The 45,842-nt window shown below is 63.7% G+C and carries 40 protein-coding genes, 1 other RNA gene and 2 pseudogenes; 25 read left to right on the forward strand and 18 right to left on the reverse strand.

The genetic code is table 11. From position 1 onward, the window contains the following. Positions 1-119: 119 nt before the first annotated feature. The 5 genes from ybgC to ACFE72_RS17800 all read right to left on the reverse strand — a co-directional run bounded on the left by ybgC (position 120) and on the right by ACFE72_RS17800 (position 3,956). The gene (gene ybgC, locus ACFE72_RS17780; protein WP_375414442.1) at positions 120-566 is read right to left on the reverse strand and encodes a tol-pal system-associated acyl-CoA thioesterase; all 447 of its coding nucleotides are present in this window, start codon (positions 564-566) and stop codon (positions 120-122) included. Between the two features lie 194 nt (positions 567-760). Then, positions 761-1,804, reverse strand: a complete 1,044-nt coding sequence (gene ruvB / locus ACFE72_RS17785; RefSeq protein WP_375414443.1) for a Holliday junction branch migration DNA helicase RuvB — start codon at positions 1,802-1,804, stop codon at positions 761-763. Next, entirely contained in the window at positions 1,801-2,418 is a 618-nt protein-coding gene (gene ruvA, locus ACFE72_RS17790; RefSeq protein WP_375414444.1) for a Holliday junction branch migration protein RuvA, read from the reverse strand. Before ruvA ends, ruvB begins: the two co-directional genes overlap by 4 nt. 169 nt (positions 2,419-2,587) lie before the next feature. Continuing rightward, a complete protein-coding gene (ruvC, locus tag ACFE72_RS17795; protein WP_375414445.1) occupies positions 2,588-3,100 on the reverse strand; it encodes a crossover junction endodeoxyribonuclease RuvC in 513 nt (170 codons plus the stop codon). A 109-nt stretch (positions 3,101-3,209) separates the two neighbouring features. Further along, on the reverse strand, positions 3,210-3,956 hold the full coding sequence (locus tag ACFE72_RS17800) for a YebC/PmpR family DNA-binding transcriptional regulator (RefSeq protein ID WP_375414446.1): 747 nt from the start codon (positions 3,954-3,956) through the stop codon (positions 3,210-3,212). Positions 3,957-4,304: 348 nt separating this feature from the next. Between ACFE72_RS17800 and ACFE72_RS17805 the strand changes: the two genes are divergently transcribed. Continuing rightward, the gene (locus tag ACFE72_RS17805; RefSeq protein ID WP_375414447.1) at positions 4,305-5,282 is read left to right on the forward strand and encodes a tripartite tricarboxylate transporter substrate-binding protein; all 978 of its coding nucleotides are present in this window, start codon (positions 4,305-4,307) and stop codon (positions 5,280-5,282) included. Positions 5,283-5,362: 80 nt separating this feature from the next. On the opposite strand, the gene ACFE72_RS17810 is transcribed toward ACFE72_RS17805, so the two are convergent. Both ACFE72_RS17810 and ACFE72_RS17815 read right to left on the reverse strand, forming a co-directional pair. Further along, entirely contained in the window at positions 5,363-6,187 is an 825-nt protein-coding gene (locus ACFE72_RS17810; RefSeq protein WP_375414448.1) for a TIGR00282 family metallophosphoesterase, read from the reverse strand. Beyond that, a pseudogene (locus ACFE72_RS17815) lies at positions 6,174-6,768 on the reverse strand (5-formyltetrahydrofolate cyclo-ligase); the annotation flags it as partial. The pseudogene ACFE72_RS17815 and the gene ACFE72_RS17810, both read right to left, overlap by 14 nt. A gap of 161 nt (positions 6,769-6,929) precedes the next feature. On the opposite strand from ACFE72_RS17815, the gene ACFE72_RS17820 reads away from it, so the two are divergent. Further along, positions 6,930-7,079 (forward strand): hypothetical protein, encoded by a 150-nt coding sequence (locus tag ACFE72_RS17820; RefSeq protein ID WP_375414449.1) that lies wholly within the window; start codon positions 6,930-6,932, stop codon positions 7,077-7,079. A 216-nt stretch (positions 7,080-7,295) separates the two neighbouring features. Here the strand turns inward: ACFE72_RS17820 and ssrS are convergent. The 3 genes from ssrS to ACFE72_RS17835 all read right to left on the reverse strand — a co-directional run bounded on the left by ssrS (position 7,296) and on the right by ACFE72_RS17835 (position 8,226). Then, positions 7,296-7,456, reverse strand: a non-coding RNA gene (gene ssrS, locus ACFE72_RS17825) — 6S RNA. Between the two features lie 78 nt (positions 7,457-7,534). Beyond that, positions 7,535-7,918 carry a cell division protein ZapA gene (locus ACFE72_RS17830; RefSeq protein WP_375414450.1) on the reverse strand — a complete coding sequence of 128 codons (384 nt, stop codon included), beginning with the start codon at positions 7,916-7,918 and terminating at the stop codon, positions 7,535-7,537. Next, positions 7,918-8,226 carry a DUF4164 domain-containing protein gene (locus tag ACFE72_RS17835; RefSeq protein WP_375414451.1) on the reverse strand — a complete coding sequence of 103 codons (309 nt, stop codon included), beginning with the start codon at positions 8,224-8,226 and terminating at the stop codon, positions 7,918-7,920. Before ACFE72_RS17835 ends, ACFE72_RS17830 begins: the two co-directional genes overlap by 1 nt. A 278-nt stretch (positions 8,227-8,504) precedes the next feature. Here ACFE72_RS17835 and tkt point away from each other — a divergent pair, with 278 nt between their 5' ends. From tkt to ACFE72_RS17900, 13 genes are all read left to right on the forward strand, one after another. Next, entirely contained in the window at positions 8,505-10,490 is a 1,986-nt protein-coding gene (tkt, locus tag ACFE72_RS17840) for a transketolase (RefSeq protein WP_375414452.1), read from the forward strand. A 261-nt stretch (positions 10,491-10,751) separates the two neighbouring features. Further along, entirely contained in the window at positions 10,752-11,759 is a 1,008-nt protein-coding gene (gene gap, locus ACFE72_RS17845; protein WP_375414453.1) for a type I glyceraldehyde-3-phosphate dehydrogenase, read from the forward strand. A 255-nt stretch (positions 11,760-12,014) separates the two neighbouring features. After that, positions 12,015-13,205, forward strand: a complete 1,191-nt coding sequence (locus tag ACFE72_RS17850) for a phosphoglycerate kinase (protein WP_375414454.1) — start codon at positions 12,015-12,017, stop codon at positions 13,203-13,205. Between the two features lie 55 nt (positions 13,206-13,260). After that, positions 13,261-13,518, forward strand: coding sequence for a hypothetical protein (locus ACFE72_RS17855; protein WP_375414455.1), 258 nt, complete (start codon positions 13,261-13,263; stop codon positions 13,516-13,518). Between the two features lie 411 nt (positions 13,519-13,929). Then, entirely contained in the window at positions 13,930-14,997 is a 1,068-nt protein-coding gene (gene fba, locus ACFE72_RS17860) for a class II fructose-bisphosphate aldolase (RefSeq protein ID WP_375414456.1), read from the forward strand. A gap of 290 nt (positions 14,998-15,287) precedes the next feature. Further along, positions 15,288-16,331: a class I fructose-bisphosphate aldolase gene (locus tag ACFE72_RS17865; protein ID WP_375414457.1), complete on the forward strand. Its 1,044-nt coding sequence runs from the start codon at positions 15,288-15,290 to the stop codon at positions 16,329-16,331. A gap of 6 nt (positions 16,332-16,337) precedes the next feature. Continuing rightward, positions 16,338-17,018: a thiamine phosphate synthase gene (locus ACFE72_RS17870; protein WP_375414458.1), complete on the forward strand. Its 681-nt coding sequence runs from the start codon at positions 16,338-16,340 to the stop codon at positions 17,016-17,018. Between the two features lie 7 nt (positions 17,019-17,025). Continuing rightward, on the forward strand, positions 17,026-18,069 hold the full coding sequence (locus ACFE72_RS17875) for a tetratricopeptide repeat protein (RefSeq protein WP_375414459.1): 1,044 nt from the start codon (positions 17,026-17,028) through the stop codon (positions 18,067-18,069). Positions 18,070-18,288: 219 nt separating this feature from the next. After that, positions 18,289-19,083, forward strand: coding sequence for an inositol monophosphatase family protein (locus ACFE72_RS17880; RefSeq protein WP_375414460.1), 795 nt, complete (start codon positions 18,289-18,291; stop codon positions 19,081-19,083). 217 nt (positions 19,084-19,300) lie between these two features. Then, positions 19,301-20,635 (forward strand): sensor histidine kinase, encoded by a 1,335-nt coding sequence (locus tag ACFE72_RS17885; protein WP_375414461.1) that lies wholly within the window; start codon positions 19,301-19,303, stop codon positions 20,633-20,635. A gap of 143 nt (positions 20,636-20,778) precedes the next feature. Then, a complete protein-coding gene (locus ACFE72_RS17890) occupies positions 20,779-21,939 on the forward strand; it encodes a sugar ABC transporter substrate-binding protein (RefSeq protein ID WP_375414462.1) in 1,161 nt (386 codons plus the stop codon). A gap of 368 nt (positions 21,940-22,307) precedes the next feature. Then, on the forward strand, positions 22,308-22,451 hold the full coding sequence (locus ACFE72_RS17895; RefSeq protein WP_375414463.1) for a hypothetical protein: 144 nt from the start codon (positions 22,308-22,310) through the stop codon (positions 22,449-22,451). Positions 22,452-22,552: 101 nt separating this feature from the next. Beyond that, a complete protein-coding gene (locus ACFE72_RS17900; RefSeq protein WP_375414464.1) occupies positions 22,553-22,858 on the forward strand; it encodes a hypothetical protein in 306 nt (101 codons plus the stop codon). A 186-nt stretch (positions 22,859-23,044) separates the two neighbouring features. Here the strand turns inward: ACFE72_RS17900 and ACFE72_RS17905 are convergent, their stop codons facing one another. Beyond that, positions 23,045-24,577: a trypsin-like serine protease gene (locus tag ACFE72_RS17905; RefSeq protein ID WP_375414465.1), complete on the reverse strand. Its 1,533-nt coding sequence runs from the start codon at positions 24,575-24,577 to the stop codon at positions 23,045-23,047. A gap of 190 nt (positions 24,578-24,767) precedes the next feature. On the opposite strand from ACFE72_RS17905, the gene ACFE72_RS17910 reads away from it, so the two are divergent. The 6 genes from ACFE72_RS17910 (at position 24,768) to ACFE72_RS17935 (ending at position 31,547) form a co-directional block, all read left to right on the forward strand. Beyond that, positions 24,768-25,901, forward strand: a complete 1,134-nt coding sequence (locus ACFE72_RS17910) for a hypothetical protein (RefSeq protein ID WP_375414466.1) — start codon at positions 24,768-24,770, stop codon at positions 25,899-25,901. Continuing rightward, positions 25,898-26,842 (forward strand): trypsin-like serine protease, encoded by a 945-nt coding sequence (locus tag ACFE72_RS17915; protein ID WP_375414467.1) that lies wholly within the window; start codon positions 25,898-25,900, stop codon positions 26,840-26,842. Before ACFE72_RS17910 ends, ACFE72_RS17915 begins: the two co-directional genes overlap by 4 nt. 414 nt (positions 26,843-27,256) lie before the next feature. After that, positions 27,257-28,417: a sugar ABC transporter substrate-binding protein gene (locus tag ACFE72_RS17920; RefSeq protein ID WP_375414462.1), complete on the forward strand. Its 1,161-nt coding sequence runs from the start codon at positions 27,257-27,259 to the stop codon at positions 28,415-28,417. 159 nt (positions 28,418-28,576) lie between these two features. After that, entirely contained in the window at positions 28,577-30,094 is a 1,518-nt protein-coding gene (locus ACFE72_RS17925) for a tyrosinase family protein (protein WP_375414468.1), read from the forward strand. 11 nt (positions 30,095-30,105) lie between these two features. Next, a complete protein-coding gene (locus ACFE72_RS17930) occupies positions 30,106-30,885 on the forward strand; it encodes a DUF2182 domain-containing protein (RefSeq protein ID WP_375414469.1) in 780 nt (259 codons plus the stop codon). Beyond that, on the forward strand, positions 30,882-31,547 hold the full coding sequence (locus ACFE72_RS17935) for a DJ-1/PfpI family protein (RefSeq protein WP_375414470.1): 666 nt from the start codon (positions 30,882-30,884) through the stop codon (positions 31,545-31,547). The genes ACFE72_RS17930 and ACFE72_RS17935 overlap by 4 nt, the downstream gene beginning before the upstream one ends. A gap of 158 nt (positions 31,548-31,705) precedes the next feature. Here the strand turns inward: ACFE72_RS17935 and ACFE72_RS17940 are convergent, their stop codons facing one another. Together ACFE72_RS17940 and ACFE72_RS17945 are read right to left on the reverse strand one after the other, a co-directional pair. After that, complete coding sequence (locus ACFE72_RS17940; protein WP_375414471.1) at positions 31,706-32,731, reverse strand: NAD(P)H-dependent glycerol-3-phosphate dehydrogenase; 1,026 nt, start codon at positions 32,729-32,731, stop codon at positions 31,706-31,708. Between the two features lie 126 nt (positions 32,732-32,857). Next, positions 32,858-33,754 (reverse strand): EamA family transporter, encoded by an 897-nt coding sequence (locus ACFE72_RS17945; protein WP_375414472.1) that lies wholly within the window; start codon positions 33,752-33,754, stop codon positions 32,858-32,860. A gap of 99 nt (positions 33,755-33,853) precedes the next feature. Between ACFE72_RS17945 and ACFE72_RS17950 the strand changes: the two are divergent. Further along, positions 33,854-34,297: pseudogene (locus ACFE72_RS17950) on the forward strand (aminotransferase class I/II-fold pyridoxal phosphate-dependent enzyme); the annotation flags it as partial. A 134-nt stretch (positions 34,298-34,431) separates the two neighbouring features. Here the strand turns inward: ACFE72_RS17950 and ACFE72_RS17955 are convergent. The 4 genes from ACFE72_RS17955 to ACFE72_RS17970 form a co-directional block, all read right to left on the reverse strand. After that, the gene (locus ACFE72_RS17955; protein WP_375414473.1) at positions 34,432-37,602 is read right to left on the reverse strand and encodes a multidrug efflux RND transporter permease subunit; all 3,171 of its coding nucleotides are present in this window, start codon (positions 37,600-37,602) and stop codon (positions 34,432-34,434) included. 200 nt (positions 37,603-37,802) lie between these two features. Next, positions 37,803-39,008: an efflux RND transporter periplasmic adaptor subunit gene (locus tag ACFE72_RS17960; RefSeq protein ID WP_375414474.1), complete on the reverse strand. Its 1,206-nt coding sequence runs from the start codon at positions 39,006-39,008 to the stop codon at positions 37,803-37,805. A 402-nt stretch (positions 39,009-39,410) separates the two neighbouring features. Beyond that, on the reverse strand, positions 39,411-40,436 hold the full coding sequence (locus ACFE72_RS17965) for an SAM-dependent methyltransferase (RefSeq protein WP_375414475.1): 1,026 nt from the start codon (positions 40,434-40,436) through the stop codon (positions 39,411-39,413). After that, complete coding sequence (locus tag ACFE72_RS17970) at positions 40,436-41,245, reverse strand: DUF1295 domain-containing protein (protein ID WP_375414476.1); 810 nt, start codon at positions 41,243-41,245, stop codon at positions 40,436-40,438. Before ACFE72_RS17970 ends, ACFE72_RS17965 begins: the two co-directional genes overlap by 1 nt. Before the next feature lie 183 nt (positions 41,246-41,428). Here ACFE72_RS17970 and ACFE72_RS17975 point away from each other — a divergent pair, with 183 nt between their 5' ends. The 3 genes from ACFE72_RS17975 (at position 41,429) to ACFE72_RS17985 (ending at position 44,198) form a co-directional block, all read left to right on the forward strand. Continuing rightward, positions 41,429-42,421 (forward strand): flagellar motor protein MotA, encoded by a 993-nt coding sequence (locus ACFE72_RS17975; RefSeq protein WP_375414477.1) that lies wholly within the window; start codon positions 41,429-41,431, stop codon positions 42,419-42,421. A gap of 254 nt (positions 42,422-42,675) precedes the next feature. Further along, entirely contained in the window at positions 42,676-43,707 is a 1,032-nt protein-coding gene (locus ACFE72_RS17980) for a peptidoglycan -binding protein (RefSeq protein WP_375414478.1), read from the forward strand. An 8-nt stretch (positions 43,708-43,715) separates the two neighbouring features. Further along, entirely contained in the window at positions 43,716-44,198 is a 483-nt protein-coding gene (locus ACFE72_RS17985; RefSeq protein ID WP_375414479.1) for a GNAT family N-acetyltransferase, read from the forward strand. Positions 44,199-44,293: 95 nt separating this feature from the next. Here ACFE72_RS17985 and ACFE72_RS17990 read toward each other — a convergent pair. Beyond that, on the reverse strand, positions 44,294-45,842 hold a 1,549-nt coding region (locus ACFE72_RS17990), incomplete at its 5' end, for an ABC transporter transmembrane domain-containing protein (protein ID WP_375414480.1).

A 45,842-nucleotide genomic window follows, 5' to 3' on the forward strand; every position in this document is an offset into this window, starting at 1 on the left:
CGGATGGATACGCGGGTCAAGCCCGCGTATGACGAGATATGTGAATCCAGTAGGGTCAAGCCCGGCAATGACGGCGGGGATGGGTGCATATGGCCGGGCTCGTCCCGGCCATTCACGGCTCACTCCACATCCGCCTTCATCAACGCGCGCAGCGCTTTCGGGATCGGCTGCGCCCGGCCGCCGCCGACGAAGGCGACGCGCACGCGCGCCTTGACCAGCACATCGCCGCCGCGGCGCACTTCCTGCGCCAGCGTGATCGACGCGCCCTTCACCTCGACCGGCCATGTCACCACCTCGAGCACGTCGTCCATGCGCGCCGGCTTGAGGTAGTCGATCTGCATCGACCGCACCACGAAGGCAAATCCCGGCGTCTCGGCCTGCGCCTCGGCGAACAGCGCGTGCTGCTGCGCGCCCATCAGCCGCAGATGATTGGTCCGTCCGCGCTCCATGAAGCGCAGATAATTGGCGTGATAGACGATGCCGGAAAAATCCGTGTCCTCGTAATAGACGCGGAGCTGCAGGTGGTGGCGGCCGTCGGCGATCAAGCCGTCGAGATGGGAGGTCATGAAATAAGTCCCGTCAAAGTGCGGCGGCCAACGACAGCCGCGCGGCCACCGCAAGCAGCCGCTTGTCGCGTGTTTCGTTCCCCAACGCAGCGCAGTGGTGGGCGCAGAGCCGGGGCCGTATGGAGCGCCGGCGTTTGGTGCGATCCCCGGTTTTGCGAAACAGCGCTACGCGCTGCATCGCGCCGGAACACACGTCACTCCTCTTCTCCAGTTCCGAACAATCCGAACTGCGCCGGGTCGCGCGCGGGCTCGGCGAGGCCGAGGTGCCGGAACGCGTGCGAGGTCAGCAGCCGGCCGCGCGGGGTGCGCTGCAGGTAGCCGCACTGGATCAGGAACGGCTCGATGATGTCCTCGATGGCGTCGCGCGGCTCCGACAGCGCCGCCGCCATGGTTTCCACGCCGACCGGGCCGCCGCCGTAATTCATCGCGATGGTGGAAAGATAACGCCGGTCCATGGCGTCGAGGCCGGCGGCATCGACTTCGAGCGCGGCAAGCGCGGTGTCAGCGATGGCGCGGTCGATCGAGACGGCGTCCGCGGCGGAGGCGAAATCGCGCACCCGGCGCAGCAGCCGGCCGGCGATGCGCGGGGTGCCGCGGGCGCGGCGCGCGATCTCGTTGGCGCCATCCGGCGTCATGCCGACCTTGAGCACGCGTGCGCCGCGGGTCACGATCTTTTCCAGCTCCGCTTCGGTGTAGAAATTCAGCCGCACCGGAATTCCGAAGCGGTCGCGCAGCGGGTTGGTCAGCAGGCCCGCGCGGGTGGTGGCGCCGACCAGCGTGAATTTCGCAAGCTCGATCTTGACCGAGCGCGCCGCCGGTCCCTCGCCGATGATGAGGTCGAGCTGAAAGTCCTCCATCGCCGGATAGAGCACTTCCTCCACCGCGGGACTGAGGCGATGGATCTCGTCGATGAACAGCACGTCGCGCTCTTCGAGATTGGTCAATAGCGCGGCGAGATCGCCGGCCTTGGCGATGACGGGACCGGAGGTGGCACGAAACCCGACGCCGAGTTCGCGCGCCACGATCTGCGCCAGCGTGGTCTTGCCGAGCCCGGGAGGACCGACGAACAGCACGTGGTCCAGCGCCTCATTGCGCTTTCGCGCGGCCTCGATGAAGATCGCCAGGTTGGCGCGGGCCTGCGCCTGGCCGACGAATTCCGACAATAGCTGCGGCCGCAGCGCGGTGTCGGCGCCGTCATCGGCGCGGCGCTCGGGGGTGACGATGCGGGCCGTGGTCACCGCGCCAGTTCCTTCAAGCCCAGCCGGATCAACTGCGCGGTCTCGGCATTCTCGCCGGCGATGCGCGAGGCGCCGGCGATCGCGGCGGCGGCCTGCGGCTGGCCGTAGCCGAGATTGACCAGCGCGGAGATCGCGTCGGTGACCGGGCGCGGCGCGCGGGATTCGTCGATGCTGCCGGCCAGATGCACCAGCGCCGGATCGACATTCGAAAACGCCGGCGCCCTGTCCTTCAATTCGGTGACGATGCGCTCGGCCACCTTGGGGCCGACGCCGGGCGTGCGCGCCACGGCGGCCCTGTCGCGCAGCGCGATCGCATTGGCGAGATCGGACGGCGGCAGGGTGCCGAGCACGGCCAGCGCCACCTTGGCGCCGACGCCCTGCACGGTCTGCAGCAGGCGGAACCATTCGCGCTCGATGTCGGTCGAGAAGCCGAACAGCCTTATCTGGTCTTCGCGGACGTAAGTCTCGATCGACAGCACCGCCGCCTCGCCCCGCGCCGGCAGCGCCTGCAGGGTGCGGCCGGCGCAATGCACCTGATAGCCGACGCCGCCGACGTCGAGGATCACGTAATCCTCGCCGTAGGAATCGATCAGGCCCTTGAGCTTACCGATCATGCTGGCCTCGATCGCGCAACAAGCACGGCGTCGTCCCCGCGAAGGCGGGGACCCATACACGCCGTCGTCACATTGAGGCAATGTGGCTGACGCCTTTTCTTACTTCGCACGTCGGTGGTTATGGGTCCCCGCCTTCGCGGGGACGACGTGTGGAAAGGGCGTGCTCCGCTCATGCGCCCGCCACCTTCAGCCGCAGCGCGGCGCTGCCACGGTGATGCGCATGGGTGATGGCGATCGCCAGCGCGTCGGCGGCGTCGGGGGATTTCGGATCGGCCTTGGGCAGCAGGATTTTCAGCATCACCAGGATCTGGTTCTTGTCGGCATGGCCGGCGCCGACCACGGTCTTCTTGACCTGGTTCGGCGCATATTCTGAAACCGGTATCCCGAACATCGCCGGGCTCAGCATGGCGACGCCGCGGGCCTGGCCGAGTTTCAGCGTCGCGACGCCGTCCTTGTTGACAAAGGTCTGCTCGACCGCGGCCTCGGCGGGGGCGAAATCGCCGAGCACTTCTGTCAGCCCCTGATGGATCGCCAGCAGCCGGCGTGCCAGCGGCAGGTCGTCCGGCGGATTCACCGAGCCGCAGCCGATGAAGCTGAGCCGGTTGCCGGACGTTTCGATCACGCCCCAGCCGGTACGGCGGAGGCCCGGATCGATGCCGAGGATGCGAATCGGTGGTGTCATGCGCCAGTGATACCGCCGCAGCGGCAGGAACGAAATAGCAACGGGCTGCCGTCCCACACTCGGTTGTCATCCCGCGCAAGCGACACCGGTTTTGTCGGCGCGGTGTACCCTACCCGCCCACCTTGCTCATCAGCGCGTCCGATACCTCGAAATTCGCATACACGTTCTGCACGTCGTCGTGCTCGTTGAGCAGGTCGATCAGCTTCAAGAGCTTTTCGCCGGTCTCGTCATCCACCGGCACGGTGTTTTGCGGCTTCCAGGTCAGCCCGGCCTTGCGGGCTTCGCCGAATTTGGCCTCCAGCGCCTGGGCCACCTCGCGAAAGGTTTCCTGCGAGGCGTAGATCTCGTGGCCGTTGTCGGATGACACCACGTCGTCGGCGCCGGCCTCGATGGCGGCGTCCAGCATGGCGTCCTCGGAGCCGACCTTCGCGTCGTATTCGATGATGCCGGTGCGGTCGAACATGAAGGCGACCGAGCCGGTCTCGCCGAGATTGCCGCCGGATTTGGTGAAATAGGAGCGGATGTCGGAGGCGGCGCGATTGCGGTTGTCGGTGAGCGCCTCGACGATGACGGCGACGCCGCCGGGGCCGTAGCCCTCGTAGCGGATTTCGTCATAACTTTCGGCCTCGCCGCCGATCGCCTTCTTCACCGCGCGCTCGATGGAATCCTTCGACATGTTCTCCTGCCGCGCCGAGATGATCGCGGCGCGCAGCCGCGCGTTCATGGCCGGATCGGGCTGGCCGAGCTTGGCCGCCACGGTGATTTCCCGCGCCAGCTTGGAGAACAGCTTGGATTTCTGCGCGTCCTGCCGGCCCTTGCGGTGCATGATGTTCTTGAACTGGGAATGTCCGGCCATGCGGGTCTCGTCGCTGCGTTTCAGGATGCGAATGGGGTGAAGGCGCGGCGTTATAGGCCGCAAAACCGTTAAAATCAAAGATATGTTGACCATGACTTCACCGGGCGATGCGAGGCCCTGTGCCGGCGATAACGGTGACCGCGCCGTCGGGCTTGACCCGGCAATCCATCCCCTTCGAAACGGCTCTTTCCGAAGATGGATGGATACGCGGGTCAAGCCCGCGTATGACGAGAGGTGTGAATCCGGCGGGGCCTGTCCCGGCCATCCACGTCTTGCAGGCTCTCAACAAAGAACGACGCGGATGCCGGGCACAGGGGCCGGGCATGACGAACAGCGGGAGGGGCATCCATGAAACGGCGCGATTTCATCAAGGCGGCGGTTGGCGCAGCGGCGGTGTGGCCGGCCACGGTTCGGGCGCAGACATTTCCGTCGCGCTCCATCACGCTGATTGTGCCGTTCGCGGCGGGCGGGCCGACCGACGTGCTGGCGCGTATTCTTGCCGAGCATATGCGGGGGACGCTGGGCCAGACCGTGCTGATCGAAAACGTCACCGGGGCGTCCGGCGCCATCGCCGGCCTGCGCGCCGCGCGGGCCGCGCCGGACGGTTATACGCTCACCATCGGGCACTGGGGCACGCATGTGCTCAATGGCGCGGTCACTTCGCTGCAATACGACGTGCTGAACGACTTCGAGCCGGTGGCGCTGGTCGGCAACGGACCGCAGCTCATCATCGGCAAGCCGAAGCTGCCGGCGAAGGATTTGAGGGAATTGATCGGCTGGCTCAAGGACAATCCGAACAAGGCCACCGCGGGCACCGCAGGACCGGGCTCCGGGGCCCATGTCGCCGGCGTTTTCTTCCAGAACCTGACCGGCACCGGCTTTGCGTTCGTGCCCTATCGCGGCGCCGGGCCCGCGCTCAACGACTTGATGGCCGGGCAGATCGATATCATGTTCGACCAGGCCACCAATTCGCTGCCGCAGGTGCGCGGAGGCACGGTGAAGGCCTATGCCGTGACCTCGCGCACGCGGCTGGCGTCGGCGCCTGATATCCCGACCGTGGATGAAGCCGGATTGCCCGGCCTTTATATCGCCTACTGGCACGCGGTCTGGGCGCCGAAGCAGACGCCGGCGGACGTGATCGGCACCCTGAATGCCGCGGTGCGCGTGGCGCTGGCCGATCCCGTGGTGCAGCGGCGGTTTCTCGAACTCGGCCAGGAGACGCCGCCGCCGGAAAAGCAGACGCCCGCCGCGTTGAAGGAGCATCAGGCGGCGGAAATCGAAAAATGGTGGCCGATCGTAAAGGCGGCGAATATCAGGGCGGAGTGAGGTTCCGGCCGCGATGCGGCGCTTCGCAGGACCGGGACCCGTTCATGGTGATTTCGTAGCACCGCGTCCGGAACCAAATGCTAGGTCACCCAGAACCCCGGCAGCGCCGGCTCCAGCCTTCCGCCGACCCGCACCGGGGCGATGCGCCGGGCCAGTCCCGTCGCGTCGTCGGTCTCCACCGCGACGCCGCTCAGCGTCGCCGCTCCGCTTGCCGGTTCGAACCGCCCCGAGGGAATGCCGGTGGTGAAACGGTGCAGCGGTTCGTCCTTCTGCATGCCGATCACCGAATCATAGTCGCCGGTCATGCCGGCGTCGGTCATGTAGGCGGTGCCGCCGCTCAGGATCTGATGATCGGCGGTGGGCACATGGGTGTGGGTCCCGACCACCAGGCTGACGCGGCCGTCGCAAAAAAAACCCATGCCCTGCTTTTCGCTGGACGCCTCGCCGTGGAAATCCACCACGATGGCGTCGGCGGCCTGCCGCAGCGGGCAGGCGTCGAGTTCGCGGTTGACGGCGCTGAACGGATCGTTGAGCGGCTCCATGAACACGCGGCCCATGGCGTTGATCACCAGCGCGCGGGCGCCGCGCTTGGTCTCGACCAGCGCGGCGCCGCGGCCCGGGGTATGACGCGGAAAGTTCAACGGCCGGATCAGGCGCGGCGCGCGCTCGATGAACACCAGCGCTTCCTTCTGATTCCAGGCGTGATTGCCGAGCGTGACCGCGTCGGCGCCGGCGTCGATGAAGTCGTTGTAGATCGCCTCGGTGATGCCGAAACCGCCGGCGGCGTTCTCGCCGTTGACGACGACGAGATCGAGCGCCCAGGTCCGGACCAGGCCGGGCAGATGCTCGGCAATGGCGGCGCGCCCGGTCTTGCCGACGACGTCGCCGATGAAGAGAATGCGCAACTTCAAGGACTCCGGAAATCGAAGGTTCGCTGCTCCGTTAGCACATAATCCAGCGCCACGTCGTGCGGCTGCATCGGCACGGCCTTGATCTCCTGCACGGCGAAGCCGAGGCCGATGGCGATCACGGCTTTCACCTTGCGCAGATGCGCCAGCGTGGTGTCGTAGTGCCCGGCGCCGTAACCGATGCGGTGACCTGACCGGTCGAACGCCGCCAGCGGCACCAGCAGAACGTCCGGAACGAGTTCGGCGGCGGCGGGCGACGGCTCGAGGATGCCGAGCGGGCCAAGCAGCAGGTGAGCGCCGGGAGTCCAGGCGCGGAATATCAGCGACCTGCCGCGCGCCGTGACCGCCGGCAGCGCCAGCCCGACGCCCCGGGCCGCGAGGTTTTTCAACAGCGGCGTCGGATCGATCTCGCTGCGGATCGGCCAATAGCCGGCGACAACGGCGCCGGGCCTGACCTCGAGGGGAAGTCCGCGCGCCGCGATCGCCTGCGCGGCGGCGCTGCGACCTTCGATATCGAGCGCGTCGCGTCGAGCCAGCGCCGACGTCCGCAGCTCCGCCTTTGACCGGGTGGACGACATACCGCGTTATATTCCGCCGCCGTCCGCCGCGAAAGCCGCTGTTTTCAGGCTCTCCCGCCGTTTCACGCCGGCCGTGGCCGGGACCGGGGACCCAGCCGCAAAGGCATGCCGCTTTCAATAGCTGTCCGGGGAGCGGCGAAGACAAGCCGGCGCAGCAAAAGATGGCTGTATCGCCGGGCGCGCTGGCGCTGGTGAAGACCATTCAAAAGAATATGCCGGCATCGGGCGATGCATCGGCGCTGTCAGACATGGCGTCCCAAATGCCGGCTGCAAACGCCCGGTTGCGCAAAATCGATCGTGACGCCGGATGAATGCCGCAAGCGATCGAGCCGGGCCGTGCCCTCACGCAAAGGCGCTACTGGATTTACACATCTGCCTCTGGTTTTGCTGATGGCCGGACCAGCACCGCGTCATTGTGGATGAGAATAATTCACTTTCCGTCATGGCCGGCACAAGGCCGGGCATGACGAACCGATGGCGCCGCCCGATTTCATGGATGCTTTTCGGCCAGACTTCAAAAACAAAAGTGCGAAGCCGCGATGGCCGTTGGAGCACTCGATCCCGGAGTTCCCTACGAAAGTAGGTGGGCACCATGTAGCCAAGTCCACGGACCTGGCCAGGGACAGTTCCCGGAAGGATCGATAAGGCCCCGGGGATATATGGCTCCTGACGCGCGACGCAGCTTCGCGGGGGTAATGTAGGCGCTGTGGACGCGAGATGCCAGCGTTGTTCTCACCCTTCCGGAAGGGGGAGGATTCTGGAGACCCTACCCGATCGCCACCCCGCCGCCGATGGTGCGGTTGAGCACCTGCGTGGTCTTCTCGATGCGGTCGGCGGCGGAGTTCAGCGCGGCGGCGACGGCGGTCTGGGTGGCGCGCGCGCGGTCCGCGGCGACCACGCGGACGTCGCGCAGGGCGGCGAGTTCTTCCTCCAGCGCGCGGATGCGCCCATTGGCGTCGAGCAATTCATCGCACACCGTCAGTGCCGCCATGACCGTGAGGCGCGCATCGCCGATCTCGCCGAACTTGCCGCGCAGGCTGCCGATTCGCGCTTCCAGATTCTCGGCGAGCTTGAGCAGCCGCGCCTCCTGGCCTTCCTCGCAGGCCATGCGGTACTGGCGCCCGTTGATGGTGACGTTGATATGGCTCATCAGGCCTCTCCGGCGTCGAGCACGGTGCGGATGGTGCCGATCGCGGCGTCCAGCCGCTCGGCGATCTCGCGATTGGCGCGCTCCAGCCGGCGCGATTTCACCAGCGAGCCGTCGAGTTCGTCGGCCAGCCGCGAGCGGTCCGCGCCCAGCGCCTGAATCCGGGCCGCCAGCTCGTCCTCGTCGCGGTCCGCCTCGCGCCGCCGCTCCACCGCACTCTCCAGCGCGTCGAGTGCGGCCATCAGCCGCCGTGTCGCCGCGTCGATTTCGGCGGAGACGGTTTCGGAGGCACTGGCGGGGCGATTATTCATGCGGAATGCTGGATTTCCATGACGGCGCCGCGGACACGCAAAAGCCACGGCTCGGCAAGCGTTTAGCCTGCGAAATTTACGTGGCAAGCGAGGCCAGCGCAACGGCGCTGCGCATCTATGCACCGAAAGCCGCACGGCGCCGTATAATCAGGGTTCCCCGGCCCCGCACGCGATGCTATCCACCCATCACTCTCCGAGGTTTTTCACCGCCGGACTGCATCGAATCGCGATGCTGGACGTTCTCATCGCATCATCCCACCCCACACGGAATTCTCATCATGGCGAAGGTCGATCACACCCGTATGGCCAATGCGATTCGCGGCCTTGCCATGGATGCGGTGGAAAAGGCCAAATCCGGCCATCCCGGCCTGCCGATGGGCGCCGCCGACATGGCCACCGTGCTGTTCACGCAATTTCTGAAATTCGACGCCGCCGCTCCGACGTGGCCGGACCGCGACCGCTTCATCCTGTCGGCCGGCCACGGCTCGATGCTGCTCTATGCGCTGCTCTACCTGACCGGCAACAAGGACATGACGCTGGACCAGCTCAAGCGTTTCCGCGAGCTCGGATCGTTGACGCCGGGCCATCCGGAGAATTTCCAGACCCCGGGCATCGAGACCACCACCGGACCGCTGGGCCAGGGGATCGCCACCTCGATCGGTTTTGCGCTCGCGGAAAAAATGCTCGCCGCCGAATTCGGCAAGAAGATCGTCGGCCATTACACCTATGTACTGGCATCGGACGGCGACCTGATGGAGGGCGTGTCGCAGGAAGCGATCGCGCTTGCCGGGGTCTGGAAGCTGAACAAGCTGATCGTGCTGTATGACGATAACGGCATTTCCATCGACGGCCCGACGTCGCTGGCCGATACCGTCGACCAGGTGAAGCGTTTCAAGTCCGCCGGCTGGGCCGCCGAATTGATCGACGGCCAGGACCAGGCGGCGATCGCCGCGGCCATCGCGCGCGCGCAAAAATCCGGCAAGCCCTCGCTGATCGCCTGCAAGACCACCATCGGCTACGGCGCGCCGACCAAGGCCGGGACCGCAAAAGCTCATGGCGAAGCGCTCGGCGCCGATGAATTGAAAGCCGCCAAGGAAAAACTCGGCATCTCGCTGGAGCCGTTTTCGGTGCCGGACGACGTGCTGCAGGCCTGGCGCGAGGCCGGGCGCCGCGGCGCCGGCGCACGCGGCGAATGGGAAGCGCGGTTTGCGGAATTGGGCAACCGCAAGCGCGCCGAGTTCGAGCGGCGTCTGCGCCATGAGCGGCCGGCATCGCTGGCCAAGGCGCTGAAGGCGCACAAGAAGGCGCTGATCGAAACGCCGCAGGACATCGCGACCCGCAAATCCTCCGAATCCGCGATCGAGGCGATCGCCGCGGCAATGCCGATGGAATTCCTCGCGGGCTCCGCCGATCTCACCGGCTCCAACAACAACAAGGCGAAGTCGGCGGTCGCGTTCTCGGCCAAGGCGCCCAAGGGACGCTTCATCCATTACGGCGTCCGCGAGCATGGCATGTGTGCGGCGATGAACGGCATCTTCCTGCACGGCGGATTTGCGCCCAACGGCGCGACCTTCCTGGTGTTCGCCGACTATGCCCGCCCCGCCATGCGGCTGGCGGCGTTGATGGGCACCGGCGTGGTCTATGTGATGACCCATGATTCGATCGGGCTCGGCGAAGACGGCCCGACGCATCAGCCGGTCGAGCATCTTTCGGCGCTGCGCGCGATACCGAACATGCGGGTGTTCCGGCCCTGCGACGCGATGGAGGTGACGGAGTGCTGGGAGCTCGCGCTGAACCGCATTGACGGTCCGACCGTGCTGTCGCTGACCCGGCAGAACGTTCCGCAACTGCGCACCACGGCGCGCAACGATAATCCTTGCAGCGTCGGCGCCTATGAACTGGTCGCCGCTTCCGGCGACGCGCAGGTATCGATCTTCGCCTCGGGTTCGGAGGTCCAGATCGCGGTCGCCGCGCAAAAACAGCTCGCCGGGAAGGGCGTCGCCGCGCGGGTGGTGTCGGTGCCGTCGCTGGAATTGCTGCTGGCGCAGGATCCGGCAAAGCAGCGCGCCATCATCGGCAATGCGCCGGTGAAGGTCGCGATCGAGGCCGCGGTGCGCTGGGGCTGGGACGCGGTGATCGGGCAGGACGGGCTGTTCGTCGGCATGCACGGTTTTGGCGCCAGCGGCCCGGTCAAGGACGTATTCCAGCATTTCGGGATCACCACCGAGGCGGCGGTTGCGGCGGTGATGAAGCGGCTTTCGTAAGGGCGGGATCGGCGTAACCCGCCACGCCGGCTGGCTGCCAGGTCACGATCAGGACACAGGCGGCACGGCGAAGGGTATTCCGGTGTCAGGAGGCGGCGGATTACGCTTCGCTGATCCGCCGACGGGTTGAGCTTGCCGGAAAAAAGGACTATCTACCCTGCATATTTCCGTTCCCGTCCGGCCGAACCGGGCGATCCGCCGCAAGCGCTTCACGTGAGATGATCCGTGGGGACGGCACCAGCTTTTGAAGGAGAACGATCAATGGCAGTCCGGGTCGCGATCAACGGGTTTGGCCGCATCGGCCGCAACATTCTGCGGGCGATCGCCGAATCCGGCCGTACCGACATCGAGGTGGTCGGGATCAACGATCTCGGCCCGGTCGAGACCAACGCGCATCTGTTGCGCTTCGATTCCGTGCATGGCCGCTTTCCCGGCACGGTGACGGTCGAGGGCGACAGCATCAGCCTCGGCAACGGCAAAATAAAAGTTTCGGCGGAGCGCGATCCGACCAAACTGCCGTGGAAGGATCTGGGCGTCGACATCGCGCTGGAATGCACCGGCATTTTTACCGCGCGCGACAAGGCGGCCGCGCACCTCACCGCGGGCGCCAAGCGCGTGCTGGTGTCGGCGCCGGCGGACAATGCCGATGCCACCATCGTGTTCGGCGTCAACCACGACAAGCTGACCAGGGATCACCTGGTCGTCTCCAACGGGTCGTGCACCACCAACTGCCTCGCGCCGGTGGCGAAAGTGCTGAACGACACCGTCGGCATCGAGACCGGCTTCATGACCACGATCCACGCCTATACCGGCGACCAGCCGACGCTGGATACGCTGCACAAGGACCTCTATCGCGGCCGCGCCGCGGCGATGTCGCTGATCCCGACCTCGACCGGCGCGGCCAAGGCGATCGGCCTGGTGCTGCCCGAACTGCAGGGCAAGCTCGACGGCGTCGCGATCCGGGTGCCGACGCCGAACGTTTCGGTCGTCGACCTCAAGATCGTAGCCTCGCGCAAGACCGACGCGAAGGAGATCAACGAGGCGATGAAGCGCGCCAGCGAGCAGCAGTTGAAAGGCGTGCTCGGCTATACCACCGCGCCCAACGTCTCGATCGACTTCAACCACGACCCGCATTCGTCGACGTTGCACATGGACCAGACCAAGGTGCAGAACGGCACGCTGGTGCGGGTGATGTCGTGGTACGACAACGAATGGGGCTTTTCCAACCGCATGGCCGACACCGCCGTGGCGATGGGCAAGCTGCTGTAAAAGTTCAAGTTCATCGTCATGCCCGGCCTTGTGCCGGGCATCCACGCCTTTACTTCGCCGGAAGGAAAACGTGGATGGCCGGGACGAGCCCTACTGGATGCACACATCTCGGCCGTCATTGCCGGGCTTGACCCGGCAATCCATCCGCTTCGAAACGCTTCTTCCGAAGCGGATGGATACGCGGGTCAAGCCCGCGTATGACGAGATATGTGAATCCAGTAGGGACTAGCCCGGCCATGACGTGGAGAGTGACGCATGCCGAATTTCCGTACCCTCGATGACGTCGACGTCAGGGCCAAGCGCGTGCTGCTGCGCGTCGATCTCAATGTGCCGATGGAGCAGGGTCGCGTCACCGACGCGACGCGGCTGGAGCGCATCGCGCCGACCGTCAGCGAGATTTCCGGCAAGGGCGGCAGGGTGATCCTGCTCGCGCATTTCGGCCGTCCCAAGGGCCGCGATGCAAAGAACTCGCTGAAGCCGGTAGCGGCGGCCCTTGCCGAGGTGGTCGGCAAGCCGGTGGCGTTCGCGGATGACTGCATCGGCGGCGTCGCCGCGAACGCTGTCGCCGCGATGCGGGATGGCGACATTCTCTGCCTGGAAAACACCCGCTTCCACAAGGAAGAAGAAACCAACGATCCCGCCTTTGTCGCCGAGCTCGCAAAACTCGGCGACATCTGGGTCAACGACGCCTTCTCCGCCGCGCACCGGGCGCATGCGTCGACCGAGGGCCTCGGCCACAAGCTGCCGGGCTACGCCGGCCGCACCATGCAGGCCGAACTGGACGCGCTGGGCAAGGCGCTGGAAGCGCCGAAGAAGCCGGTGATCGCCATCATCGGCGGCGCCAAGGTTTCCACCAAGATCGACCTGTTGCAGAACCTGGTCGGCAAGGTCGACGCGCTGGTGATCGGCGGCGGCATGGCCAACACGTTTCTGCACGCGCAGGGCGTCGGCATCGGCAAATCCCTGGCCGAGAAAGACCTCGCCGCCACCGCGTTGCGGATTTTCGAGAAGGCGGAGGCCGCCAACTGCGCGATCATCCTGCCGGTCGACGGCGTGGTCGCCTTTCACTTCGCCGCCAATGCGCCGTCGCACGCCTACGGCCTCGACGCCATTCCCTCCGACGGCATGATCCTCGATGTCGGCCCGCAGTCGATTGCGCGCATCCATGCCGCGATCGACGACGCCGCGACGCTGGTCTGGAACGGCCCGCTCGGCGCCTTCGAGATGACGCCGTTCGATCGCGGCACCATGGTCGCGGCGAGGCACGCTGCGGAGCGGACCAGGGCGGGCAAGCTGATTTCCGTCGCCGGCGGCGGCGACACCGTGGCGGCGCTGAACCAGGCCGGCGTCGCCGGTGATTTCAGTTACGTCTCGACCGCCGGCGGCGCGTTTCTCGAGTGGATGGAAGGCAAGCCGCTGCCGGGCGTCGAGGTGCTGAAGTTGTAGAACTTGCAACCATGAGTCGGTTGTTTCAACCTGACGTTTGCGTTATGTTCTCATCATGACTGATACCCTTGCCGACGCCGTTCCGCAAATCCTGAGTAAAATTCAGGACAGCATCAGCACGCTCCGGTCAGAGGTCGGGCAGTTTCGAACCTCGGTCGAGGGACGACTGGATCGGCTTGAGCAACTCAACCGCAAGTATCGGCGCGACGCCGCCGCCATGATGGTGATCATGCGGTCGACTGCCGGCAATTTCGACGAGCGCGTCAGCGCGGTCGAGGAACGGCTGGCCGCGCTGGACGCCCGCATTAGCTGATTGATGCGCGCAATGGTCAATGGACTAGAAGGCAGGCATAAAGCCCACTGCCTTCAAACCTTTCCATACGCGCTTCAAATCTGGACCCAGCCCAACTGGCAGATGGAATAGGCTGGATATATCGCAATTTCCAAGCGGATGGATTTGGCAGATGCTCCGGCGTTGAAACGCTGGACAAAAGATAGATGGAGCGACCTGAACGGGAAGAGAATAGATAAAGGTTTTGCATAAAAATAGCTTTCAAAAATAATTACGCCGACAAATACATCGGCTCTATATCGCTACGTCGAAATACGAGGATTCGGCGTGTCCTGCGCAATCCTAGCCTTGGATTTCACCGCCTGCCGCGTTATGAGCGGTGCAGCATTTCCGGCGGCACCCGCCTACCCGCCCTTCGCAAAGGACCCAGCCATGCCCCGTATCACGCTCCGTCAATTGCTCGACCACGCGGCTGAAAACGACTATGGCGTGCCGGCCTTCAACATCAACAACATGGAACAGGCGCTGGCGATCATGGACGCCGCCTCCACGCTCGACGCGCCGGTGATCATCCAGGCCTCGCGCGGCGCCCGCTCCTATGCCAACGACATCATGCTCAAGCACATGATGGACGCGGTGACGGAAATCCATCCGCAGATTCCGGTCTGCGTGCATCTCGATCACGGCAACGGCCCGGACACCTGCATGACCGCGATCCAGGCCGGTTTCACCTCGGTGATGATGGACGGCTCGCTGAAAGCCGACGGCAAGACCGCGGCGGACTGGGACTACAATGTCGGCGTCACCAAGACCGTCACCGGCATGGCGCATCTCGGCGGCATTTCGGTCGAGGGCGAGCTGGGCGTGCTGGGCTCGCTGGAGACCGGCATGGGCGACAAGGAAGACGGCCACGGCGCCGAAGGAAAACTCAGCCACGACCAGTTGCTGACCAATCCCGACGAAGCCGTCAAATTCGTCAAGGAAACCCAGGTCGACGCGCTCGCGATCGCCATGGGCACCTCGCACGGCGCCTACAAGTTCACCCGCAAGCCGGACGGCGACATCCTGGCCATGAACGTGATCGAAGAGATCCACCGCAAACTGCCGGACACGCATCTGGTCATGCACGGCTCCTCCTCGGTGCCGCAGGAGCTGCAGGACATCATCAACGCCTACGGCGGCGAGATGAAGCCGACCTGGGGCGTCCCGGTCTCCGAAATCCAGCGCGGCATCAAGAACGGCGTGCGCAAGATCAACATCGACACCGACAACCGCATGGCCATGACCGGGCAGATCCGCAAAATCCTGAGCGAGAACCCCGGCGAATTCGATCCGCGCAAATATTTGAAGCCGGCGATGGAGGCGATGGCGAAACTGTGCAAGCAGCGGTTGGAGGAATTCAATACCGCGGGGCAGGCCGGCAAGATCAAGAAGGTGCTGACCACCGCTGAGATGGCGAAGCGTTATGCCGCAGGGGAACTGACGCCGAAGCTGGCGTGATCTCTTCGCGCATTTGCATGCGGTCACGGTCCTTCCGTTAACCGGCAACGTTCTTGACCTCGAACGATGTCGCGTGGTGATCGAGCCGACCGAGCAAAATGGTCTTTCGCGGGGCTTTCTCAGGTGATGATTGAAAGCAACTACTGCGCCGCCTCACAAAGCAGAGACTTTTATTGGCACCTCTCGTCGGAAGATATGGTTGCGGTCAGAAGCGCCCTTGCCCACTTCCTCGGTTTTGCCTGAAAACCGTCTAACTCGACGCTAAAGAAACGATCGCTCGGAGGAAGCTTATGAATCTCGCCGATCTCAATAAAATCGCGCAAGCCCTGGTCGCGCCCGGCAAGGGCATTCTCGCCGCCGACGAATCCTCCGGCACCATCAGGAAGCGGTTCGACGCCATCCAGGTGGAATCGACCGAGGACTCCCGCCGCGACTATCGCGAGATGCTGTTCCGCTCCGGGGAGGCGATGGCGAACTATATCTCCGGGGTCATCCTCTATGACGAGACCATCTGGCAGAAGGCCAGGGACGGCACCCCGCTGGTGAAGCTGATCGAGCAGGCGGGCGCCATTCCCGGCATCAAGGTCGATGAAGGCACCCAGGCGCTGCCGAATTGCCCCGGCGAACTGGTCACGCTCGGCCTCGACGGACTGGCCGAGCGGCTGAAGAAATATCGCGACCAGGGCGCGCGCTTTGCGAAATGGCGCGCGGTGATCGACATCGGCCAGGGACCTTCAAATCACGCCATTCCCACCATGACGGCGGTCAGCGTCAACGCCCACGCGCTGGCGCGCTATGCGGCGCTGTGCCAGCAGGCGGGAATCGTGCCCATCGTCGAGCCGGAAGTGCTGATGGACGGCGACCACGACATCGACCGCTGCACCGAGGTGACGATGCGCGTGCTCAACAAGACCTTTCAGGAACTGCGGCTGCAGCGCGTGGCGCTGGAAGGCATGATCCTGAAGCCCAACATGGCGATCTCCGGCAAGAAGGCGAGCAAGCGCGCCTCGGTCGAGGAGGTCGCGGAGAAGACCGTCCGCCTGCTCAGGAGCTGCGTGCCGGCGGCGGTGCCGGGCATCGCGTTCCTGTCCGGCGGGCAAACCGACGAGGAAGCCACCGCTCATCTCGATGCCATGAACCGGATCGGCGGGCTGCCGTGGAAGCTGACCTTCTCCTATGGCCGCGCGCTGCAGGCGGCACCTCAGAAGGCATGGTCCGGCAAGGCCGAAAACGCAGCCGCGGGACAGCAGGCCTTCACCCATCGCGCGCGAATGAATTCGCTCGCCAGCACGGGACAGTGGAAGGCCGATCTCGAAAGCAGGAAAGCCGCATAACGCTTCATGGCCACGAAATCCGTTTCCCCGCGGCCGGCGCCGCGGCTCTATCTCGCGACACCGGCGGTGGACGATCCCTCGCCGCTCGTCGGCAGCCTGCCGGCGCTGCTCGCTGCGGCCGACATCGCGGCCGTGCTGGTGCGGCTTACGCCCTCGGACCCGCGCGGCATGATCTCGCGCATCAAGGCGCTGGCGCCGGCGATCCAGAACGCCGGCGTGGCGTTGCTGATCGAGGGTAACGCCGAGCTGGTCGCGCGCTCCGGCGCGGACGGCGCCCATCTGGCCGGCATCGAGGCGTTGCAGGAGGCGCTGCCGACGCTGAAGCCGGAGCGGATCGCCGGTGCCGGCGGGCTTGCGACGCGTCACGACGCCATGACCGCGGGCGAGGCCGGCGCGGACTATGTGCTGTTCGGCGAGCCCGACCGTCATGGCCGGCGGCCATCGACAGAGGCGATCGGCGATCGGCTGCAATGGTGGGCCGAACTGTTCGAACCGCCCTGCGCCGGCTTTGCGGCAACGCTGGACGAAGCAGAGGGATTCGCCGGCGCCGGCGCGGATTTCGTTCTGGTCGGCGACTTCATCTGGACCGATCCGCGCGGGCCCGCCGCGGCGCTGATGGACGCCGGGCAGGCGATCAGGCAAGGTCATGCCGCGATGTCCGCACACGCCAAGGCCGCACGGGGATGACGCCGGAATGAAGCTCCTGCGTCCGATATCGATTGCCGTTTGCCTCGGCCTGCCGGCCGCGGGCGCCATGGCGCAGGTCAACCTGCTGCCGCCCCCGGGAGCCCCGCCCCCGGTGGTGAGCAAGCCCGCCAAAGCGAAGATCTTGAAACCCGCGGCCAAAAAGCCGGCGCCGGCTCCGGCGCCGGCTTCGCCCGCAGCCGCCGCCGTCCCCGACGACCCCAACGCCGATATGGTCTACGGCGCCTATCAGCGCGGCCAGTACAAGACCGCGTTCGACCTCGCCAGTGCGCGCGCGCAGAACGGCGATCCGAAAGCGATGGCGATGCTCGGCGAACTCTATGCCGGCGCGCTCGGCATCAAGCGCGACTATGCCAAGGCGGCCGAGTGGTACAGGCGCGCCGCCGACCTCGGCGACCGCGAGGCCATGTTTGCGCTGGCGATGCTGCGCATCGCCGGCCGCGGCGGCCCGGTCAACCGCGAGGAAGGCGCCAAACTGCTGGCGTCCTCCGCCAAGCTCGGCAGTCCGAAGGCGGCCTACAATCTGGCGCTGCTCTATCTCGACGGACAGACGCTGCCGCAGGACCTAAAGCGCGCCGCCGAATTGCTGCGGATCTCCGCCGACGCCGGCAATGCCGAGGCGCAGTATGCGCTCGCGACCTTCTACAAGGAGGGCACCGGCGTTGCAAAGGACATCAACAAGGCGGTGCGGCTGCTGCAGGCGGCGTCCCTGGCCGACAATGTCGATGCCGAAGTCGAATACGCCATCGCGCTCTACAACGGCACCGGCACGCCGAAGAACGAGGCTGCGGCGGTGGCCTTGCTGCGCAAGGCGGCGAAGCAAAACAGCCCGCTGGCGCAGAACCGGCTGGCCGGCGTGCTGGTCGCGCGGCCAGGCGCGCCGGAGGAACGCATCGAAGGCCTGAAATGGCATATCGTCGCCAAAACTGCGGGCAAAGGCGACCTCAGGCTCGACGAGGCGCTGGCGCAGGCAAGTCCCGAAGATCGCGCCAAGGCCGAAGCGGCGGCGCGCAAATGGCTCGGCACCAAATGATCCGCCTTGACGGCGCAGCCTGCGCAGGGCACGCCATCTCTCCATGTCGTCCCCGCGCAGGCGCCAGGTCATGCGCATATCCCGTCATGCGCGGGCTTGTCCCCGCGTATCCATCGATCTTCGGAAGGATTGTTCGAAGCGGATGGCAGTGACGCCGGAGACAGGTGTACGCCCCGGCGCCTGCGCGGGGACGACAAGTTCAACAGAAGCCGAGCGATCATGCTGCATTCAGCTCTCATCAACGTCATGGTCAAGGCCGCGCGGCGCGCGGGGCGCAGCCTCAAGCGCGATCTCGGCGAGGTCGAGCATCTTCAGGTGTCGCTGAAAGGTCCGGCCAATTTCGTCACCGCCGCCGACAAGCGCGCCGAGGAGATGCTCTACACCGATCTTTCCAAGGCGCGGCCGGGCTACGGCTTCATCGGCGAGGAAGGCGGAAGCCGCGAAGGCGCCGACAAGTCGCACACCTGGATCGTCGATCCGCTCGACGGCACCACCAATTTCCTCCACGGCATTCCGCAGTTCGCGATTTCGATCGGGCTGCAGCGCGAGGGCGTCATCATCGCCGGCCTGATCTACAATCCGGCCAACGACGAGCTCTACATCGCCGAGCGCGGCAAGGGCGCGTTCCTTAACGACCAGCGCATCCGCGTCGCCGGCCGCCGCCAGATGGAGAGCAGCGTGGTCGCCTGCGGCATGCCCCATATCGGGCGCGGCGACCTCGAATTGTCGCGCGCGGAGATGACCGCGATTCAAGCCAAAGTCGCCGGCCTGCGCCGCTTCGGCGCCGCCTCCCTCGACATGGCTTTCGTCGCAGCCGGCCGGCTCGACGGCTACTGGGAGCGCAATTTGCAGCCCTGGGACATGGCGGCCGGACAGATCATCATTCGCGAGGCCGGCGGCGTCGTCAGCGGCATTGCCGGCGACGACGATTGCCTGAAGACCGGCACCGTGGTGTGCGGCAATGAATATGTGCACGGCGAGCTCGTGAAAATGCTGAAGCCGCTGGGCGGATAGAAAGCGCGGTTTCACGCGTTCCGATCGCGGGATTGCGAATCCGCTACCTGGCGGGAGCGGAACCGCCGCCGCCCTGCGGCGGTTCCTCGCTCGTGAGCTGAAGGATCGCCCGGACTGGAATTCACCGAAATACTGGTCAAGCAATGCCCAAAACGGCTAACCTTGGCCATCGGGTTCGCGCCGCGGACGCGTATTGGAATTGGTGGATAGCCGACATATGCCCATCAGCGGCCGTTATGTGGTCCAGTCGACCATCGTCCTGCTCGCCGTCGGCTTCCTTACCCTGCTCGGCATCGTGGCCATGACGATCTGGCTCGGCGAACAGGCGCGAATCTATTCCAACGACGCCGCCGAGGCGCGCGACACGCAGATCGCCGCGGTCGAGCTGCGTAGCGCCCTGCAGAGCGCGGAGTCCAGCCAGCGCGGATATCTGCTGGGCGGCAACGAAATCTACCTGGCGCCCTACGATAACGCCAAGGCCACCGGCGAACGGCAGTTCGAGCGGCTGAAACGGCTGCTGGCGCCGCGGCGGGATGCGGAGGCCATGCTGACCCGGCTTGCCGTCGTCATTGCCGACAAATTCGCCGAGATGGACAGGACCAACGCGTTGAAACGCGATCTGCAGGACGCCGAAGCGGCGGCCGTATTCCGGACCAATCGCGGCAAGGCGTTGATGGACGAGGCCAACGTATTCCTGTCCAGCATCATGCGGACCACCGACGAACGGCTGATCAGGGGCGTGATGGAGCAGCGCGAGAACGCAACCAGGCTGCGCTGGGTGTCGATTCTTGGCGCCATCGCCATCGTCCTTGTGGTCGGCGGCGTCACCATTACCTTCGGCCGCTACGCCCGCGAGATCGCGCAAGCGCGCGACGATGTCCGCAACCTCAATGTCAGCCTGGAGGCGCGGGTGGCCGAACGCACCGCCGATCTCGGCCGCGCGCGGGATCGGGCGGAAACCCTGCTGGCGGAGGTCAATCACCGGGTCGCCAACAGCCTGATGCTGGTCGCCTCGCTGGTCAAGCTGCAGTCGAACGCCGTCAAGGACGCCGCCGCCAAGACCGCGCTCGACGAGACCGAAGCGCGCATCCATGCGATCTCGATGGTGCACAAGCGGCTTTATACGTCGGGCGATGCGCGGGTGGTCGCGTTGGACGAATATCTGTCCGGCCTGCTCGACCAGTTGCAAATCTCGATGCGCGGCGACGGACTGGGCGCGCTGCTTCGATATCATCTGGAGTCGCTGCAGCTCGGTACCGACGCCAGCATCAATCTCGGCGTCATCGTCGCCGAATGGGTCACCAACGCGGTAAAATATGCCTATCCGGACCGCCACGGCGAAATCCGTATCGACCTCAAGCGGCTGCCCGACGGTCGCGGCGAACTCACGGTCGAGGATGACGGGGTCGGCCGCAGCCTCGCGCCGGCCAGAGGCACCGGCCTCGGCACCCGGCTTGTCGGTGCGATGGCAAAAAGCATCGGCGCGGAGATTCATTACGATGCGCGCAATCCGGGAACCGGCGCACGGCTGGTTTTTCCCGTCGCGGCGTGAGGCCCTGACCAAAACGTCGCCCTTACCGCCGGGCTCGCAAGGCCGGGCATGGCGAGCAAAAGGCCAGGCTTTTTGCGACTCGCTTCCGGCAGCATCCTGATAATACATTGAACTTCGATTGACGGGTTTCCGTCGGAGGCAGGATGGTTTTTCATCGCACCGCGCGACCGATCTGGCTCGCCGCGACATTGGTCCTGGCGGCCGCCTGCCGCGCGGCGGTCGATCCATCGTCCGCTCAAGACGGTCCGCCGGGCCTCACCAGGCCGGTGCGGCTTCCGCCGTTCGATCCGGATGCCGCAAGATGCGGCACGCCGCCCGGGCTGGAAAAAGTACTCGCTTTCGCCCAGGACAATCAGCGGCAATTCATGCAGGGCGTCGCGCATGGACTGGCTGCGGCCGCAAAGGACCGGCAGCTCGACTATCGCGTCGCCGTTGCGAACAACGACCCCGCCGCAATGATCGAGCAGGTCCGCGAGTTCAGCCGATCCGGCGTCGGCGCCGTCGTCGCCGCGCCGGTCGACCCGCCCTCGCTGGCGCCGCACCTGCAGCGGCTGATCTGGGCCGGAGCCTATGTCGGCGCCGTGGTGCCGCCGCCTGCGACGTCGCTGCTCAATGCCCCGCAATATCTGACCGGCAAGGTGCTGGGCGACGTGGCTGCCGGCTATATCCGCGAACGTCTCGGCGGCAAGGCAAACGTGGTCGTTCTGACCCATGACAGCCTGCAGTTTCTCGCGCCGCGCTTCACCGCGATGCGGGACTCGTTGAAGGATCTTCCCGGCGTGACCATCGTCGCCGACATCTCGCCCTTGACGGTCAACGAGGAAGGCGGGGCTGCGATGATGCGCACCATCCTGCTCGCCAATCCGAGCGTCGATGTCGTGCTCGGCGCCGATACCGTGGTGCTCGGCGCGCTCGCCGCGCTGCGCCAGGCCGGCAAGGCGCGGCCCGACCAGTTCCTCGGCGGGATCGACGGCGAGCCGGAAGCCATTGCCGAGATCAAGCGCGGCGGTCCCTACAAGGCCAGCATCAGTCTCGCCTCGCCGGTGTTCGGCTATGCCATGGGGCAGCATGCCGCCGACTGGCTGGAAGGAAGGAGCATTCCCCAGGCGATGGATATCCTTCCGAAATCGCTGACGCGCGACAACATCGCGGCCTATGAAGCGGACCTCGCGGATCCGGCGGCGGTCTATCGCGATGCCGCGCGCCGCGGCGCCTATCTGAAGATGTACGGCAACATCTGCTACGACACGCGCGACCGCTACATCAATTTCCCATGGTCGTCGGAACGCCGCGGGCCGGATTGAGCGGCCGCCCCGTCGGTATGAAACATGCGGCCCTGCGCCGCGGCGCGCGCGCAGGTAATTTCGCGGAGCCGGATTACGCCAGCCGTTCCTTCGTGGTAGTGATTGTTTTTAGACTCGCCCGCCACATTGCATCGCTTTTTAGAATTTGAGGATATTGATATGGCAAACATGCGGAAGAATGTCTGGGAGCTCGGCGGCGATTGGGCCGATCCCATTCTCTGGTACGCCCGCATGGTGTATGCGCTGGCGAACGACGGCGTGCGACTGTTAAGAGTTTATGATGGTTCCGGCCCTAGTGGCGCGCTACCGGACTTGAACCGAAGAACAAATCCGCGCTCCGTCCGTTCAGCGAACATCAGCTCAAGATCATGGATTTTTATGTCGCCTTGCAGTGCGCTACGCAAAAACGCGGCGACGTGACGCTGATTCATCCTGAAGAAGTCATCGGCATTTCGGGAAGAAACCCAAGCCGACAAGCATCCGTTGAAACTAAAGGCAACGTTGTCGGATAACGGCGAACCAAAGGATTTCGGATTGATACTTAACTTGGTTTTCGGCTTGCTTTTCAGATGGTTCGCGCCGCTGCTTCTGCGTCGAGATTGATCTGGGCACCATGCCCATTACCCGTAGCAATATACGCGAGACCAGTTTTTCATTGAAGATGCGAGAGTATCTTGCCGCTCATGCCTCGGGTCAGCATGAGCAGCGATACGGTTGGAAGAATTTTCGTGTTCTGACGATTACAACGGATCGGAAGCGCGCGCAATCGATGGCTGATGCGTTAGACAAATTACCATTTCCGCTGCTTGGCCCAGCGGCATCCCTATTCTTCTTTGCCACGCACAACGAAATATACAGCCACGATCCGCTAGGCAAAATATGGTACGATGGCAACGGTCGAGAAAGCGAGCTTATCTAAATCCGCGGCAGGCACAATTTGGCCGATGCTCGCATCAGGCACCCTTAGGGCAGCCAGCGTCATTTCTCCGTTCGCTGCCTTGTTGGCAGATTCCAGGCTTGACACAGGCCCAGCAAACAAGAGGGGATTTTATGGACGCGAAACAACTGACTCAGAAGCTTAAGCGTTGCAGACCGCTCGATTATTTCACCTTATCGCTTCGATCTTGGTCTTCAGGCCGTCGGAAGTAATGACAGCAAAATTCCGCGGACGAACGCTCTCTACTGGAAGATCTGTTGCTGCCAATACTGAGTCCGAAGACGCGCTTATGTGAACCGCGACCGCTGCAACGTTCGTCGGCTGCGAGGTGCTCACAAGAACGGACCCGCTGGCAGAATACAGCGACTGACATATGTGGCCGTAAACAGCCGACTTGTCGAACCCAAACGATGCCGCTTCATCAGATTTAAATGGCATTACGAGGCAAGTCGGGGAAGCGTCGAAAGCAAACGCTAAGCGCCACGCACCTGTTCGAATCAAATCGTCATCATCAAACAGCGGATTGTCAGTCAGCCGAGCTTGCAAAAGCATAGCGTTGGCGATTAAACGCTGAAACCCGCCGAGAACAACATTTTCAATTACCGCTGGCTTGCGTAACAATGGGAACGACAGATTTACCGAGACCGGCGCCGCGAGTTTGAAAATAGCTACATCTGTATTTGGGGAAGACATAGAAGGGGCAAAAGAAGCAGCTGCGACGGCTGTCGACTTCGGCTCGAAGTTTGGCGCAGACAGTATTTCAGCGACCGGCAATGCCACCGGATTGGGTAGACCGTCATCAAGCGGGACGAACCAAACGCCACTTCCTGGAGCAGCGTTGGTGGGAACTTCCCCAAGGCAATGCCTTGCCGAGAGTACGGTATATTTTCCAACAAGCATACCGGAGCAAATGATCCTCTGGCGGGCAGAAACCGCCGCGTCTCGCACCACAATAATTCCGGTAAGCTTTTTTAACAAGGACGCCGCATTCTGTAGCCGGCCCTCGTCGAAACAAAACTTCTTGTAGTCGTTGTAGGCGGCTGCGCACAAGCCGGCCGCCCGTCTTTGTTCTTCGGTCAATCTGGCTGGAGAGGCATCTCTGGGAAACGCAAACAAGCAGATATCTGTAAAGTCGTTAATGCGGTCGCTAGGGGGCAGAGAACCGAAGTTAATCTTCTGACGCAACGAGCGCACGGCATCACCGCAACTTTTCGCTCGTCGCTTTTCGGCCGGAGCGTGCAAACTGGCCATCAGGTCGGTAGCTTGTTGTTGCGAAATTTCGCTACCACCTTGCAAGCCGGCCAATCGAGTTCCGGCCATGTCTGCGCCGCGGTCAGGTTCGACTTCTTGGCGCTGCATGTTACTCAATTTGAGTGACGACAACTGACGAAAATCGATCGATGGAACGGGAACAACCCCTTTTACTTTTAACGAGGGGTCTAGTAAGAATTCGATTGATGAAGCAGGGGCTTTTCCAACGGGCGCGTCGCGCAAAACTAAAATTAGGTCGCGCAACGCCTGATGCGTCGGATCGGATCTGGACTGAACCGATTTCAGAAATCGGTTTTGGCCAGCTTGGGTCCGAAGATCGTTCCCCTCTACGCTCAGTGACAAACTTGAATGTTGCGCTGTGGCCGGCCAAGTATTGAGCCAACAAGTCATTGCAAAAATAACGCACTTGCCGCGATGAGCTCGTTTCATTCGTACATGCCTCAATCGTTACATAGAACGGTTCGGTCTGATTAATTTTCTGGGATTAGCTGCCGGATTACAAAAAAGGATATTGAACTGCCGATCAATCAATTACTAGTTGTCTTATTCGAAAAAAAGTCGTACACTTTAATTTTTTCTGGAACTATTTACGGCTATTACTCGTTAATCGGAGACGTGTATGCGTATTTATTTTAGCGTGTTGGCATTGGTAATACTTGCTGCAAGCACAATCGCATGTTCGATGGTCGATACTTATCGTATCACCAATAGTGCGTCTGTCGGCCCGCAAACCCAACATGGCGGTTCGTATTTTCTTCCTAAGCATCTTTTACGGGTAACTGTTAAAGTCGACGATAAGAAAAAGCGTACTGTTACGGTCGCCTCAGACATTGTTGCCGACCGTAATGCACTCGCGCAAGTTGGATTTAATCTATCTCCACTTTCCGACGACGATATTAAGGTCGAGTACGAAAAGAACGGACTTCTCAAAGGTGTTGCAGCTACCGCGACTGATCGGACCGGCGACATCCTTGTACAGCTCGCAAAGACGGTAGCGGGCTTTCGCGCCACCCCCGAAGAGCAGGCTGCAGCTGTTGCTATTTATGAATTTGACCCGTTTGATTGGGGCGATGCCGCTTTCGTTAACTCGAAGCTTATGGCACGTTTCCAAGTTTGCGTTGAGGTCGAAGTTCGCTCAGGAGTTTGGAGCCCCGGCTGTGGTACTAACTCGCGCGGGATCGCGTACAAGGCGGAAGAGACCGATCTTCGAACGGTGCCCCCTAGGTTGCCAGGCGTATACTACCGGCGACCCATCGCGCATCAGGTACATGTTATTGAGGGTGGTGTCTCGAAGCAGCTTGTTTCTGTACAGTTCGCAAACGCTGCTCCGATCTTTAAAATCGATATCGAGCGCACTGCCTTTATTCAACGAAAAACTATCCTCAATTTCGAAAGCGGCGTACCAACGCTTGTTCAGGTTGTGAAGCCATCTGAAGGCTTGGCGATTGTCCAACTCCCGCTTACGATTGCCAAGGCAATTATCTCTGCTCCTGTAGATGCCATTTCTGCGCATAAAGAAGTGCAAACGGCGCAAGCTGATTTATTAGAGTCGGAAGCCAAAAGGGTTCAAGCTCAGCAGAAGCTCGCATCCTTAACTGGAACTGCAACGTCTGCGATAGATGTCAGGTCCGCGGTTGACGTAGGCTCGTTTCGTAGCACAGCTGCCGGCAACCCAATAACTGTAGCATCATGCGAGCAGATTGGAATTACCGATCCACAAACCTGCGCCGCAGCCTTGGGACGTCGTGAATGAAAGCTCATAGATTCCACTTTAGCGAGCTTTTGCTAGCGCTGACGATGTTCTGCTTTTTGTCGCCTGTATTGGCGGCGCCTCCTTCGCCTGCACCTGTCGAAGCGTCGAGAGCGCCATTTTCCTTCGCGCTGCCACATCCTAGGAGCTTTCGCAATGAAGTCATTGGCGGAAAGCCCACTGCTGACCGCAAAATCGTCGGCATTCACTATATCGACAACGGCAGCGTTGGACGGGTTTGCAGTGGCCTCTGGATCAGCCGGCGCTTTGTGCTCACTGCCGCACACTGCACGTGTAATAATTCGAGCAATTCCTTTCTCGTGTCCAACGACACAGTAGCGGCGAATGACTGGCGTCCTGCTACGCTTCATAAACGATATGACGAATCGTTCTGCGCCTTTTTTCGGCCCCGGGAAGGGAATGACCTCGCACTACTTGCGCTGAATAGTGGGCTGCTACTTCCCGCGAAGGTCAATGAGCGGCCATGCGATGATTACAGCCTTATCGATGACATCAAGCTCGCCAGCACATACATATTAGCGCCGCCTGCGCGGCTTTTAGTCGCAGGGTACGGCTTTGTTGGTGATATGCCCGGCTCCCTAGGGCAACGGCGGGAAGCCGAAGTCGGTGTGAATACCTTGACCTGTGCGCAACCGCTTGCACAGGCCCTGGGATGCACACCGCTTAAAGAAATAATCTTAGGAGCCGGACGTACCGACGGAGAAATTCGCGACACATGTGGCGGCGATAGCGGCGGTCCTACGTATCTCAGACAGGGCGATCGCTTGATGCCGGTTGGCATCGTATCGCGTGGGCTTCCAATTGCGCAGGTTTTTCCGAACAGGGGCCTTTGCGGTTCTGGAGGAATCTATACTCTTCTCGGACGCAAAGAGGTCATCGCTTGGTTGCGAGATGCCGGCGTCCCTTCCGGTACACAATGTTAGTGGTGATCGGCTCTTGAAAGAACTGTTAAGAAATCCTGATGGGTTTGGTCACGGCGGTTCTTTACAAGTAAAGATCCTTGCTCTGTAAACAGCGCAAACCGCGCTTACGCGTCGCGAGTCAAGTCTTGCAAGAGCACCACCTCGATCACGCCCCGAGAGTCTAACAGATCGCGAGCGAGGTTCAGACCTTGGCCACCGCTCACGGTGCTGTCAGCTTTGTTGCCGATGCTACCCTTGGTGTGATTGCGTAGCTTTCCGACGATGCGGCGGCATCAACACTTGCGCGAGCAGGTAGCGACGATGCCCGGCAAGGCCGGGCATGGCGAGCAAAAGGCCAGGCTTTTTGCGACTCGCTTCCCGCAGCATCCTGATAATACATTGAACTTCGATTGACGGGTTTCCGTCGGAGGCAGGATGGTTTTTCATCGCACCGCGCGACCGATCTGGCTCGCCGCGACATTGGTCCTGGCGGCCGCCTGCCGCGCGGCGGTCGATCCATCGTCCGCTCAAGACGGTCCGCCGGGCCTCACCAGGCCGGTGCGGCTTCCGCCGTTCGATCCGGATGCCGCAAGATGCGGCACGCCGCCCGGGCTGGAAAAAGTACTCGCTTTCGCCCAGGACAATCAGCGGCAATTCATGCAGGGCGTCGCGCATGGACTGGCTGCGGCCGCAAAGGACCGGCAGCTCGACTATCGCGTCGCCGTTGCGAACAACGACCCCGCCGCAATGATCGAGCAGGTCCGCGAGTTCAGCCGATCCGGCGTCGGCGCCGTCGTCGCCGCGCCGGTCGACCCGCCCTCGCTGGCGCCGCACCTGCAGCGGCTGATCTGGGCCGGAGCCTATGTCGGCGCCGTGGTGCCGCCGCCTGCGACGTCGCTGCTCAATGCCCCGCAATATCTGACCGGCAAGGTGCTGGGCGACGTGGCTGCCGGCTATATCCGCGAACGTCTCGGCGGCAAGGCAAACGTGGTCGTTCTGACCCATGACAGCCTGCAGTTTCTCGCGCCGCGCTTCACCGCGATGCGGGACTCGTTGAAGGATCTTCCCGGCGTGACCATCGTCGCCGACATCTCGCCCTTGACGGTCAACGAGGAAGGCGGGGCTGCGATGATGCGCACCATCCTGCTCGCCAATCCGAGCGTCGATGTCGTGCTCGGCGCCGATACCGTGGTGCTCGGCGCGCTCGCCGCGCTGCGCCAGGCCGGCAAGGCGCGGCCCGACCAGTTCCTCGGCGGGATCGACGGCGAGCCGGAAGCCATTGCCGAGATCAAGCGCGGCGGTCCCTACAAGGCCAGCATCAGTCTCGCCTCGCCGGTGTTCGGCTATGCCATGGGGCAGCATGCCGCCGACTGGCTGGAAGGAAGGAGCATTCCCCAGGCGATGGATATCCTTCCGAAATCGCTGACGCGCGACAACATCGCGGCCTATGAAGCGGACCTCGCGGATCCGGCGGCGGTCTATCGCGATGCCGCGCGCCGCGGCGCCTATCTGAAGATGTACGGCAACATCTGCTACGACACGCGCGACCGCTACATCAATTTCCCATGGTCGTCGGAACGCCGCGGGCCGGATTGAGCGGCCGCCCCGTCGGTATGAAACATGCGGCCCTGCGCCGCGGCGCGCGCGCAGGTAATTTCGCGGAGCCGGATTACGCCAGCCGTTCCTTCGTGGTAGTGATTGTTTTTAGACTCGCCCGCCACATTGCATCGCTTTTTAGAATTTGAGGATATTGATATGGCAAACATGCGGAAGAATGTCTGGGAGCTCGGCGGCGATTGGGCCGATCCCATTCTCTGGTACGCCCGCGGCGTCAAGGCGATGAAGGCACGGCCGCTCGCCGAGCCCACCAGCTGGAGGTTCTACGGCGGCATTCACGGTTTCTATCGGCCGTGGTGGAAGCAACTCGGCTATCTGAACTCCACCGAGCCGATGCCGAGCAATTCCGACGTTGCGACCTATTGGAAGCAGTGCCAGCACGGAAGCTGGTATTTCCTGCCGTGGCATCGCGGTTATCTGCTCGCCTTCGAAGCGATCATTCGCGACGAGGTCGTCAAACTCGGCGGGCCGGCCGACTGGGCGCTTCCGTACTGGAATTACTTCAAGCCGAACCAGAATCCGCTGCCGCCCGCCTTCGCATCCGAGGACTGGCCCGACGGGGAAGGCGACAACCCGCTGTATGTCGTGGCGCGCTATGGTCCGGACGGCGACGGCAAGGTCTACGTGCCGATGGATCAAGTCGACCTGAACGCCCTCGGCGATCCCGACTTCATCGGCGCCGGGAGCGGCGGCAGCCAGGGTTTTGGCGGCGTCGATACCGGATTCAGTCACGGCGGCGACGTCCATGGCGGCGTCGAAACCCAGCCGCATGACAACGTCCACGGACTTGTCGGCGGCGGCGACCAAACGACGCTGGGCCTGATGTCGTGGCCCGACCTCGCCGGGCTTGATCCGATCTTCTACCTGCATCATTCGAACATTGACCGGCTGTGGGAGGTATGGCGAAAAATCCCGGCTTCCAAAGGCGATCCGACCGACGCAAAATGGGTCGGCGGACCGGCCGGCATCGGCGAGCGTGCGTTCGCCATGCCGATGCCGGGCGGCGAAAGCCTCGCCTACACGCCCGGCGACATGAGCGACCTGTCGAAGCTCGGTTATGGGTATGACGACGTCTCGCCGCCGTCGGCGACGCCGCAACTGGTCGCACGGCTGCGCAGGCTAGGCGTGCCGGAAACCGAATCCGTCGTCAGGAGGACCGCCATGGCCGGACCCAAGACCGTCGAACTGCTCGGCGCAAACACCGAAAGCGTGCGCATGACCGGTACCGAGGCCAGGACCTCGGTCGCGCTCGACGCCGAGGTCAAGAACAAGGTCACCGAAAGCCTGACGCTGGAATCGACTACCCCGCCGGACCGCATCTTCCTCAATCTGGAGAACGTGCGCGGCCTCAACGATGCCACCGTCTTCAGCGTCTACATCAACGTTCCCGACGGCGATGACCCGGCCAGCCATCCCGAGCTCAAGGCGGGCAGCATTGCGCTGTTCGGCGTCAGCAAGGCCACCGCGGCCGATGACAAGCACTCGGGCAATGGCCTTACCTTCGTGCTCGAGATCACCCATATCGTCGACACGCTGCATCTGGCCGGCACTTTCGATGCCTCCCAGCTTCACGTCCGGCTGGTGCCGCGCAGGCCCGTGCCGGACGCCGCGAACGTCAGCGTCGGCCGCATCAGCATCTTCCGGCAGGCCGCCTAGCGGAGTGTAACATGCAAGGCGTACCCCGGGCCGAACCGTGGCGTGTCGTGCTCTGGACGACGTGCTGTATCGCCTGGTCGGCGCTGATGCTGGGTACCGGCGGCACAAGTCCGGCCGCGCTGTGCGCGACCGGGAAGCTCTGGGCGCCGCCGTCGCTTCCGCTCGACGCCGCGCTCATGCTCAACGCTCCCGGCGCGCTCGCGTCCGGCTGGGCGCTGATGGTTGCCGCCATGATGCCGCCTCTGATCATCGCGCCGCTGCGCCGGGTTCGCGACCGCAGCTTCGCGAGGCGCCGCGCACGGGCGACGCTTCTTTTCGTCGCCGGTTATACAGGGGTATGGCTGGCTGCGGGGGTCGGACTTGAAGCCGTCGCGCTGGTCGCGCTGCCGGCTTTACCGACGCCGCTGATCGGCCTCGGCCTGGCGGCCGCCATTGCAGCGGGGTGGCAGATTTCGCCCGCCAAGCAATGGTGCCTGAACCGGTGCCACCGCCAACCCCGTCTCGCCGCTTTCGGCGCGGCGGCGGACCGTGACGCGTTCGGGTTCGGGCTGATCAACGGAGCGTCCTGTGTCGGTGCGTGCTGGGCGTTGATGCTGCTGATCCTCTGCGTAGGGCCCGCTCACGTCATGGCGATGGCGGTCGCGGCGCTGTTTGTCGCCGCCGAACGGCTGGAAAGCCCGGCCCCGCTGGGGTGGCGTTGGCGCGGTCCCGGCAAGGCCCTGCGCATCGCCGCAGCGCGCGCCCGCGGCTGGCCGGCGCAACAACGCCGCATCAGGGAGGTTTTGCCATGAAACTGGGAATACCCGTCTACGAAGGCGTCAATCTGCTCGACGTCGCGGGCCCGCTGGAGATGTTCTACTGGGCCGGCCAGAACGGCAACGCTCTGAAAACCGTCCTGGTCTCCTCGAACGGCAAGCCCGTCACATCCATCAACGGCGTGACTTTCACGGTCGGCGGGAGTTTCGCTGACGAGCCGGCGCTGGATATCCTGTGGGTGCCCGGGGGCAAACCCGAAGCGCTCGAAGACATCATGAGGGATCCCGATTCACCGTACCTTCGATATCTCCGCCGCATCGCACGCCACGCCACATGGGTGTGCTCGGTATGCGAGGGCGCGCTATTGCTGGCGCGTGCGGGCCTGCTGGATCATCACAAGGCGACGACGCATTGGGCCTTCGTCGCATGCCTGCAGAAATTCCCGGACGTCACCGTGGATACCACCCACCCGCGCTTCCTGGTCTCGAAACGGCAGACCCCTGGCGGCGAGGAGAAGCGGTTGACCGGGGGCGGCATCTCGTCCGGCCTCGACGAGGCGCTGCAACTTATTTCCTTGCTGTTCGACGCTGAGAGCGCCGAACGCGTCCAAGTCACGACGGAGTATTTCCCGAAGCCGCCCGTGACGGGCGCGATCCCCAAGGTGCCGGAGTGCGACATGAACTGGGGACCGCGCTGAAGCCTGCGACAAGGCACGCCGAAACCCGGCCGGCGCGCCATGCGCGAGGCTTGACCGCGTCCGTCGACCTGAGAGCCGTTCAAAAGAAGATCCATTGCCTGGCAATAGACAGCGAGCAGCGACTCAATGACTTGCGTTTGCCATCAGGCGGTAGCGGGCTATGATTGCATCAGGTCTTCGAAGATCGGTTCCGTCTCGTGACGCAGCGGGCGTGACAGCAAGCGCGAAGAGATATCGTCGATGGATGCCCTTCCATGCAAGACCGTCTCGACCGCAGAGACGATCGGCATATCGACATTGAGCATCGCAGCCAGCCCAAGAACAGCAGTCGCCGTCGCAACCCCTTCGGTGACACCGCCCGCGCTTTTCAGCGCATCGCTCAAGTCTCGCCCTTGTCCAAGCGCGATACCAAGCGACATGTTGCGCGACAGGGTGCTTGTACAGCAGGACACGACGTCGCCGAACCCTGACAGGCCCATCAGGGTTTGTGGCCTCGCGCCCAAGGCATTGCCCAGCCGCATGATCTCGGTCAGACCTCGCGTCATCAGGGCCGCCCGCGCATTCTCGCCGAGGCCTCGTCCCACAACGATGCCGGAGGCAATCGCCAGAACGTTCTTGATGGCCCCCCCGATCTGCGCGCCTAATGCGTCATCGGTAGTATAAATCCGGCAGGATGGCGATGAGATGGCCCGTGCCATGGCCTGCACGCCGTCCGCTCCGGCGAGAGTCAATGCGGACGGAAGTCCGCGCCCGATCTCGACGGCGAAGCTCGGCCCGGACAGAACGTAGACCGGATAGCCAGGCAACTCCTCGCTTATGACCTCGCTCATCAGTTTATGCGTGACCAGTTCGATTCCCTTGCCTGCCGCAATAAGGGTCTTGTCGTCGCCCAGGTAAGGAAGCAGTACCTTGCATACCCGACGGGTTTGCTGAGCAGGAACAGCCAGTACCAGTACATCGCAAGAGGTGAGGTCGGTGATGTCCGCCGTGATCCCGATGCGTGCGTCAATTTTTATGCTCGGCAGATAAGCCTTGTTCTCGCGATCCTTCCGTAGCTGATCTGCAAGATCGGGACTGCGCATCCATAGCGTGACGCGACGACCGGCGCGATTGAAAAGCAAGGCGAGGGCCGTGCCCCAGGCACCGCCGCCAACAACGCCGAAGTGATTGATCGAAGCAGTCATTCTGATCCCTGGCTGGAATATTGCCGCAACAATGGATTACTGCGCCGCATCTCTCAATTCCGATGGTGCGAGTGATCGAGTACGGGTTTTGCATCCGGCCGAGGATCTGATCAGCAATCAAACCGCTCAACTTATCCGGATGAGTCCAATACCGATGCAGACCAGCACGGCCGTCACGATGCGATCGATACCGACACGCTCCCGCAGGATAAACGTCGATATCAGCGCAACAAACAACACGCTGGTCTCGCGCAGCGCCGAAACTGATCCCATGGGCGCGCGTGCCAGCGCCCAAACCGCTATCCAGTAGGCTGAGATCTGCATCATTCCAGCCACCGAACACAGAGCGATCGTTTTCTGATCCATACGAAATATGGAAGCCCCTTTCCACCACAGCACGATGATTAGCGTGGCGACGCCGTCGCCGATCGTGAGCAGGACGGCGAAGCCAAATGCCGATCCCGACATGCGTGCACCTGCACCATCAACAACGGTGTAGCAGGCGATCAACAGACCGGTGGCTAGAGAGAAGACGATGGTTTTGGTATCCGCCTGTCCCCTCCGCCCGAACGCCGTATAGATCACGCCGCCCGCCAAGATGATGACGCCGAGCAGCGCGAAGACGCTCGGGACTTCTCCAAAGATCACGGCTGCGCAAATCGTCACCAGCAACGGCGCCGACCCGCGGGCTATCGGATAGACCTGGCCGAGATCGCCATGGTTGTAGGCGATCGGAAGCATGAAATGGTACGCTGTATGGACACCGATTGAGAGGACGAGAAGAGGCCAGCACGCCGCGGCAGGCATCACCGTAAACGGAAATACGAGGAGAGACGCCAGGCTCCCGGCAAACGTAACCATTGCCATAACGACGACGCGGTCTCCGCCAATCTTGACGGCACTGTTCCAACCCGCGTTGAGAACGGCGGCCCCGAGCACCGCGATGAGAATACTGTTGTCTATCAACGGCTCGGCCCAAACCAGCTTGATACGCAGCGCGGCGCCTTCAACAAGGACGTTCACTCGCTGTGAATGATTTATGACAGCTTTACAACATGGACTTGCGTCAAGCAAAAACTATTTATGCATGTATAATTATTATAACTCGCTCTGAAGTAGCAGATGGATGCTCATTCCCTGCCAAATGCCGAGCTTGCGATTCGCGGCGGACCTCCGGTGCGCGCCACGCGCTGGCCTCGATTCGACAAAGGAGATGTAGATATAGGGACCAGCGAACTGGACGCGATCAAACGCGTGATCGAACGCAAGCTCCTATTTCGTTACGACGGTCGTTTAATCCAGGATACGGAAGTCGGGCGCTTCGAAGCGGCGATTTGCGAATTCCTCAAGGTCAAGCATGCCCTCGCTGTTTCGAGTGGCACCGCAGCCCTGACAGTCAGTCTCATGGCACTTGGCATCAAGCCGGGAGACGACGTGCTGTGTTCAGGCTTTGCATTTGCCGCCGACCCGAGCAGTATCATCCTCGCGGGTGGCCGGCCGGTCTTGGTGGATGCCGATGACGACCTGCATACCGATCTCGAACGCAAGATCACGCCGAACACAAGGGCGATTTTGCTCGTGCATCAGCGGGGCCAAGCCGGCGCCATCGGAGAGGTACTGGCAATCCTCACGGCGCCGGCTTGCCGTCACTTGCGGCTGCTTCGAATGGCATCGTCGAGCGACCCAGCGGTTGATATGGATCAAGAATGGGCGCGAACTTCGTCCGCATCACCTTTGACCGCACGGGGGGAGGGAAGAGACCGCTCCGCCTCCGCCTCCCCGCCCCGCCCGAACAACCGCGTCACGCTCACGAAGAACACCGGCACCATCAGCAGCGCCAGGATCACCACCGCGATCATGCCGCCCATCACGCTGGTGCCGAGCGCCTGCTGGCTGGCGCCGCCGGCGCCGCCGGCAATCACCATCGGCAGCACGCCGCAGACAAAGGCGAGGCCGGTCATCAGGATCGGACGGAAGCGCAGGGCGCAGGCTTCCATGGTGGCTTCGATCAAGGGCTTGCCCTGGGCGCGCAGATCCTTGGCGAATTCGATGATGAGGATGGCGTCTTTGGCGGCGAGCCCGATGATGGTGACCAGGCCGACGGTGAAATAGACGTCGTTGGGCAGGCCGCGCAGCGCCGCGGCGAGCACCGCGCCGAGAATGCCGAGCGGCACGGTGAGCAGCACCGCCAGCGGAATGGTCCAGCTCTCGTAGAGCGCGGCAAGACACAAAAACACCACCAGCGCCGATAGGCCGAGCAGGAACGGCGCCTGCGAACCGGAGAGCTTTTCCTGCAGCGATTGCCCGGTCCACTCATAGCCGAAACCGCGCGGCAGTTGGCCGGCGAGCCGCTCCATCTCGGCGATCGCATCGCCCGAAGTGTAGCCCGCCCTCGCCTCGCCGCTGATGCGCACCGACGGATAGAAATTGAATCCCGCGATCTGGGTCGGCCCCTTCGACCATTCCACGGCGGCGAAGGCCGAGAACGGCACCAGCTGGCCGCGGCTGTTCTTGACGTTGTAGTTCAGGATGTCGTCGGCATTCATGCGCCCGCCGGAATCGGCCTGCACGATCACGCGCTGCATGCGGCCGCGGTTCGGAAAGTCATTGACGTAGCTGGAGCCGAGGTTGGTCGAGATCGTGCTGTTGATGTCCTCGAAGGTGACGCCGAAGGCGCCGGCCTTCTCGCGGTCGATCATCAGGTTGACCTGCGGACCCGGCGGCAGCCCTTCGACGTAGACCTTCTGCAGGACCGGACTGGCATTGGCGCCGGCGATGAGCTGGTCGGCGGCACCGGCCAGCGCCGGAGTGCCCTTCTGGCCGCGGTCCTGCAGGCGGAAGCTGAAGCCGGAGGAATTGCCGAGATTGTCGATCGGCGGCGGTTGCAGCGCCGTGATCCTGGCGTCGCGGATCGAGGACAGGTCCCTGTTGATGTCGGCGACGATGGCGGCGGCGGAATCTTTTGAAGGACGCTCGGACCAATCCTTCAGCGTGATGAACGCCTGCGCGGTGTTGATGCCCTGGCCCAGAAAGCTGAAGCCGGTAAGGAAAGTGACGTTCTCGACGCCGGCGCGCTGCGCCAGGTATTTTTCCACGCGCTCGACCGCGGCTTCCGTGCGGTTGAAGGATGAGTCCGACGGCGTCTGCACGTCGGTGGTGATGAAGCCCTGGTCGTCGACGGGGAGGAAGCCGCCGGGCAGCCGGCCGAACGCCCAGCCGAGCCCGAGCAAAAGCGCGGCGTAGATCAGCATCAGGCGTCCGGTGCGCCGCAGCGACCAGCCCACCGTGCCGGAATAGCGATGCTTCACCGAATCGAGGCCGCGGTTGAACCAGCCGAACAGGCCGTTGCGCGCGTGGCCGCCGCCGGCCGCCACCGGCTTGAGCAGCGTCGCGCACAAGGCCGGCGTCAACGACAGCGCCAGCAGCGCGGAAAATCCGATCGCCGCGATCATGGTCACCGAGAACTGCCGGTAGATGATTCCGACCGATCCCGGAAAGAACGCCATCGGCACGAACACCGCCATCAGCACCAGCGTGATGCCGACGATGGCGCCGGTGATCTGCGCCATCGCCTTGCGGGTGGCCTGTTTCGGCGGCAGCCCCTCCTCCGCCATGATGCGCTCGACATTCTCCACCACCACGATGGCGTCGTCGACGAGAATGCCGACCGCCAGCACCATGCCGAACATGGTGAGCATGTTGACCGAATAACCGGCCAGCAGCAGCACCGCCGAGGTGCCGAGCAGCGCCACCGGCACCACGATGGTCGGAATGATGGTGTAGCGGATGTTCTGCAGAAACAGGAACATCACGACGAACACCAGCACGACCGCCTCGACCAGCGTCGACAGCACCTTCTCGATCGAGGCTTTGACCACCGGCGTGATGTTGTAGGGAATCTCGTAGGCGATATTGGCCGGAAAGAATTTAGCCAGTTCCTTCATCTTGGCTTCGACGGCGCTCGCGGTGGCCAGCGCGTTGCCGGTCGGCGACAGCAGCACCGACAGGCCGGCGGTCGGCTTGCCGTTCAGGCGGGTGGTGAACTGGTAGCCGAGGCCGCCGATCTCGATGCGGGCGACGTCGCGCAGCCGCACGGTCGAACCGTCGGGATTGGCGCGCAAGGTGATGGCGCCGAATTCGTCCGGCGTGCCGAGCTGGCCCTTGACCAGCACCAGCGCGGATATCTTCTGCGCCGGCGTGGACGGCTCGGCGCCGACGCTTCCCGAGGCGACCTGCGCGTTCTGCGCGTTGATCGCCCTAGTGACGTCGTCGGCGGTGAGGCCGTAGCCGACCAGCTTTGCGGGATCGATCCAGATGCGCAGGCTGCGCTCGGTCGAATACAGCGTGGCGCGGCCGACGCCGGGAATGCGCCTGATTTCGCCGAGCACGTTGCGGATCATGAAGTCGCCGAGGCCGACCTCGTCGAGGCTGCCGTCGGTCGAGCGCAGCGTGACGATCTGCAGCACGGCGCTGGAGGCTTCCTCGACCAGGATGCCCTGCTGGATCACCGCGCGCGGCAGCCGCGCCTCGACGCGCTTGATTCGGTTCTGCACCTCCACCGACGCCATGCCGGTGTCGGTGCCGGGCACGAAGTTCGCCACGATGTCGACCTGGCCCAGTGCGTCGCTGGTGGATTCGAAATTCAGGATGCCGTTCGCGCCGTTCAGCTCCTCCTCGATCAGCCGCGTCACGCTGTTGTAGAGGTTTTCCGGCGAGGCGCCGGGATAGCTGGTGGAGATCGAAATCGAGGGCGGCGCGATGATCGGATACTGCGCCACCGGAAGCCGCGGGATCGCGATCACGCCGATCAGGCAGATGAAGAGGGCCACGACCCAGGCGAAGATGGGCCGGTCGATGAAGAAAGCGGGCATCGCCTTACCTCTGCCTCGCCGCACACTCCGCCGCCGGCCCCGCAAAGGCGGGGACCCATAACCCCAGGCGTCTATGATTGCGCACGAACGTTGCAACGACATCGTTCAAATTGAAACGACACGGCGTATGGGTCCCCGCCTTCGCGGGGACGACATCTGATGTGTGGCGCGCGGACGCGCGATCAACAACGATCATGAATTTACCGGCGCGCTTGCGTGGTGTGATCCGGCCCCGAGCCTGCCGACGCGTCGGCCTCGGTCCAGGCCTGCGGCTTGACCTTGTCGCCGGCGGCGAACTTCTGAAAGCCTTCGACCACCACGCGGTCGCCCGACTTCAAGCCCTCGGTCACGAACCACTGGCCGTCCTGCACCGATCCGGTGCGCACCGGCTGGGTGGCGACGTGGTTGTCGGCCTTGACGATGAACACCTCGCTGCCGCCGCCGCTGTTGCGCTGGATCGCCTGCTGCGGCACCGCGATCGCGTCGCTGTCGATGCCCTGCTCGATCAGCACGCGGACATACATGCCCGGCAGCAATTCACGCTTCGGGTTGGGAAATTCGCCGCGCAGCGTAACCTGTCCGGTATGGGCGTCGACCTTGGCATCGGAGAACAGCAGCTTGCCGGTGAGCGCATAAGGCGTGCCGTCGTCGAGCACCAGGCGGACCTTGGCGGCGCCGGGGGCGATGCGTTCCAGGTCGCCGCTGTCGAAGGAACGCCGCAGATGATGGAGTTCGCCGACCGATTGCGTGAAATCCGCATAGATCGGATCAAGCTGCTGGATGGTCGCGAGGTTCGATGCGTCGTTCTGCACCACCAGCGCGCCCTCGCTCACCAGCGCGGCACCGACGATGCCGTCGATCGGCGCTCGGATGGTGGCATAATCGAGATTGAGCCTGGCGCGCGCGACGTCGGCCTTGCGCCCGGCGACGTCGGCTTCGGCCTGGCGCATCGCCGCAATGGCCTTCTCGTTTTCCACTTCGGTGGTCGCGCGCTGGCTGGTCAGCAGCGCAACGCGCCGCGCCTGCTGCGCGGCCTGGTCGTACACCGCGATCGCCCGCGCCAATGCCGCCTCATTGGATTGCAACTCGACGTCGAACGGCCGCGGATCGATCCGGTACAGCGTATCGCCGGCCTTGACCTCGCTGCCCTGACTGAAGGTGCGCTCGACCACGATGCCGGATACGCGCGGCCGCACGTCGGCGATCCGCGTCGGCGCGATGCGCCCCGGCAATTCGCGCACGATGGCACGCGCGCGCGGAACCACGGTGACGATGCTCACTTCGGGCTCGGCGGTTTGCGGCGTGGCTGCTGCCGCGACATTCGGATCGTCGCATCCACCGAGAAGCGGCGCGAGGCCGAACACCAGAAGAGCAGCCGAGGCCGGTCGTATGTTGAAACGTGTCATCAGCTTTCAGAAATTCCTGTTTGCGCGGACGCACGCGCCAAACCCCCGCGAACCGCAAGGCTCGCAGCTTCGCCTCGCGACTCCGCAGCATCTTTGATGGGATGGAAGTTAGACAGCTTCAGTTGCAATGCAACATATTTTGCGGCGGCTCAATGTCACACAGCCCTAGCGCATTGAACGCGCGGAGAGTTTTGCGATCTCACACGATCGTGACTCAGCTGTTATCCGCGCGGAGGGCACAAGGCCCGGCATGACGGCGCGGTCTACGTCATGCCCGGCGCAAGGGCCGGGCAGCGCCTTCATCGTCATGGCCGGGCTTGTCCCGGCCATCCACGTCTTTGCTCCACATCGGAAAGAAAGACGTGGATGCCGGCATAAGGCCCGGCAATGACGAACCGGATTTCACGCCGCCTTCATCCGGTACTGACTGATCCCCCATTCGCTGCCGCCGGCATATCCGAACACGCCGGCGGTCGCCAAAAAGAACCAGCGCCAGCGCCGCATCCACAGGCTTGTGTCGCCGCGATAGATGGGGCGGAGAATGCCGTTGATCTCGGCGCGGTGCGCGTCGAAATTGGAAAGCCAGTCCTGCGCGGTGCGCTGATAGTGCACGCCGCTCCAGCGCCATTCCTTTTCGACCTCGAACAGATCGGCATATTGCCGGATCAGATGATGGCTCGGCATCACGCCGCCGGTGAAGAAATGCTGCGCGATCCAGTCCTCGCGGTCGGCGCGGTCGAACAAATAGGCGCCGGCGCGGTGGGTGAAGATGTGCAGGAAGAAGCGGCCGTCGGGATTGAGCCAGGAGCGCACCCGCACGATCAGTTCGTGCCAGTTCATCATGTGTTCGAACATTTCCACCGAAACGACGCGGTCGAAGGTGAGCTGCGGATCGAACACATTCATGTCCTGGGTGATCACGCGCAGGTTTTTCAGTCCGCGCGCCGCCGCCTCGGCTTCGATATGGATGCGCTGCGAATGCGAATTCGACACCGCGGTGATCTGCGCGTGGGGAAACTGCCGCGCCATCCACAGCGACAGCGAGCCCCAGCCGCAGCCGAGTTCGAGGATCGACTGGCCGTCGTGCAGGTCGGCATGCTCGACGGTCTGCCGCAGCGACTCTTCTTCGGCTTCCCTCAATGTCGATGCCGGCTCCTTGTAGAAGCACGACGAATACTTCAGGTTCGGGCCCAGCACCTTGGCAAAGAACGTCGATGGCACCTCGTAATGCTGCGCGTTGGCCTCGTCGGTATATTCGGCGATGTGGCGCGCGGCCATCTCGTCGGCGAACGAGGCGTCGCTCTCGGCGTTGCCGCTGGCGAGTCTGGTGGCGGTGCGCGAGCACAGCCGCTGGATCGCGGCGCGGATCACGATGTCGGGCAGCGGCACGCGCTCGGCAGTGCCGATAATCGAGGAAACGAAACTCATCAGATCGCTCCTTTACGTGGCGGCAATGGAAAGAACATGCTGGTACGCGTCTGGTAGTCGCGGTACCGCGCGCCGCGCGAACGCAGCATCTGTTGTTCAAGCGGCGGAATGCCGGTGACATGGACCAGGATCCAGTACATGAACACCGGCGCCAGCAGCGTCGCCCAGCCCCAGGGATAGCCGGTCGAAATTGCGATCACCGGATAGGCGAGCCAGCCGAACCATTCGAAGAAATAATTGGGATGCCGCGACCAGCGCCACAGCCCGACATCGCAGACGCGGCCCTTGTTGGCAGGATCGGTTCGGAAGTTTTTCAACTGCGAATCGGCGAGCGCTTCGCCGGCAATGCCGATCAGCAGGATCAGCGCGCCGAGATAATCCTGGATGCGCAGCACGTCAGATGGAAACCGCGCCGCTACAAAAATGGAAAACACCAGCGGGATCGAACCCAACCCCTGGTTCTGCAAAAAGATGAACATCTTGCGCGGGGAGTCGACGCCCCATTTGCTGGCAAAGGCGGCATAGCGCGGATCGTCCGTGATCGCGGCGCTGCGCGCGGCGATATGCGAGCCGAGCCGCAGCGACCAGATCGCCACCAGCGCCGCCACCAGCCATTGCCGCGCGTTGGGCGCAGCACCCCCCGCCGGCCACAGCGCGCCGCCGGCGCCGACCAGCCCCAGCGAGAACGTCCAGATGGTATCGACCCAGCCGGAATTGCCGGTGTGCTGCTGCACCACCCAGGCACCCGCCATCAGTACCGACAGCGACACTGCGATCGCGGCCAAAGCTTCGAAGTATAAAATAAGCATGCAAATCCCGCTAACAGCCTCAAACGCCAAACTATTTTGGAAATACGCTGATGTTTAAGCCCGGTTTCATCCTGAAGTTCCATGGATACGGGTGAAAACAACCTGACCGAGTCTGTTTTCCCGCCGTCCCTGTGCCATATTGAGGCCGGAAACGATGCTCCCCCAAAACCGGACTGATGCCATATGGCGCCCACTGCCCGCTCCACGATGGAGATCGAACTGACAAAACTGTCCTCGCCCCGGATTTTCCTGGTGCGGATGCTGGTGTTTCTGGTGCTGTGCGCGCTGATCCTGGTCGTGCTCTACAAGCAGATCATCACCGCCTTCTTCGCCAATCCGGGGCTGAACGCCCTGATCGGCGCGGTGCTGCTGATCGGCATCATCCTGTCGTTCCGGCAGGTGATCCGGCTCTATCCCGAGGTGTCGTGGGTCAACAGTTTCCGCATCGCCGATCCCGGGCTGGCCATCGAGCGGCGGCCGACGCTGCTGGCGCCGATGGCGGCGATTCTCGGCGGCGAGCGGTCGGGGCGCATGACCATCTCGCAACAGACCATGCGCCATCTGCTGGATTCCATCGCCACGCGGCTCGACGAGGCCCGCGACATTTCCCGCTACATGACCGGCCTGCTGGTGTTCCTCGGCCTGCTCGGTACCTTCTGGGGCCTGATCGAAACCGTGGGTTCCGTCGGCAAGGTGATCGACGGGCTGAAAGTCGGCGGCGACGCCGGCGCGCTGTTCGATACGCTGAAAGAGGGCCTCGCGGCGCCGCTGGGCGGCATGGGCATTTCGTTCTCGTCGTCGCTGTTCGGCTTGGCCGGTTCGCTGATCCTGGGCTTTCTCGATCTGCAGTCGAGCCAGGCGCAGAACCGGTTCTATACCGATCTCGAAGACTGGCTGGCCTCCACGGTACGGGAATATTCAGGCGAGAGCGCCGCCGGCGCCAGCGGCGACCTGCAGAACGCCATCGAGCGGCTGCGCACGGCGATGGAGGAAGGCGGCAACAACCGCGGCACCACCGCGGCGATGGCCAATCTCGCCGAAGCGATTCAGGGCCTGGTCGCGCATATGCGCACCGAGCAGCAGATGATCCGGGAATGGGCCGACGGCCAGGGCGAACAGAACCGCGAGATCAGGAAACTGCTGGAACGCCTCGCAAGGCAACCGGAGAAGAATTGAGAAACTGGCATTGTACCCGGACGCAGCGCAGCGTGTCGCACTTCGCGGGAGCGGAACGCTGCAGGGCCGGAGCCGTAACAACTTCGTCATGCGCGGGCCTGACCCGCGTATGACGAGATGTGGGAATCCGGCAGGGGCAAGCCCGGCAATTGACGCTTCGAGTTCGTAACGGTCCTGATTCTACCAAGCAGCGTGAAGAACGCCGCATCCGTCGGGATACCCGCGTCCGGGACACGAGAGTGGAGAATTTTTGAATGGCCCTTGCCCGCACCCGCCGCAACGAGAGCGGTTTCAACTACTGGCCCGGGTTCGTCGACGCGCTCTCGACGCTGGTGCTGTCGATCGTATTTTTGCTGTCGGTGTTCCTGGTGGTGCAGTTCTTCCTGTCGCAGGAGGTCACCGGCAAGGATAAGGCGCTGGAGCAGCTCAACGCCAAGCTCGCGCAGTTGAACGAGCTGCTGTCGCTGGAAAAGCTCACCGGGCTTACCCTCAATGACCAGCTCTCGCAGGTGCGCGCCGGCCTTGCCTCCGCCGAAGCCGAACGCGACCGCGTCAAGGGGCTCTATGACGGCCTTGCCGGCGCCGGAAGCGACGCCGCCGGCCGCGCCACCGAGCTCAACAAGGCGCTGGATTCCGAAAAGCAGATGTCGGCTCGGGCGTTGGCGCAGGTCGAGGTGCTGAACCAGCAGATATCGGCGCTGCGCCGCCAGCTCGCTGCCCTCGAGGAAGCGCTCGATGCCTCGGAAAAACGCGACAGGGAGAGCCAGGGCCGCATCGCCGATCTCGGACAGCGGCTGAACGTGGCCCTGGCGCAGCGGGTGCAGGAGCTGTCGCGCTACCGCTCGGAATTTTTCGGACGGCTGCGCTCGATCCTCGGCAACCGGCCGGACATCCGGATCGTCGGCGACCGCTTCGTGTTCCAGTCCGAGGTGTTTTTCGACGCGGGGCAGGCGCTGCTGCTTTCCGAAGGCCGCGCCGAACTGGACAAGCTCGCGACCGCCCTGACCGAGCTCGACAAGCAGATTCCGGCCGAAATCGCCTGGGTGCTGCGGGTCGACGGCCATACCGACGTCAGGCCGATCACCAACAGCCCGGTGTTCAAGTCGAACTGGGAATTGTCGTCGGCGCGCGCGATTTCAGTGGTGCAGTATCTGGTCTCGCTCGGCGTGCCGCCGCAGCGGCTGGTCGCGGCCGGCTTTGCGGAATTCCAGCCGCTCGATACCGCCGCCACCGAAGAGGCCTACAAGCGCAACCGCCGCATCGAATTGAAGCTGACGGAACGGTGAGGTGATGCTTGACGAGGTCCTTCCACCTTCGCTCCTATCGCGCCGCGGATGAAGACGCCGCGATCGCGCTGTGGCGCGACACCTGGCAGCAGGCCTATCCGTCGATCGACTTCGGCGCGCGGGTAAAGTGGTGGCGCGAGCGCTGGCGCAGGGAGTTGGCGCCGAATGCGACGATCGTTGTCGCCGAGCAGAGCGGCGCACTGGCCGGATTCGTCACCATCGATGCCACGGGCTATCTCGACCAGTTGGTGGTCGGCCGCGAGCATTGGGGGTCCGATCTCGGCAACGCGCTGGTCGACGAAGCAAAAAGGCTGTCACCCGACGGCATCACGCTGTTGGTCAACACCGACAACGCGCGGGCGATCAGGTTTTACCGACGCAACGGTTTTGTCGATGCCGGCGGCGATGTGAACCCGACATCCGGGAAGCCGGTGTTGCGGATGGAATGGAAGGCCGCACTACGTCGTCCCCGCGCAGGCGGGGACCCATAGACACTATTGATTGCGGCAAGAGTCGGCTGTTGCCGCATGTTGCCCCATAACGAAGATCGGTGGTTATGGGTCCCCGCCTGCGCGGGGACGACAACCTACACCCCCTCGAACTGCAGCCGCGCCAGCCTTGCATAGAGCCCGTTGGCCGCCACCAGCGAGGCGTGGGTGCCCTGCTCGACGATGCGGCCCTGGTCCATCACCATGATGCGGTCGCAGGACAATACGGTGGCGAGGCGGTGCGCGATCACCAGCGTGGTGCGGTGGCGCATCAATTCCTCCAGCGCGGTCTGCACCAGCGTTTCGGATTCGGCGTCGAGCGACGAGGTCGCCTCGTCGAGCAGCAATAGCGGCGCGTCGCGCAGGATGGCGCGGGCGATGGCGATGCGCTGGCGCTGGCCGCCGGACAGCGTGACGCCGCGCTCGCCGAGTTCGGCCTCGAACCCCCGCGGCAGGCGGCGGATGAATTCGGTGGCGTGGGCCTGCCCGGCGGCGCGCTCGACCTCGGCATCGGTCGCATCGGGCCGGCCGAAGCGGATGTTGTCGCGCGCGGAGGCCGCGAACGCCACCGAATCCTGCGGCACCAATGCGATGCGCGCGCGCACCTCGCGCGGATCGGCATCGCGGATCGGAACCCCGTCGAATGCGATGGCGCCGCTCGAAGGGTCGTAGAACCGCAGCAGCAAATGAAACAGCGTGCTCTTTCCCGCCCCGGACGGACCGACGATCGCGACCTTTTCGCCTGCACGCACCGACAGCGAGACATTATCGACCGCCAGCGCGTCCGGCCGGGTCGGATAGGCAAAGCTGACATGGGTGAACACCACGTCGCCGCGCGCCGGCTGCGGCAGCACCCGCGGCGACGCCGGCGCCACGATCGACGATCTCACATGCAGGATTTCGAACAGCCGCTCGGCCGCGCCCGAGGCCGCCGACACCTCGCCCCAGACTTCGCTGAGCTGGCCGAGACCGGCCGCCGCGAACGCCGCATATAATACAAACTGGCCGAGCCGGCCGGGACTGATGGCGCCATTCAGCACGTCATGGGAGCCGACCCAGAGGATCATCACCACGCTGGAAAACACGATGAAGATGATGATCGCGGTCAGCACCGAACGCGCCTTGCTGGAACCGCGCGCGGCTTCATAGGCCTGCTCGACCTCGCCGCGGAAGCGCGCATTGGCGAGTTTTTCGTTGGTGTAGGCCTGCACGGTGCGGATGGCGCCGACCAGTTCCGAGGCATAGGCGGTGGCCTCGGCCAGCGTATCCTGGGCGTTGCGCGACAGCCGCCGCACCCAGCGCCCGAACGCCACCAGCGGAATCACGATCAGCGGGATCGCCAAGAGGACAAAACCCGAGAGCCTGGGGCTCGTGATCACCATCATCGCGGCGGCACCGACGAACAGCATCAGATTGCGCAACGCGATCGATACCGACGAGCCCACCGCGGATTTGATCTGGGTGGTGTCGGCGGTCAACCGCGAGATCAATTCGCCGCTGCGCGCCGAATCGAAGAACGCCGGCGACAGCGAGATCAGATGCGCGAATACGTCGCGCCGCAAGTCGGCGACGATGCGCTCGCCGATGGTCATCACCAGATAATGCCGCGAAGCGCTGGCAACAGCCAGCACCGCGACCACCGCGATC

The organism is uncultured Bradyrhizobium sp., from assembly GCF_964252615.1.
In the GTDB taxonomy this organism is placed as follows: Bacteria; Pseudomonadota; Alphaproteobacteria; order Rhizobiales; family Xanthobacteraceae; genus Bradyrhizobium.

Coding starts and splice junctions, on each gene's coding strand:
- ACFE72_RS17800 (WP_375414446.1), bottom strand. CDS start 3,956: ATGGCCGGACATTCCCAGTTCAAGAACATCATGCACCGCAAGGGCCGG.
- ACFE72_RS17850 (WP_375414454.1), top strand. CDS start 12,015: ATGCCGAATTTCCGTACCCTCGATGACGTCGACGTCAGGGCCAAGCGC.
- ACFE72_RS17980 (WP_375414478.1), top strand. CDS start 42,676: ATGGCCCTTGCCCGCACCCGCCGCAACGAGAGCGGTTTCAACTACTGG.
- ACFE72_RS17975 (WP_375414477.1), top strand. CDS start 41,429: ATGGCGCCCACTGCCCGCTCCACGATGGAGATCGAACTGACAAAACTG.
- ACFE72_RS17855 (WP_375414455.1), top strand. CDS start 13,261: ATGACTGATACCCTTGCCGACGCCGTTCCGCAAATCCTGAGTAAAATT.
- ACFE72_RS17955 (WP_375414473.1), bottom strand. CDS start 37,602: ATGCCCGCTTTCTTCATCGACCGGCCCATCTTCGCCTGGGTCGTGGCC.
- ruvC (WP_375414445.1), bottom strand. CDS start 3,100: ATGACACCACCGATTCGCATCCTCGGCATCGATCCGGGCCTCCGCCGT.
- ACFE72_RS17880 (WP_375414460.1), top strand. CDS start 18,289: ATGCTGCATTCAGCTCTCATCAACGTCATGGTCAAGGCCGCGCGGCGC.
- ruvA (WP_375414444.1), bottom strand. CDS start 2,418: ATGATCGGTAAGCTCAAGGGCCTGATCGATTCCTACGGCGAGGATTAC.
- ACFE72_RS17820 (WP_375414449.1), top strand. CDS start 6,930: ATGGCTGTATCGCCGGGCGCGCTGGCGCTGGTGAAGACCATTCAAAAG.
- ACFE72_RS17870 (WP_375414458.1), top strand. CDS start 16,338: ATGGCCACGAAATCCGTTTCCCCGCGGCCGGCGCCGCGGCTCTATCTC.
- ACFE72_RS17920 (WP_375414462.1), top strand. CDS start 27,257: ATGGTTTTTCATCGCACCGCGCGACCGATCTGGCTCGCCGCGACATTG.
- ACFE72_RS17865 (WP_375414457.1), top strand. CDS start 15,288: ATGAATCTCGCCGATCTCAATAAAATCGCGCAAGCCCTGGTCGCGCCC.
- ACFE72_RS17960 (WP_375414474.1), bottom strand. CDS start 39,008: ATGACACGTTTCAACATACGACCGGCCTCGGCTGCTCTTCTGGTGTTC.
- ACFE72_RS17885 (WP_375414461.1), top strand. CDS start 19,301: ATGCCCATCAGCGGCCGTTATGTGGTCCAGTCGACCATCGTCCTGCTC.
- ACFE72_RS17935 (WP_375414470.1), top strand. CDS start 30,882: ATGAAACTGGGAATACCCGTCTACGAAGGCGTCAATCTGCTCGACGTC.
- ACFE72_RS17940 (WP_375414471.1), bottom strand. CDS start 32,731: ATGACTGCTTCGATCAATCACTTCGGCGTTGTTGGCGGCGGTGCCTGG.
- tkt (WP_375414452.1), top strand. CDS start 8,505: ATGGCGAAGGTCGATCACACCCGTATGGCCAATGCGATTCGCGGCCTT.
- fba (WP_375414456.1), top strand. CDS start 13,930: ATGCCCCGTATCACGCTCCGTCAATTGCTCGACCACGCGGCTGAAAAC.
- ACFE72_RS17875 (WP_375414459.1), top strand. CDS start 17,026: ATGAAGCTCCTGCGTCCGATATCGATTGCCGTTTGCCTCGGCCTGCCG.
- ACFE72_RS17835 (WP_375414451.1), bottom strand. CDS start 8,226: ATGAATAATCGCCCCGCCAGTGCCTCCGAAACCGTCTCCGCCGAAATC.
- ACFE72_RS17930 (WP_375414469.1), top strand. CDS start 30,106: ATGCAAGGCGTACCCCGGGCCGAACCGTGGCGTGTCGTGCTCTGGACG.
- gap (WP_375414453.1), top strand. CDS start 10,752: ATGGCAGTCCGGGTCGCGATCAACGGGTTTGGCCGCATCGGCCGCAAC.
- ACFE72_RS17890 (WP_375414462.1), top strand. CDS start 20,779: ATGGTTTTTCATCGCACCGCGCGACCGATCTGGCTCGCCGCGACATTG.
- ACFE72_RS17970 (WP_375414476.1), bottom strand. CDS start 41,245: ATGCTTATTTTATACTTCGAAGCTTTGGCCGCGATCGCAGTGTCGCTG.
- ACFE72_RS17905 (WP_375414465.1), bottom strand. CDS start 24,577: ATGAAACGAGCTCATCGCGGCAAGTGCGTTATTTTTGCAATGACTTGT.
- ACFE72_RS17805 (WP_375414447.1), top strand. CDS start 4,305: ATGAAACGGCGCGATTTCATCAAGGCGGCGGTTGGCGCAGCGGCGGTG.
- ACFE72_RS17965 (WP_375414475.1), bottom strand. CDS start 40,436: ATGAGTTTCGTTTCCTCGATTATCGGCACTGCCGAGCGCGTGCCGCTG.
- ACFE72_RS17915 (WP_375414467.1), top strand. CDS start 25,898: ATGAAAGCTCATAGATTCCACTTTAGCGAGCTTTTGCTAGCGCTGACG.
- ACFE72_RS17900 (WP_375414464.1), top strand. CDS start 22,553: ATGCCCATTACCCGTAGCAATATACGCGAGACCAGTTTTTCATTGAAG.
- ACFE72_RS17910 (WP_375414466.1), top strand. CDS start 24,768: ATGCGTATTTATTTTAGCGTGTTGGCATTGGTAATACTTGCTGCAAGC.
- ACFE72_RS17830 (WP_375414450.1), bottom strand. CDS start 7,918: ATGAGCCATATCAACGTCACCATCAACGGGCGCCAGTACCGCATGGCC.
- ACFE72_RS17925 (WP_375414468.1), top strand. CDS start 28,577: ATGGCAAACATGCGGAAGAATGTCTGGGAGCTCGGCGGCGATTGGGCC.
- ybgC (WP_375414442.1), bottom strand. CDS start 566: ATGACCTCCCATCTCGACGGCTTGATCGCCGACGGCCGCCACCACCTG.
- ACFE72_RS17895 (WP_375414463.1), top strand. CDS start 22,308: ATGGATTTTTATGTCGCCTTGCAGTGCGCTACGCAAAAACGCGGCGAC.